At 59.1% G+C, this 56,446-nt stretch carries 52 protein-coding genes and 1 pseudogene (1 of these 53 cut by a window edge); 30 read left to right on the top strand and 23 right to left on the bottom strand.

The features are described 5' to 3' along the window. Window positions 1-32: 32 nt before the first annotated feature. The 5 genes from AC3WK5_RS06200 (at window position 33) to AC3WK5_RS06180 (ending at window position 8,469) form a co-directional block, all read left to right on the top strand. The gene (locus tag AC3WK5_RS06200; RefSeq protein ID WP_103319427.1) at window positions 33-3,881 is read left to right on the top strand and encodes a bifunctional diguanylate cyclase/phosphodiesterase; all 3,849 of its coding nucleotides are present in this window, start codon (window positions 33-35) and stop codon (window positions 3,879-3,881) included. A gap of 221 nt (window positions 3,882-4,102) precedes the next feature. After that, the gene (glyA, locus tag AC3WK5_RS06195; protein ID WP_054595500.1) at window positions 4,103-5,356 is read left to right on the top strand and encodes a serine hydroxymethyltransferase; all 1,254 of its coding nucleotides are present in this window, start codon (window positions 4,103-4,105) and stop codon (window positions 5,354-5,356) included. A 259-nt stretch (window positions 5,357-5,615) separates the two neighbouring features. Further along, window positions 5,616-6,929, top strand: coding sequence for a C4-dicarboxylate transporter DctA (locus AC3WK5_RS06190; RefSeq protein ID WP_103319429.1), 1,314 nt, complete (start codon window positions 5,616-5,618; stop codon window positions 6,927-6,929). A 68-nt stretch (window positions 6,930-6,997) separates the two neighbouring features. Beyond that, window positions 6,998-7,702, top strand: coding sequence for a FadR/GntR family transcriptional regulator (locus AC3WK5_RS06185; protein ID WP_054598230.1), 705 nt, complete (start codon window positions 6,998-7,000; stop codon window positions 7,700-7,702). A gap of 44 nt (window positions 7,703-7,746) precedes the next feature. Next, on the top strand, window positions 7,747-8,469 hold the full coding sequence (locus tag AC3WK5_RS06180; RefSeq protein ID WP_103319430.1) for a GntR family transcriptional regulator: 723 nt from the start codon (window positions 7,747-7,749) through the stop codon (window positions 8,467-8,469). Window positions 8,470-8,554: 85 nt separating this feature from the next. On the opposite strand, the gene yjiA is transcribed toward AC3WK5_RS06180, so the two are convergent. From yjiA to AC3WK5_RS06165, 3 genes are all read right to left on the bottom strand, one after another. Beyond that, window positions 8,555-9,526, bottom strand: a complete 972-nt coding sequence (gene yjiA, locus AC3WK5_RS06175) for a GTPase (protein WP_054595498.1) — start codon at window positions 9,524-9,526, stop codon at window positions 8,555-8,557. 122 nt (window positions 9,527-9,648) lie between these two features. Beyond that, window positions 9,649-9,846: a YbdD/YjiX family protein gene (locus tag AC3WK5_RS06170; protein WP_010448516.1), complete on the bottom strand. Its 198-nt coding sequence runs from the start codon at window positions 9,844-9,846 to the stop codon at window positions 9,649-9,651. Between the two features lie 15 nt (window positions 9,847-9,861). Continuing rightward, the gene (locus AC3WK5_RS06165) at window positions 9,862-11,928 is read right to left on the bottom strand and encodes a carbon starvation CstA family protein (RefSeq protein WP_054595497.1); all 2,067 of its coding nucleotides are present in this window, start codon (window positions 11,926-11,928) and stop codon (window positions 9,862-9,864) included. 158 nt (window positions 11,929-12,086) lie between these two features. Between AC3WK5_RS06165 and AC3WK5_RS06160 the strand changes: the two genes are divergently transcribed. Then, window positions 12,087-12,467, top strand: a complete 381-nt coding sequence (locus AC3WK5_RS06160) for a PilZ domain-containing protein (protein ID WP_103320482.1) — start codon at window positions 12,087-12,089, stop codon at window positions 12,465-12,467. Window positions 12,468-12,501: 34 nt separating this feature from the next. Here the strand turns inward: AC3WK5_RS06160 and radA are convergent, their stop codons facing one another. The 3 genes from radA to katB all read right to left on the bottom strand — a co-directional run bounded on the left by radA (window position 12,502) and on the right by katB (window position 16,074). Continuing rightward, a complete protein-coding gene (radA, locus tag AC3WK5_RS06155) occupies window positions 12,502-13,869 on the bottom strand; it encodes a DNA repair protein RadA (protein WP_019691594.1) in 1,368 nt (455 codons plus the stop codon). A 45-nt stretch (window positions 13,870-13,914) separates the two neighbouring features. Beyond that, the gene (locus tag AC3WK5_RS06150; RefSeq protein ID WP_103320480.1) at window positions 13,915-14,469 is read right to left on the bottom strand and encodes an ankyrin repeat domain-containing protein; all 555 of its coding nucleotides are present in this window, start codon (window positions 14,467-14,469) and stop codon (window positions 13,915-13,917) included. Between the two features lie 63 nt (window positions 14,470-14,532). Next, the gene (katB, locus tag AC3WK5_RS06145; protein WP_103320478.1) at window positions 14,533-16,074 is read right to left on the bottom strand and encodes a catalase KatB; all 1,542 of its coding nucleotides are present in this window, start codon (window positions 16,072-16,074) and stop codon (window positions 14,533-14,535) included. Between the two features lie 284 nt (window positions 16,075-16,358). Here katB and mscL point away from each other — a divergent pair, with 284 nt between their 5' ends. Next, a complete protein-coding gene (gene mscL / locus AC3WK5_RS06140; RefSeq protein WP_103320476.1) occupies window positions 16,359-16,772 on the top strand; it encodes a large-conductance mechanosensitive channel protein MscL in 414 nt (137 codons plus the stop codon). A 45-nt stretch (window positions 16,773-16,817) separates the two neighbouring features. Here the strand turns inward: mscL and AC3WK5_RS06135 are convergent, their stop codons facing one another. Next, window positions 16,818-17,594 carry a ferredoxin--NADP reductase gene (locus AC3WK5_RS06135; protein ID WP_103320474.1) on the bottom strand — a complete coding sequence of 259 codons (777 nt, stop codon included), beginning with the start codon at window positions 17,592-17,594 and terminating at the stop codon, window positions 16,818-16,820. Between the two features lie 343 nt (window positions 17,595-17,937). Here AC3WK5_RS06135 and AC3WK5_RS06130 point away from each other — a divergent pair, with 343 nt between their 5' ends. Together AC3WK5_RS06130 and AC3WK5_RS06125 are read left to right on the top strand one after the other, a co-directional pair. Continuing rightward, window positions 17,938-18,654 (top strand): autoinducer binding domain-containing protein, encoded by a 717-nt coding sequence (locus AC3WK5_RS06130; protein ID WP_103320472.1) that lies wholly within the window; start codon window positions 17,938-17,940, stop codon window positions 18,652-18,654. A gap of 203 nt (window positions 18,655-18,857) precedes the next feature. Further along, entirely contained in the window at window positions 18,858-19,982 is a 1,125-nt protein-coding gene (locus tag AC3WK5_RS06125; RefSeq protein WP_103316871.1) for a methyltransferase, read from the top strand. Between the two features lie 84 nt (window positions 19,983-20,066). Here AC3WK5_RS06125 and AC3WK5_RS06120 read toward each other — a convergent pair whose 3' ends face one another. The 3 genes from AC3WK5_RS06120 to AC3WK5_RS06110 all read right to left on the bottom strand — a co-directional run bounded on the left by AC3WK5_RS06120 (window position 20,067) and on the right by AC3WK5_RS06110 (window position 22,750). Beyond that, entirely contained in the window at window positions 20,067-20,234 is a 168-nt protein-coding gene (locus tag AC3WK5_RS06120) for a DUF2474 domain-containing protein (RefSeq protein ID WP_081013729.1), read from the bottom strand. Between the two features lie 68 nt (window positions 20,235-20,302). Beyond that, complete coding sequence (cydB, locus tag AC3WK5_RS06115) at window positions 20,303-21,310, bottom strand: cytochrome d ubiquinol oxidase subunit II (protein ID WP_054595490.1); 1,008 nt, start codon at window positions 21,308-21,310, stop codon at window positions 20,303-20,305. Between the two features lie 3 nt (window positions 21,311-21,313). Next, a complete protein-coding gene (locus AC3WK5_RS06110) occupies window positions 21,314-22,750 on the bottom strand; it encodes a cytochrome ubiquinol oxidase subunit I (protein WP_103316873.1) in 1,437 nt (478 codons plus the stop codon). Between the two features lie 396 nt (window positions 22,751-23,146). Here AC3WK5_RS06110 and AC3WK5_RS06105 point away from each other — a divergent pair, with 396 nt between their 5' ends. The 3 genes from AC3WK5_RS06105 to AC3WK5_RS06095 all read left to right on the top strand — a co-directional run bounded on the left by AC3WK5_RS06105 (window position 23,147) and on the right by AC3WK5_RS06095 (window position 25,063). Further along, a complete protein-coding gene (locus AC3WK5_RS06105) occupies window positions 23,147-24,421 on the top strand; it encodes an MFS transporter (protein WP_103316876.1) in 1,275 nt (424 codons plus the stop codon). A gap of 61 nt (window positions 24,422-24,482) precedes the next feature. Next, complete coding sequence (locus AC3WK5_RS06100) at window positions 24,483-24,761, top strand: type II toxin-antitoxin system RelE/ParE family toxin (protein WP_103316878.1); 279 nt, start codon at window positions 24,483-24,485, stop codon at window positions 24,759-24,761. Window positions 24,762-24,775: 14 nt separating this feature from the next. Next, a complete protein-coding gene (locus tag AC3WK5_RS06095; RefSeq protein ID WP_173860029.1) occupies window positions 24,776-25,063 on the top strand; it encodes a HigA family addiction module antitoxin in 288 nt (95 codons plus the stop codon). Window positions 25,064-25,069: 6 nt separating this feature from the next. On the opposite strand, the gene AC3WK5_RS06090 is transcribed toward AC3WK5_RS06095, so the two are convergent. Both AC3WK5_RS06090 and AC3WK5_RS06085 read right to left on the bottom strand, forming a co-directional pair. Then, complete coding sequence (locus tag AC3WK5_RS06090) at window positions 25,070-25,621, bottom strand: DJ-1 family glyoxalase III (protein WP_103316880.1); 552 nt, start codon at window positions 25,619-25,621, stop codon at window positions 25,070-25,072. A gap of 80 nt (window positions 25,622-25,701) precedes the next feature. Beyond that, window positions 25,702-26,160: a DUF4879 domain-containing protein gene (locus tag AC3WK5_RS06085; RefSeq protein ID WP_371919132.1), complete on the bottom strand. Its 459-nt coding sequence runs from the start codon at window positions 26,158-26,160 to the stop codon at window positions 25,702-25,704. A 215-nt stretch (window positions 26,161-26,375) separates the two neighbouring features. Here AC3WK5_RS06085 and AC3WK5_RS06080 point away from each other — a divergent pair, with 215 nt between their 5' ends. Together AC3WK5_RS06080 and trmA are read left to right on the top strand one after the other, a co-directional pair. Beyond that, window positions 26,376-27,671: an NCS2 family permease gene (locus AC3WK5_RS06080; RefSeq protein ID WP_103316884.1), complete on the top strand. Its 1,296-nt coding sequence runs from the start codon at window positions 26,376-26,378 to the stop codon at window positions 27,669-27,671. Continuing rightward, complete coding sequence (gene trmA, locus AC3WK5_RS06075) at window positions 27,668-28,747, top strand: tRNA (uridine(54)-C5)-methyltransferase TrmA (RefSeq protein WP_103316886.1); 1,080 nt, start codon at window positions 27,668-27,670, stop codon at window positions 28,745-28,747. The genes AC3WK5_RS06080 and trmA overlap by 4 nt, the downstream gene beginning before the upstream one ends. 55 nt (window positions 28,748-28,802) lie before the next feature. Here trmA and AC3WK5_RS06070 read toward each other — a convergent pair whose 3' ends face one another. Then, window positions 28,803-29,696: a PA4780 family RIO1-like protein kinase gene (locus tag AC3WK5_RS06070; RefSeq protein WP_054595482.1), complete on the bottom strand. Its 894-nt coding sequence runs from the start codon at window positions 29,694-29,696 to the stop codon at window positions 28,803-28,805. A gap of 368 nt (window positions 29,697-30,064) precedes the next feature. Here AC3WK5_RS06070 and AC3WK5_RS06065 point away from each other — a divergent pair. Together AC3WK5_RS06065 and AC3WK5_RS06060 are read left to right on the top strand one after the other, a co-directional pair. Beyond that, a pseudogene (locus tag AC3WK5_RS06065) lies at window positions 30,065-31,153 on the top strand (cache domain-containing protein); the annotation flags it as partial. A 90-nt stretch (window positions 31,154-31,243) separates the two neighbouring features. Next, the gene (locus AC3WK5_RS06060) at window positions 31,244-32,011 is read left to right on the top strand and encodes a methyl-accepting chemotaxis protein (protein ID WP_371917654.1); all 768 of its coding nucleotides are present in this window, start codon (window positions 31,244-31,246) and stop codon (window positions 32,009-32,011) included. A 99-nt stretch (window positions 32,012-32,110) separates the two neighbouring features. Here AC3WK5_RS06060 and AC3WK5_RS06055 read toward each other — a convergent pair whose 3' ends face one another. Beyond that, window positions 32,111-32,902 carry an AraC family transcriptional regulator gene (locus tag AC3WK5_RS06055; protein ID WP_103316890.1) on the bottom strand — a complete coding sequence of 264 codons (792 nt, stop codon included), beginning with the start codon at window positions 32,900-32,902 and terminating at the stop codon, window positions 32,111-32,113. Between the two features lie 83 nt (window positions 32,903-32,985). On the opposite strand from AC3WK5_RS06055, the gene AC3WK5_RS06050 reads away from it, so the two are divergent. Next, a complete protein-coding gene (locus AC3WK5_RS06050) occupies window positions 32,986-34,014 on the top strand; it encodes a bile acid:sodium symporter family protein (RefSeq protein ID WP_103316892.1) in 1,029 nt (342 codons plus the stop codon). Here the strand turns inward: AC3WK5_RS06050 and AC3WK5_RS06045 are convergent. Beyond that, entirely contained in the window at window positions 34,001-35,278 is a 1,278-nt protein-coding gene (locus AC3WK5_RS06045) for an acetyl-CoA C-acetyltransferase (RefSeq protein ID WP_103316894.1), read from the bottom strand. The genes AC3WK5_RS06050 and AC3WK5_RS06045 overlap by 14 nt on opposite strands. A 118-nt stretch (window positions 35,279-35,396) precedes the next feature. Here AC3WK5_RS06045 and AC3WK5_RS06040 point away from each other — a divergent pair, with 118 nt between their 5' ends. Continuing rightward, a complete protein-coding gene (locus AC3WK5_RS06040) occupies window positions 35,397-36,749 on the top strand; it encodes a 3-oxoacyl-ACP reductase (protein WP_103316896.1) in 1,353 nt (450 codons plus the stop codon). Window positions 36,750-36,751: 2 nt separating this feature from the next. After that, window positions 36,752-37,606, top strand: a complete 855-nt coding sequence (locus AC3WK5_RS06035; RefSeq protein ID WP_103316898.1) for a MaoC family dehydratase — start codon at window positions 36,752-36,754, stop codon at window positions 37,604-37,606. A gap of 20 nt (window positions 37,607-37,626) precedes the next feature. Here AC3WK5_RS06035 and AC3WK5_RS06030 read toward each other — a convergent pair whose 3' ends face one another. After that, window positions 37,627-38,076 carry a DMT family transporter gene (locus AC3WK5_RS06030; protein ID WP_103316900.1) on the bottom strand — a complete coding sequence of 150 codons (450 nt, stop codon included), beginning with the start codon at window positions 38,074-38,076 and terminating at the stop codon, window positions 37,627-37,629. A gap of 389 nt (window positions 38,077-38,465) precedes the next feature. On the opposite strand from AC3WK5_RS06030, the gene AC3WK5_RS06025 reads away from it, so the two are divergent. Both AC3WK5_RS06025 and AC3WK5_RS06020 read left to right on the top strand, forming a co-directional pair. After that, entirely contained in the window at window positions 38,466-40,001 is a 1,536-nt protein-coding gene (locus AC3WK5_RS06025) for a collagen-like triple helix repeat-containing protein (protein ID WP_103316902.1), read from the top strand. A gap of 199 nt (window positions 40,002-40,200) precedes the next feature. After that, the gene (locus AC3WK5_RS06020; protein ID WP_103316905.1) at window positions 40,201-41,871 is read left to right on the top strand and encodes a ShlB/FhaC/HecB family hemolysin secretion/activation protein; all 1,671 of its coding nucleotides are present in this window, start codon (window positions 40,201-40,203) and stop codon (window positions 41,869-41,871) included. 57 nt (window positions 41,872-41,928) lie between these two features. Here the strand turns inward: AC3WK5_RS06020 and AC3WK5_RS06015 are convergent, their stop codons facing one another. From AC3WK5_RS06015 to AC3WK5_RS06000, 4 genes are all read right to left on the bottom strand, one after another. Continuing rightward, the gene (locus AC3WK5_RS06015; RefSeq protein ID WP_103316906.1) at window positions 41,929-44,004 is read right to left on the bottom strand and encodes an autotransporter family protein; all 2,076 of its coding nucleotides are present in this window, start codon (window positions 44,002-44,004) and stop codon (window positions 41,929-41,931) included. Between the two features lie 180 nt (window positions 44,005-44,184). Continuing rightward, on the bottom strand, window positions 44,185-44,388 hold the full coding sequence (locus AC3WK5_RS06010; RefSeq protein WP_103316908.1) for a Flp family type IVb pilin: 204 nt from the start codon (window positions 44,386-44,388) through the stop codon (window positions 44,185-44,187). A 38-nt stretch (window positions 44,389-44,426) separates the two neighbouring features. Next, window positions 44,427-44,840 carry a response regulator gene (locus AC3WK5_RS06005; RefSeq protein ID WP_103316910.1) on the bottom strand — a complete coding sequence of 138 codons (414 nt, stop codon included), beginning with the start codon at window positions 44,838-44,840 and terminating at the stop codon, window positions 44,427-44,429. Window positions 44,841-44,894: 54 nt separating this feature from the next. Then, window positions 44,895-45,098: a Flp family type IVb pilin gene (locus AC3WK5_RS06000; RefSeq protein ID WP_103316912.1), complete on the bottom strand. Its 204-nt coding sequence runs from the start codon at window positions 45,096-45,098 to the stop codon at window positions 44,895-44,897. 329 nt (window positions 45,099-45,427) lie between these two features. Between AC3WK5_RS06000 and cpaB the strand changes: the two genes are divergently transcribed. From cpaB to AC3WK5_RS05965, 7 genes are all read left to right on the top strand, one after another. Continuing rightward, window positions 45,428-46,369 (top strand): Flp pilus assembly protein CpaB, encoded by a 942-nt coding sequence (gene cpaB, locus AC3WK5_RS05995; RefSeq protein WP_103316915.1) that lies wholly within the window; start codon window positions 45,428-45,430, stop codon window positions 46,367-46,369. A gap of 61 nt (window positions 46,370-46,430) precedes the next feature. After that, window positions 46,431-47,621, top strand: a complete 1,191-nt coding sequence (locus AC3WK5_RS05990) for a CpaE/TadZ family protein (RefSeq protein WP_103316917.1) — start codon at window positions 46,431-46,433, stop codon at window positions 47,619-47,621. Continuing rightward, on the top strand, window positions 47,618-48,892 hold the full coding sequence (locus tag AC3WK5_RS05985; protein ID WP_054595466.1) for a TadA family conjugal transfer-associated ATPase: 1,275 nt from the start codon (window positions 47,618-47,620) through the stop codon (window positions 48,890-48,892). The genes AC3WK5_RS05990 and AC3WK5_RS05985 overlap by 4 nt, the downstream gene beginning before the upstream one ends. Window positions 48,893-48,910: 18 nt before the next feature. Beyond that, the gene (locus tag AC3WK5_RS05980; RefSeq protein WP_103316920.1) at window positions 48,911-49,795 is read left to right on the top strand and encodes a type II secretion system F family protein; all 885 of its coding nucleotides are present in this window, start codon (window positions 48,911-48,913) and stop codon (window positions 49,793-49,795) included. A gap of 1 nt (window position 49,796) precedes the next feature. Further along, window positions 49,797-50,681 (top strand): type II secretion system F family protein, encoded by an 885-nt coding sequence (locus AC3WK5_RS05975; RefSeq protein ID WP_103316922.1) that lies wholly within the window; start codon window positions 49,797-49,799, stop codon window positions 50,679-50,681. A gap of 243 nt (window positions 50,682-50,924) precedes the next feature. After that, a complete protein-coding gene (locus tag AC3WK5_RS05970; protein ID WP_103316924.1) occupies window positions 50,925-52,262 on the top strand; it encodes a hypothetical protein in 1,338 nt (445 codons plus the stop codon). Window positions 52,263-52,635: 373 nt separating this feature from the next. After that, window positions 52,636-53,214, top strand: coding sequence for a hypothetical protein (locus tag AC3WK5_RS05965; RefSeq protein WP_256585208.1), 579 nt, complete (start codon window positions 52,636-52,638; stop codon window positions 53,212-53,214). 356 nt (window positions 53,215-53,570) lie between these two features. On the opposite strand, the gene AC3WK5_RS05960 is transcribed toward AC3WK5_RS05965, so the two are convergent. The 3 genes from AC3WK5_RS05960 to AC3WK5_RS05950 form a co-directional block, all read right to left on the bottom strand. Beyond that, entirely contained in the window at window positions 53,571-53,960 is a 390-nt protein-coding gene (locus tag AC3WK5_RS05960; RefSeq protein WP_103316928.1) for a DUF6124 family protein, read from the bottom strand. Between the two features lie 510 nt (window positions 53,961-54,470). After that, on the bottom strand, window positions 54,471-55,238 hold the full coding sequence (locus AC3WK5_RS05955) for a response regulator transcription factor (RefSeq protein WP_103317029.1): 768 nt from the start codon (window positions 55,236-55,238) through the stop codon (window positions 54,471-54,473). A gap of 125 nt (window positions 55,239-55,363) precedes the next feature. Next, a complete protein-coding gene (locus AC3WK5_RS05950) occupies window positions 55,364-55,834 on the bottom strand; it encodes a prepilin peptidase (protein ID WP_054595459.1) in 471 nt (156 codons plus the stop codon). Between the two features lie 75 nt (window positions 55,835-55,909). On the opposite strand from AC3WK5_RS05950, the gene AC3WK5_RS05945 reads away from it, so the two are divergent. Together AC3WK5_RS05945 and AC3WK5_RS05940 are read left to right on the top strand one after the other, a co-directional pair. After that, entirely contained in the window at window positions 55,910-56,356 is a 447-nt protein-coding gene (locus tag AC3WK5_RS05945) for a TadE/TadG family type IV pilus assembly protein (protein WP_103316930.1), read from the top strand. Continuing rightward, window positions 56,353-56,446: the start of an ATP-binding protein gene (locus tag AC3WK5_RS05940; protein WP_103316932.1), read on the top strand. It continues 2,672 nt past the right edge of the window; 94 of the gene's 2,766 nt are visible here — the first part of the coding sequence; its start codon is at window positions 56,353-56,355; its stop codon lies beyond the right edge, outside the window. The genes AC3WK5_RS05945 and AC3WK5_RS05940 overlap by 4 nt, the downstream gene beginning before the upstream one ends.

Here is a 56,446-nt window from a genome sequence, read left to right as displayed (position 1 = left end):
GCGCCAATCCAGCCAAACCGCAGGATCACAGTTTGTCCAATGTCACTCCGCCTTCGTCCGTGAGCGCACTGAGTTCTGCGACCGGATCGCCCCTGCGCGGCACCTTGAAAGGCGCATTGGCAACGCTTGTCCTACTGTTGATCGGACTGCTGCTTTGGCAATTATTCGACCAACTGAGCGAAACCCAGAACAGCCAGCGCCAGTACACCATTGACTACACCGCCGATCTGGCCGCGCAAGTCAGCCTGAACATGACGCTCAACGCCCAGATCGCACTGAATCTGCTACCGATCGTCGAAAAACCGCAGACCGTTGATCAGCAACAGGCGCTGCTGCGCAAACTGCAGCAATCGCTGCCTGATTTACTCAGCCTCGCGCTGCTCAGCCCCTCGGGGAAAATCCTCAGTGACAGCGCCAGCGACAGCCAGGATGCCGGCTACCTGAGCGAGCTGGTCCGGCGCAGTCACGCGCAGGTGCATTACTTCAGCAACGCCAACGACGGCTCGGTGGTGAACCTGTTGCTGCACCAGGCCAGCGGCAGCACGCGCGACTACTGGGTCTTGCGCCTGCGGCCGACGTTTTTCTCTTCACTGACCAAGCAGAGTGACACAGGAATCCGTCCGCTGTGGGTGGTGGAAAACCGCATCAACCAACAGATCATCAGCCGCGACGACGGATTACCTTCGAACAAACCGGACACGGTAAACGCCAATGACCTGGCGAACAGCGTACTGGTCGTCCCCCTCAGTAACAGCGACTGGCAATTACGCGGGCTGTTTGACCGGCAACGAGTGTTCGAACAATTGCTACCGGTGTTTATCGGCAAATGCCTGCTGGGTTTGGCCTTCTCGCTGCTACCACTCATCGCATTGTTGAATATGCGCCGACGCCAGCGTCAGGTGCACGACGGACGTCGGCGCTATCGGGACATTTTCGACGGCACCGGTGTTGCGCTCTGTGTACTGGATCTCTCCGAACTCAAAGCCTGCCTCGACAAGGCGCAACTGCACACCAGCGAGCAATTGCAGCGGTGGCTGGAAAACCCCGAACAACGCCGACAGTTGCTACAGGAGTTGCGCATCACCGAGGTCAACCAGGTCGCCTTGCACCTGCTCAACGTCCAGTCCAGCGAGCAAGCCTGGAAGCTGTTGATCGAAGGCGGGCCACTGGATGGCAATGCCATCGGCAACCAGTTGCTCGATGCCGTGCTCAACCAGCAGAAACAGCTGGAACTGGAGATCAAGCTCAGGGACACCCAGGGCCGCGACCAGCATCTGTGGCTGGTATTGCATTTGCCGCAAGCACAGCACGACGCCAAAGCGGTGATCCTCAGCATCAGCGATATCACCAGCCGTAAAATTGTCGAGTTGTCGCTGCTGGAGCGTGAAGGTTTCTGGTCGGATGTCGTGCGTACCGTCCCCGATCATCTCTACGTGCAGGACGTGATCAGCCAGCGGATGATTTTCAGTAACCACCACCTGGGCCAGACGCTGGGCTACAACAAAACCGAACTGCACCAGATGGGCGAATACTTCTGGGAGATTCTGCTGCACCCCGAAGACGCCGATCACTACCACCGCTTGCGGCAGGAACAGCGCCAGGCCGGTTACACCCAACTGATGCAGTGCCAGTTGCGCTTCCGTCACCGCGACGGCAAATGGCGGCGTTTCGAAATCCGCGAACAGGCGCTGGCGCGGGACAAACATGACCAGGTCACCCGCATCATTGGCGTGGCCAAAGACATTACCGATCAGATCGAAGCCAGCGAATCCTTGCGCGACAGCGAGCAGCGTTACCGGATGCTCGCTGAAAGCATCAGCGACGTGATTTTCTCCACCGACAGCAAACTCTCGCTCAATTACGTCAGCCCGTCGGTGAACGCCGTGCTCGGCTATGACGTTGACTGGATCTTCCAGAATGGCTGGCAATCAACCATCGCCAACCCGCAACAATTGACCGGCATCTACAGCCTAATGGACCGGGTCAGCAAAGCCCTGGATAAACCCGAGCAACTGGCGCAACTGCGCAGCCAGGTGCAAACCCAGCTGTTCCTGTTCGACTGCTTGCGCGCCGACGGGCGCAAGATCCCGATCGAACTGCGCCTGGTCCTGGTCTGGGATGAACATGGCGCGTTCGAAGGTGTGCTCGGGGTCGGTCGCGATATCAGCCAGCAGCGCCGTGCCGAGAAAGACCTGCGCATGGCGGCCACGGTTTTCGAACACTCGACGTCGGCGATTCTGATCACCGACCCGGCCGGCTACATCGTGCAGGCCAACGAAGCCTTCAGCCGCGTCAGCGGTTACGAAGTGGCGCAGGTCCTTGACCAGCTGCCGAACATGCTGACCGTCGATGACCAGCAGGAAGCCCACCTGCGCTATGTGCTCAAGCAATTGCACCAGCACAGCACCTGGGAAGGCGAAGTCTGGCTCAAGCGCCGCAACGGTGAACACTACCCGGCGTGGGTCGGCATTACGGCAGTACTCGATGACGAAGGCGACCTCGCCAGCTACGTGTGTTTCTTCAGTGACATCAGCGAGCGCAAGGCCAGCGAACAGCGGATTCACCGCCTCGCCTACTACGACGCCCTGACCCACCTGCCCAACCGCACCTTGTTCCAGGACCGGTTGCACACCGCGCTGCAATCGGCGGAGCGGCAAAAGTCGTGGGTCGTGCTGATGTTCCTCGATCTCGATCGTTTCAAACCGATCAACGACTCCCTCGGCCACGCCGCCGGCGACCGTATGCTCAAGGAAATGGCCACCCGCCTGCTCGCTTGCGTCGACGATGACGACACGGTGGCGCGCATGGGCGGCGATGAGTTCACCTTGCTCCTGCAACCGCGTGCCAGCCGCGAGATCGCGCTGAACCGGGCGATTCATGTCGCCGAGCAAATCCTTGCCAGCCTGGTGAAGCCGTTTGTCCTCGAAGGCCGCGAGTTCTTTGTCACCGCCAGTATCGGCATCGCCTTGAGTCCGCAGGACGGCAATGAACTGAGCCAGTTGATGAAGAACGCCGATACGGCGATGTACCACGCCAAGGAGCGCGGCAAGAACAACTTCCAGTTCTATCAGGCGGACATGAACGCCAGCGCCCTGGAGCGCCTGGAACTGGAAAGCGACCTGCGCCACGCCCTTGAGCAAAACGAATTCGTTCTGTACTACCAGCCGCAATTCAGCGGCGACGGTAAACGCCTGACCGGCGCCGAAGCCCTGCTGCGCTGGCGGCATCCACGTCGCGGACTGGTGCCACCGGGAGACTTCATTCCAGTGCTCGAAGAGCTTGGACTGGTCGTGGATGTCGGTGACTGGGTGATCAGCGAGGCCTGCCGTCAGCTCAAAACCTGGCACCAGGCCAAGGTCCGCGTCCCGAAAGTCTCGGTGAACATCTCTGCACGGCAATTCTCCGACGGCCAGCTTGGCACGCGCATCGCCACCATCCTCAAGGACACTGGCCTGCCACCGGCTTGCCTGGAGCTGGAGCTGACCGAAAGTATCCTGATGCGTGAAGTCAGCGAAGCCATGCAGATTCTCGCCGGGCTGAAAAACCTCGGCCTGAGCATCGCGGTCGACGACTTCGGCACCGGTTATTCATCGCTGAACTACTTGAAGCAGTTCCCGATCGACGTGCTGAAAATCGACCGGACCTTCGTCGACGGCCTGCCGTCCGGCGAACAGGACGCGCAGATTGCCCGGGCGATCATTGCCATGGCCCATAGCCTGAACCTGGCGGTGATCGCCGAAGGCGTGGAAACCCACGAACAGCTCGATTTCCTGCGTGAACACGGCTGCGACGAGGTGCAGGGTTATCTGTTTGGCCGCCCGATGCCGGCGGCGCGTTTCGAAGCGCAGTTCAGCAACGATGCGTTGTTCATGTTTGACTGAGATTTTGTGGCGTGGCTGATGACGCCATCGCGAGCAAGCTTTGCTCCTACAGACGGTGATATCCGTAGGAGCAAAGCTTGCTCGCGATGAGGCCTGCATAATCGCCGCATATCCCGTCATGAACACCACTTGTCTGCGACATGATGTCCTTTCATATGCCAGACAAAACCCATTGGGTTAGAATGCTTTCCTTTTCTGCCCCCCGATCCTTGAGGACCGCCATGTTCAGCCGTGATTTGACTATTGCCAAGTACGACGCCGACCTTTTTGCCGCCATGGAGCAAGAAGCTCAGCGCCAGGAAGAACACATTGAGCTGATCGCTTCGGAAAACTACACCAGCCCAGCGGTGATGGAAGCTCAAGGCTCGGTTCTGACCAACAAGTACGCCGAAGGCTACCCAGGCAAGCGCTACTACGGCGGTTGCGAGTACGTCGACGTGGTTGAGCAACTGGCCATCGACCGTGCCAAACAACTGTTCGGCGCCGATTACGCCAACGTTCAGCCACACGCCGGCTCGCAAGCCAACAGCGCCGTTTACCTGGCCCTGCTGCAAGCGGGCGACACCATCCTGGGCATGAGCCTGGCCCACGGCGGTCACCTGACCCACGGCGCCAGCGTTTCCTCCTCCGGCAAGCTGTACAACGCCGTTCAGTACGGTATCGACAGCAACGGCCTGATCGACTACGACGAAGTCGAGCGTCTGGCTGTTGAGCACAAGCCAAAAATGATCGTGGCCGGTTTCTCTGCCTACTCGCAGATCCTCGACTTCCCGCGCTTCCGTGAAATCGCTGACAAGGTTGGCGCCTACCTGTTCGTCGACATGGCTCACGTAGCCGGCCTGGTCGCTGCTGGCGTCTACCCGAACCCGGTGCCATTCGCTGACGTGGTCACCACCACGACCCACAAGACCCTGCGCGGTCCACGTGGCGGCCTGATCCTGGCTCGCGCCAACGCCGACATCGAGAAGAAACTGAACTCCGCGGTATTCCCGGGCGCCCAAGGCGGCCCACTGGAGCACGTGATCGCCGCTAAAGCGATCTGCTTCAAGGAAGCGTTGCAGCCTGAGTTCAAGGCCTACCAGCAACAAGTGGTCAAGAACGCCCAGGCCATGGCCGGCGTGTTCATCGAGCGCGGCTTTGACGTGGTCTCCGGCGGTACTGAAAACCACCTGTTCCTGCTGTCGCTGATCAAGCAGGAAATCTCCGGTAAAGACGCCGACGCCGCTCTGGGCAAAGCGTTCATCACCGTGAACAAGAACTCGGTTCCAAACGATCCACGCTCCCCGTTCGTCACCTCCGGCCTGCGCTTCGGTACTCCGGCTGTGACCACTCGCGGCTTCAAAGAGGCTGAGTGCAAAGAGCTGGCCGGCTGGATCTGCGACATCCTGGCTGACCTTTCCAACGAAGCGGTGATCGATGCCGTTCGCGAGAAGGTCAAGGCCATCTGCAAGAAGCTGCCGGTATACGGCGCTTAATCAGCCCGCTTAACCGCAGCAAAAAGAAACCGGCCAGAGATGGCCGGTTTTTTTTCGCCTGCAAAACCGCTCAAGATCGGCCCTTACCGCACAACTGGTAAGACCGGTAAAGCCAATTCGTCATTTTCCGCTTGCAGCCCTCTGAAAACAGCGCCTAAACTGCGCCTGCACTGGACATACCGGTAAGACCACAATAATTAAGTCCTGAATCTGATGCGCACAGCGCACGGCACCCAGGACACTCACCAGGATTCCTCCCATGCTCAGATGGTGCTCGCGCTCAATCTTCCTTCAAGTTGTCCTTGGACTGGTGCTCGGCATCATCTGCGGACTGACCCTTCCCGAATACTCCGCCCAGTTAAAACCCCTCGGCGACGGCTTCATCAAACTGATCAAAATGCTTATCGGCCTGATCGTGTTCTGCGTGGTGGTCAGCGGTATTTCCGGCGCAGGCGACCTGAAAAAGGTCGGACGCATCGGCCTCAAATCGGTGATCTACTTCGAAGTGCTGACCACCATCGCCCTGGTGATCGGTCTGGTGTTCGCATTCAGCACCGGCATCGGCAGCGGCGCGAACATTCATCTGGATCAGCTTTCCACCGCCGACATGGGCGATATCGCCCAGCGCGGCCAGCACATGCACACCACCACGCAATTTCTGATGGACCTGATCCCGACCTCGGTGATTGGCGCCTTTGCCGACAACAACATCCTGCAAGTGCTGCTGTTCTCGGTCCTGTTCGGCAGCGCGCTGAACCTGGTGGGTGAAGCAGCGTCGGGAATCTCGCGACTGATCAACGAGCTCAGCCATGTGATCTTCCGCATCATGGGCATGATCGTGCGCCTGGCACCGATTGGTGTGTTTGGTGCGATTGCTTTCACCACCAGCAAATATGGCCTGGACTCCCTGCAACATCTGGGCAGCCTGATCGGCCTGTTTTACCTGACATGCGCAGTGTTCGTGTCGTTGATCCTGGGTCTGGTGATGCGCCTTTCCGGCCTGCGGCTGCTGCCCTTTCTCAAGTACTTGCGCGAAGAGTTGCTGATCGTCCTGGGCACCGCCTCCTCCGACGCCGTGCTTCCGCAAATCATGCGCAAACTGGAGCACCTGGGTATCGGCAGCTCGACGGTTGGCCTGGTGATTCCCACCGGTTACTCGTTCAACCTCGATGGTTTTTCGATCTACCTGACCCTGGCCATCGTGTTCATCGCCAACGCCACCGGCACACCGCTGGCCATGAGCGATTTGCTGACGATCCTGCTGGTTTCGCTGATCACCTCCAAAGGTGCCCACGGCATTCCCGGCTCGGCCCTGGTGATTCTGGCGGCAACCCTGACCGCGATCCCGGCGATTCCGGTGGTGGGCCTGGTGCTGGTATTGGCGGTGGACTGGTTCATGGGCATTGGCCGGGCACTGACCAACCTGATCGGTAACTGCGTCGCCACCGTGGCCATCGCACGCTGGGAAAAAGACATCGATGTCCAGCGTGCCAACAAGGTACTGTCCGGCGAGCAGGGCTACACCTTCCAGTCACGTAAATCAGCACCGCCGGCGCATCAGCAAGAATTTTGACCGAACCTTGTGCCTGTCACTGGCAGGCACAACAATTCAGCGTTTTACCGTCTCTCATGGAGCGAACAGTGATCACCTCGTCGACAGTTGTAAATTCAGTGGTTGAAAAGCTTCGTGCCGCGTTGGCGCGCGGGCAGTGGCGCTCTGGCGATATGTTGCCGGGGCAACGCGAACTGGCTGAACAACTGGGTATCAGCCGGCCTAGCCTGCGTGAAGCGGTGATCGTGCTGGAGACCCTCGGCCTGGTGCGCTCCATGCCCGGCAAAGGCGTGGTGGTGCTGGAGGCCAACCTGAACGACGCGCCAGCCAACGACAGTGGCGTAGCCGGCGCCAGTCTCGAGGATGTGCTGCAACTGCGTTACACCCTCGAACCGTTCATTGTCGGATTGGTTGCCCAGTCCATCAGTAGCAAGGAAATCGGCCAACTGCGCCTGACGCTGATGGACATGCGCGAAGCCCTCGAAGCCAACGACAGCGAAGCCGGAATGAACGCTTACATCGCATTCCACGAAGAGCTGTTCACCCTGACTTCGAACCCGATCTTCCAGAACGTCGTGCAGCAAACCAGCAACGCCCTCAAACAGAGTGCCGAGATGCTGCGCAATTCCCCGGAACACTTGGCCGGGCGGCTGGAAGAAAACGAAGCCGTGGTCCGCGCGATCCGCAGCAAAAACAGCGCCCTGGCCAGCGCCGAAATGCGCCGGCACATCCTTCAGGAAGGACAGCGCATGGGTATTGAACTGAATATCCCGGATGACAATCTGGGCCAATAACTGTTTGTAGAATCCCCTATCGGCAACCGGACTGGAGACTGGCCATGAGTTCCTACGCCTTGAAGAATCCCGTTTTCTCGATTTCCGCCGCCCTGCCCTTGCGCCGCCAGAGCGAAAAGAAGCGTTGCGTCGATGACATCTACCCGCAGATTTTCGACGCTATTCTCGAACAACGCATCGCCCCGGCCAGCCGCTTCACCGAAGAAAGCCTTGGCCAGGCATTCGGCGTGAGCCGCAGCATCATCCGCCAGGTGCTGGCGCGTTTGTCCCATCAGCAGGTGGTCATCCTGCGGCCCAATCATCGTCCGCAAGTCGCGGCGCCCGATGCCGAACAAACCCGCCAGATACTCCACGCCCGCAGGCTGACTGAAACCACCCTGGTGCGACTGGCCTGCCAACAACCGACTTCCCGGCACCTGCCGCAGTTACGCGAACTGATCGAACGCGAACGCCGCTGTATCGAGCAAAACCAGCGTGGGCCGGCCATTCGCCTGTCAGGTGAATTCCATCTGCAACTGGCGCACGTCGCCGGTAACGTGCCGCTGGCGCAATTTCTTGGCAGCCTGGTGCCGCTGACATCGCTGGCTATCGCCTGCTACGAAGAACAGTCGCCCAGTCATTGTGCGTGGCAGGAACATGCGGCGATTGTCGAGGCAATAGAGCGCGGAGACGCCAAGGCCGCCGTGGGGCTGATGACCGAGCATCTGGATCATCTTGAGAAGAAATTACTGAGCCCGGAATCGGCCCCTGATAGCGTCGCCGGTTAGATCGCCATCGCGGGCAAGCCTTACGCCTTGTAGGAGCAAGGCTTGCCCGCGATGACGGCCTCAAACACGCGGAAGATATCCGACCTTACTCAGCTGCCACCCGCGCAAACCCGGCGCGAATTTTCTCTTCCGGCAATTCATCGGCAATAAACACGATCACACTTTCCCGCCCTTCATCCTCGGCCCACTCGGTATCCCAGTCAAAACCGTACAACTTCAGTACGCCCTGAAACACCATGCGCCGAGGTTCTCCGAGGATGTTCAGCACCCCTTTGTAGCGCAGCAACTGCTTGCCATGGTCTTCCAGCAGTTCGTTCATGAATTCGCTGAGCTTGTCGATATCCAGCGGTTTGTCGGTCCGCAGCACCAGGCTCGAGATGCGGTCGATAGACGGCGCCTTGCCCACCGGGCGCAGGCTGACACCACCGCCGAGGTCGGCATTGAGGTTGAAACCACGCACGTCGAGCAACTCGGCCAGATCGATCTTGCCGTGCTCAACCACGCGGATCGGCGCACGACGATTGATCCGGGTCAGACGTTCGCTCAGCGCGCTGAACGTCACTTCGTCGACCAGATCGCGCTTGCTCACCAGCAAGCGGTCGGCAAAGCCGATCTGCGCCTGGGCGATGGTCTGGGTCAAGTGCTGCTCGGCGTGAGCCGCATCGACCAAGGTGATGATGCCGTCGAGGATGTAGCGCTCGCGCAGCTCTTCATCGATGAAGAAGGTCTGTGCCACCGGTGCCGGATCGGCCAGGCCGGTGCATTCGATCACCAGGCGGTCGAAGGCGATTTCGCCGCTGTCCAGACGTTCCAGCAACAGGTACAGGGCCTTGGTCAGGTCGGTGTGAATGGTGCAGCAGACGCAGCCATTCGACAGCGTCATGACTTGCACCGGCTCATCGCCCAAGAGTTGGGTGTCGATGCCGGCGTCGCTGAATTCGTTTTCGATCACGGCGATTTTCAGGCCGTGCTCGGCTTTGAGCAGGTGACGCAGCAGTGTGGTTTTGCCGGCGCCGAGGAAACCGCTGAGGACCGTAACAGGGATAGGGGGTAGCAAAAGAAGATCTCCCAAACGCTGAAAAAACTGTAGGAGCACAGCTTGCTGGCGATAGCGATCTTGAAGACGCCATCGCCAGCAAGCTGTGCTCCTACAGTCGTGTGTTACCTAGACCTCATGCATCAACAGCACTTCGGCCCACCCTTGCCACCATAACGAGCCTCCTGGCGTTCCCGGAAGAACGCCTCGTAGCTCATCACCGGTTTGTCCGGGTGTTTGGTTTGCATATGCTCGACGTAGGTGTCGTAGTCGGGCATGCCGACCATCAGGCGCGCGGCCTGACCGAGGTATTTACCGAGGCGACTCAGGTCATTGAACATGCTTGCAACCCTCGATTACGCTTCTGGAATAGCCTGGAATGGCGATTCTTTATCCGTGCGTTCTTTGCTGCCCCAGGCGGAAATACCGACCTTGATCGCATAGAACAGGATGCTGAAGACCACGAACAGGAACAGCGCCGTCAGCGTTGCGTTGGTATAGGCGTTGTAGATCACGTGCTGCATCTGCGTGATGTCCTTGGCCGGGGCGAGGATCTGACCGTTGGCCAGGGCATCGCTGTATTTCTTCGCCAGCGACAGGAAGCCGATCGCCGGGTTGGCGTCGAACAGCTTGATGAAGCCTGCGGTGGTGGTGCAGATCAGCAGCCAGGCGGCTGGCAGCAAGGTCACCCAGATGTAGCGTTGGCGTTTCATTTTGATCAGCACAACGGTGCCGAGCATCAGCGCGATACCGGCCAGCATCTGGTTGGAGATACCGAACAGCGGCCACAAGGTGTTGATGCCACCCAGCGGGTCGATCACGCCTTGGTACAGCAGGTAACCCCACATTGCCACGCAACCGGCGGTCGCGATCAGGTTGGCGGTCCAGGACTCGGTGCGTTTAAGCGCCGGAACGAAGGAGCCGAGCAAATCCTGCAGCATGAAACGTCCGGCACGCGTACCGGCGTCGACCGCCGTCAGGATGAACAGCGCTTCGAACAGGATCGCGAAGTGGTACCAGAACGCCATGGTGTTTTCGCCCGGCAGAACGCTGTGCAGGATCTGCGCGATACCGACCGCCAGGGTTGGCGCACCGCCGGCACGGGCCAGCACGGTGGTTTCACCGATGTCCTTGGCCACCGCTTGCAGGGCTTCCGGGGTGATCGCAAAGCCCCAACTGCTGACGGTTTGCGCGACTTGCATCACTTCACCGCCGACGATCGCCGCCGGGCTGTTCATCGCGAAGTACACACCCGGTTCGATCACCGAAGCCGCCACCATCGCCATGATGGCCACGAAGGACTCCATCAGCATGCCGCCGTAACCGATGTAACGGGCATTGCTTTCGTTATCCAGCAGTTTCGGAGTAGTCCCGGAGGCAATCAGCGCGTGGAAACCCGAGACCGCGCCACAGGCAATGGTGATGAACAGGAACGGGAACAGCCCGCCTTTCCACACCGGCCCGGTGCCATCGATGAATTGGGTCAGTGCCGGCATTTTCAGCACGGGCATGGTGATCAGGATGCCGATCGCCAAGGCGACAATGGTACCGATCTTGAGGAAGGTCGACAGGTAGTCACGCGGCGCCAGGATCAGCCAGACCGGCAATACTGCCGCGACGAAACCGTAGCCGATCAGCATCCAGGTGATCTGGATCCCGGTGAAGGAGAAGGCCTTGGCCCAGACGGGATCAGCGGCGATCTGCCCGCCCAGCCAGATCGAGCCGAGCAACAGCAGCACGCCGACGATGGAGATTTCACCGATGCGGCCCGGGCGGATGTAGCGCATGTACACGCCCATGAACATCGCGATCGGGATGGTCGCCATCACCGTGAAAATACCCCACGGGCTTTCGGCCAGGGCCTTGACCACGATCAGCGCCAGCACCGCGAGGATGATGATCATGATCAGGAAGCAGCCGAACAGCGCGATGGTCCCGGGGATCTGCCCCATTTCTTCACGGACCATGTCGCCCAGGGAGCGACCGTTGCGGCGGGTCGACATGAACAGGACCATGAAGTCCTGAACGGCACCGGCCAGCACCACACCGGCGATCAGCCAGAGCGTGCCGGGCAAATAGCCCATCTGCGCCGCCAACACTGGACCGACTAACGGACCTGCACCCGCGATGGCCGCGAAGTGGTGCCCGAAAAGAATGTGTTTGTTGGTGGGTACGTAGTCCAGACCGTCGTTGTTGACGACAGCGGGGGTGGCTCGCAGTGGATTGAGCTGCATCACATTATTGGCAATGAACAGACTGTAGTAACGGTAAGCGACCAGATAAATGGCGACTGCTGCGACTACGATCCAGAGGGCGTTGATGGCTTCGCCGCGGCGCAGGGCCACAACTCCCAAGGCGCACGCGCCTACGACTGCCAGCACCAGCCAAGGTAAGTGGCGTAGCAGGCTATTATTATTTTTCATTTTTGATTCCAGCCAGAGTGGACAAAAAAGACAGCCACCCCGAGTTTAGCGCTACTGGCGCCAAAGACCATACCCCGACCTAGGTCTAGAGTCGTACCGACAGTGGCAGCCTGCGCGGATGCCGGTCTATAGTCAGCGAACACCCAGAGGATTGCGCCATGAGGGATCACCCCGCCAATCGCCGCCGCTTCAAACGCATTGCCTTCGATGCCAAAACCGAGCTCAGCCAGGGTGAGTATCGCTGGCCGGTGAAACTGCTCGACCTGTCACTCAAGGGCCTGTTGATCGAACGCCCTGAGCCCTGGCTTGGGGACAAAGAGAAGATGTTTTCGGTCGACATTCACTTGAGCAAGGACGCCGAAATCCGCATGGACGTGCAACTGTCCCATGACAATAACCACCAATTGGGCTTCGTCTGTCGGTACATAGGCCTGGAGTCCGTCAGCAGCCTGCGGCGGCTGGTCGAACTCAATATGGGCGATCAGGCCGAGCTTGAGCGGGAACTGGGTGCGCTGATCCACATCAGACCACCCTCGTAGGAGCTGCCGTAGGCTGCTCCTACGAGGGCAGGGTTTATTCAAATAAAGCGTCCAAGGCCTGTTCCAGTCGCGTCACCGCGATGATCCGCAACCCGGCAGGCGCTTCCTTCGGCGCATTGCCCTTGGGCACGATGGCGCGTTTGAAACCATGCTTGGCCGCTTCCTTCAAGCGTTCCTGTCCGCTTGGCACCGGCCGTACTTCACCAGACAAGCCAACCTCACCAAACACCAACAGATCATGTGGCAATGGCCGATTGCGCAGGCTGGACATCACGGCTGCCATCAACGCCAGATCGGACGCCGTCTCCAGCACCTTGACCCCGCCGACCACGTTGAGGAACACGTCCTGGTCGTGAGTCGGTATGCCTCCATGACGGTGCAGCACCGCCAACAGCATGGCCAGGCGATTCTGATCCAGGCCGAGGGTGACACGGCGCGGGTTGGCCAGATGGCTGTCGTCCACCAGCGCCTGAACTTCCACCAGCATCGGTCGCGTGCCTTCCCACGTCGCCATCACGACGCTGCCCGGCACTTCTTCCTGCGCGCGCGTGAGGAAAATAGCCGAAGGGTTGGAGACCTCTTTCAAACCCTTGTCGGTCATACCGAACACGCCCAACTCGTTGACCGCACCGAAGCGGTTTTTCACCGCTCGCAACAGACGCAAGCGTCCATCCGACTCGCCTTCGAAATACAGCACCGTGTCGACCATGTGTTCCAGCACTCGGGGCCCCGCCAACGCGCCTTCTTTGGTCACGTGGCCGACGAGGAAAATCGCCGTGCCGCTCTGTTTCGCGTAACGCACCAGCAGCGCCGCACTTTCGCGAACCTGAGAGACGCCGCCCGGCGCCGATTGCAGTTGCTCGGTGAAAATCGTCTGGATCGAGTCGATCACCATGACCTTGGGCTTTTCCACCCGAGCCGTGGCGATGATGGTTTCGATGCAGGTTTCGGTCATGACTCGCAGTTGATCCTGCGGCAAGCCCAGACGTCGAGCGCGCATGGCCACTTGCTGCTGGGACTCTTCGCCCGTGACATACAGCGCCGGCATCCGGGTCGCGAGGTTGCACAGGGTTTGCAGAAGGATCGTCGACTTGCCGATCCCCGGATCACCGCCGATCAACACCACCGAGCCGTCGACCAGGCCGCCACCGAGCACCCGATCCAGCTCGCCGGACGCGGTGGAGAAACGTGGAATTTCTTCGACACTGACTTCGGCCAGCGTCTTGATCTGCGCCTGCTGCCCGGCCCAGCCGGTACGGCCGCTGGGGGCAGCGGCACCGCCACTTTCCACCAGGGTTTCGGTCAGGGTGTTCCAGGCCCCGCATTCGCCGCATTGGCCGGCCCACTTGGGGAAGGTCGAGCCGCACTCGGTGCAGCCGTACATGCGCTTTGCCTTGGCCATCTGAACTCCCGGAAAAAACCGCGATGATAGCTCAGCTGGACACGATCAGCGCGGCGCCGCGGTACGGATTTCACCCGCGGCCAGACGCGCGGCGCTGTTACCCAGCGGATCCTCGGCATTCAGGTCGGCACCCTTGGCAGCCATGGCGTCGAGCAACTCGACCCGTTTGAACAGGCCCGCATACATCGCCGCCGTCTGGCCTGCGCCATTACGCTGCTCCGGGTTGCAATCGGTCGCCAACAGTCGCCGGGCGATTTGCACTTCGCCCTTGAAGATCGCCCCCATCAACGCCGTATTGCCACGCAGGTCCTGGGCACAGGCATCGGCTCCGGCGCCGAGCAAGCGCTCTACCGCCGCAGACTGACCGTGGTAAGCCGCCAGGATCAACGCGGTGTAGCCCTTGCTGTCGCGAGTCTCAAGGGAATAGCCCGCCTCGATGAACGTCTCGAGCATCGGTACGTCACCGCGACGAGCGGCGTCAAAGTAGTAATCCTGCAATTGCGCCTTGAGCGCTGCCGGATCCTTGGTCAGGTCGGCACCCGGCTCTGCATAAACGCTGCACTCCAGGCTGGCCAGAAACAGGCAAAGATACATTCGCATAGCACAGCTCCTGGGCTCTCGCACGGCACTGAGCCGTGCGAGAGCCGGTTGAGGCAATGACGATCAGTCGACCAGTTTGTCCGCGAGCGCCTTGACGCGACTCAGATCTCCCTTGGCGACCTTGGTCACGCCAGTGCCGTATTCCGGGTCAGCCTTATAGAGGAAGGACAGGATGATGTGCTTGCTTTCGTCATCCGTGGTGGCCAGCGAGCCACCAAAACTTTCGATCAGGTCGCTGCGCTCCTTCTTGCTGAACGAACGATACAGATCGCCGGCCTGCTTGAAGTTTTGCTCGCGCTGGATCTTCGCCTGCTGGGTCGTACCCGACAGCGTCGACTGGCTGTAGCGTGCCGCTTGAGGTTCCTCACGTGACTCCAGACGACTCGGCTGATAGTTCACACCCCCGCTGCTGCGACCCGTGTTCATCGCTCCGTCCTGGTTGCCGTTGTTCACCGTTACTTTTGGCGCATTGATCGGTAACTGCAACGCATTGGCGCCCAGGCGATACAGTTGCGTATCGGCATAAGAGAACACTCGACCTTGCAACAAACGATCTTCCGAAGGTTCAATTCCCGGCACTAGATTGGCCGGTGCCATGGCAACTTGTTCGGTTTCCTGAAAGACATTCGCAGGATTACGATTGAGCACCATTTGTCCAACTTTTCGCTCAGGGATACCCGGCCAGATCTTGGTAGCATCCAAAGGATCGAAGTCAAACTTATACAAGTCTTGTGGTTTTAGAACCTGAATGTACAAGTCCCACTTTGGAAAGTCGCCTTTATTGATGTGAGCCACCAAGTCATTGGTCATATGACTGTAGTCTTGCCCCTGAACCTTGGTAACCGCTTGTGGGTCAAGGTTATTAATCCCCTGCAAACTCTTCCAATGAAACTTCACATAGCTGACTTCGCCTTTGGCATTGACCAATTTATAGGCGTGAACTCCATTACCGTCCATTTCCCGGTAACTGGCCGGCGTGCCGGAGTTGGAATACAACTCGGTCAACGTCCGAGTGGCTTCCGGCACATGGGAAAAGAAGTCGAACCGGCGTGAGTCATCATCCAGGTTGGTGCGCGGGTCTGGCTTGAAGGCGTGGACCATGTCCGGGAATTTGATCGCATCGCGGATGAAAAAGGTCGGGAAGTTATTGCCGACCAGGTCCCAGTTGCCGTCTGCGGTGTAGAACTTGGTGGCAAAGCCTCGTGGGTCGCGCAGGGTTTCCGGGGAATGGTTGCCGTGCACCACCGCGGAAAAACGCACGAACACCGGCGTCGTCTGGCCAGCGGCAAAGACTTTGGCCTTGGTCAGGTCACTGAGATCATCGGTTACCGTGAAACTGCCATGGGCACCCGTACCACGGGCATGTACGACCCGCTCCGGGATGCGTTCGCGGTCAAAGCGCTGGAGTTTCTGGATCAGTTGCACGTCCTGCAACAGCACCGGACCAGTGGCCCCCGCGGTCTGCGAGTTCTGGTTGTCGCCCACGGCAGCGCCGTTATCGCGGGTCAGGGTCGCCGCGTGAACGGAGAATGACAGCAGGCTGGCGGTCAAGACGCCGAATACACGGCGCTGGGAAAAAGCCCCTCGGCTAATGGCGGTGGTCATGTCGAACTCCTCTGGTTTTGTGTAGCGCATCCAGGTGCGCTGAACAGAGGCTAGTGACCAGATAGTCAAAACATAAATAGAAAGAACGCAATGCGTCGATTGAGAGGTTTTTCTGGTCTATCAGTGAGTTGGCGCGTATTCACGCGCGATTGATGGCACTTTGTAAACTATTTGCCAGTAAGCGGGTCGATAGCAGCGAGCACTGTAAGTAGTTGTGTCGAGCAAGACCCGACTTGCTGATTTACACTGCGTTCACCAACCTCATCTGTAACAAGGAATAACCTATGGGCGTGCTCAGTGAGTTCAAGGCCTTCGCGGTCAAAGGTAATGTGGTCGACATGGCCGTCGGTATCATCATCGGCGCCGCGTTCGGCAAGATCGTTTCGTCGTTTGTCGGTGATGTTGTCATGCCGCCAATCGGCCTGCTGATCGGGGGTGTGGACTTCGCGGACCTGGCGGTCACGCTGAAAGCGGGTCAAGGCACTGTCCCGGCCGTGGTGCTGGCCTACGGTAAATTCATCCAGAGCATTATCGACTTCCTGATCGTCGCGTTCGCAATCTTCATGGGTGTGAAAGCCATCAACCGCCTGAAACGTGAAGAAGCGGTGGCGCCAAGCCTGCCGCCGGTTCCGACCAAGGAAGAAGAACTGTTGAGCGAGATTCGCGACCTGCTCAAAGCGCAGAACAATAAGCCCTGAAGGCTGGGTTGCGAAATAAACGGCGCCTGATGGCGTCGTTTTTCATTACCAGTAATTTTCCACAGCCACCTGACCAGGTCGCCGAGTCAGACTCAGTTGCATATCGCGCGCTTTCAGCAAGTTGCGCGTGTCATCGATCATCTGCGGGTTTCCACAGAGCATCACCCGCGAATGTTCGGCCGTCATCGTGACACCCGCCACCCGCTCCAACTCGCCAGTTTTGATCAACTGAGTAATTCGCCCGCTCAACGCTTGCGGATGCGGCTCACGGGTGACCGTGGTGATAAATTGCAATTTATGGGCATGCTCCGCCAAATACTCACGCTCTTCCAACTCAGCAATCAGCGCCTGATAAGCCAGCTCCCGCGTTTCGCGCACGCTATACACCAGAATGATTCGCTCGAATTTCTCCCAGACCTCGAAGTCCTGCAGGATCGACAGAAACGGCGCAATACCCGTCCCTGTGGACAATAACCAAAGATCTCGCCCATCGACGAAGCGATCAAGGGTCAGGAAACCAAAGGCCTGACGGTCGACCATCAAGGTATCGCCTACCTCCAGACGACTCAGTTCGCTGGTAAATTCGCCACCCGGAACGACGATGGAAAAGAACTCAAGAAACTCGTCATGGGGTGAAGACACCATGGAATAGGCACGCCACACCGTACTGCCGTCAGCCTTGGTAACCCCTAAGCGGGCGAATTGCCCGGCACGAAAACGAAAACCCGGATCTCGCGTGGTACGCAGCGTGAACAGGCTGGACGTCAGTGGCTGGACATCGAGCAGGGTTTGTCGGGTGAACTTCTCTGCGCTGGCGGTCATGGGGCGCTCCATAGGTCTGATTGCTCCAGTGTCCCGCAAAGCCGGACGAAGAAACACCGCCGATTTGTAGTGGTATTAATCAACAGATGACTAACAGTTAACTAAAGAGTTAAAGGCAGGGTTCGCAACCTGAATATAAAGATAGTATTAATATCTCTACAGATGACGGAGCAAATCGCATGGCCTGTACAGGTACTGTTTCTCTAATAACCGGTTATTTTTTTTGCGAACCTATCAAGAGCAAAAAACTCACTTCGCACCTGTAGGATTTACCCTACACTCGCAACGTAGCAATTTTGGATCCAATAAATACCTACGAAGCGAAACACAGGGAGAAGTTTGTATGGATACCTGGAAGGAGATTCGGTTAAAACAGCTGATTTATGAGTCAAGCCTTGAAAAGGCTTACACGATAGCACTTGGCTTCTTTAATAATCTTGGCTACGAATATTGTGCGTTTTCAATGACTTCTCATGCGCCAAATCATTGTGACAATGACCTGAACCTTAATAATTACTCACCTGACTGGAACACACGTTATGAACAAAACAACTACTGCGCGATAGACCCAATAGTAGCTCATTGCAATCACTCAATGCTGCCCATTCTCTGGGACAGTGATACCTTCGCCAACGTCCCCGATCTACGGCGCGCACTCGCGGGTCAAGGCATGCAGCATGGTTGGTCGCTGCCGCTACATGAGCTGAACAACCATAGCAGCGGCATGCTCTGCGTCGCCCGAAGCCATTGCCGTATCACGGCTTATGAACTCTATGAAAACCTCGGTTATGCAACGTTCATCAGCCATAAGCTGCATGTCCTCGCAATGCAAAAGCTGGCCTGCAAGAATCCGGACGGCTTGAGCGCGACTCAATTATCGACGCGGGAAACAGATGTGCTGAAGTGGGCTTCGAAAGGCAAGAACGCATTGGAAACCGGGATAATCCTAAACATCACCCAACGTACGGTAAATTTCCACATAGGCAATGCGATCAAGAAACTGGGTGTCACCAACAAAATTTCTGCGGTGGTACAGGCCGCGAAGTGCAGATATATCTGAGCCTGACCCAATACCAGTGCTTGTCAGCGCTGGACACGACGGAAAACCTGCGAGTAATTCGACGGAAAAAAACGTACCATTTACGCCCCTTCTGAGTGATGAAGCGAACGACACCGCAACGCAGTCCACTCAGACGGTCCCGTCCAGCATTCAATACGTGCAAAACCGCGGGACACCCGTTGATTACCCAGAGTCCCCGCCCCATGCCCCTGCTCGAAAGCCCCTTCGCCCAACTTGACCTGATCCGCCAGCCCGAACAGCAGAACGAACCGCTGCAAGCCTTCGATGCGGCTGACGAGTACCTGCTTAATTTTCTGGCCGAACAGCAGCCGAACGCTGATACCCGGGTTCTGGTGCTCAATGACAGCTTTGGTGCACTGGCGGCGAGCCTTGCCGACAAGGTTCAAGTCACCAGTAGCGGTGATTCGTTTCTCGCAGCCCAGGCATTGGAAAAGAACCTGGTACGCAATGGCCTTCCCTTCGATGTTGTGTCAGTGCTGCCGGCCAGTGCGCCACTGGTCGGTCCGTTCGATCGGGTACTGATCCGCGTCCCCAAAACCCTGGCGTTGCTGGAAGAGCAACTGATCCGCCTGCAAACGCAGCTGGCACCCGGCGCGCAAGTGGTTGCTGCGGCCATGGTCAAACACCTGCCGCGGGCAGCCGGCGATCTGCTGGAGCGCTACATCGGCCCGGTGCAAGCGTCGCTGGCGGTCAAGAAAGCCCGTTTGCTGATTGCCAGAGCCGATGCCAGGCAACCCGCGCAGTCGCCCTACCCGACTCGCTACACACTCGACGATCCGGCAATCGAGTTGCTCAACCACGCCAACGTGTTCTGTCGCGAAGGCCTGGACATCGGCACTCGGGCGTTTCTCCCTCACCTGCCGAAAAACCTCGGTAACGCGCGGGTCGCCGACCTGGGTTGCGGCAACGGCGTCTTGGCCATCGCCAGTGCCCTGCAAAACCCTCAAGCCCACTACACGCTGGTGGACGAATCGTTCATGGCCGTGCAATCCGCTGCCGAAAACTGGCGGGCCGCCCTCGGTTCGCGCGAAGTCATCGTGCGCGCGGGCGATGGCCTGGCCGGGCAGGAGCCGCAGTCGCTGGACGTGGTGCTGTGCAATCCGCCTTTCCACCAGCAACAAGTGGTCGGGGACTTCCTCGCCTGGCGGATGTTCCAGCAAGCTCGCGAAGCCCTGGTGGTGGGCGGCGCGCTGTACATCGTCGGCAACCGTCATCTGGGCTATCACAGCAAACTGGCGCGTCTGTTCCGGGGTGTCGAGCAGGTCGCGGCAACACCCAAATTCGTGATCCTCAAGGCTCGCAAATAACGGCCAACGCCCAGGCAAAAAAAACCCTCCAGTGGAGGGTTATAAATCCGTGCCGCAAAGCACGGGATGGGATGTTCGGGTCGATCAGTGAGTGGTCAGGCCTGCAGCATTCATGAACATGCGCATCAGGCTGGCTACGACAAACAGCGCCAGTACGCTGCCGGTCCAGATCATTACCAGCCAGCCAAGCCGCTGCCAGAGCGGCTTCTTTTCAGCCTGTTCGATTTCCTGCAAAGAATGTTTATTAACCATTGCCTCGGTCCTCGGTCTGGGTTTGATGGCGCCTGTCAAGACGCCATCGCGAGCAAGCTTTGCTCCTGCTAGTGATAACCGTCTTCGTGGGTCACCTTGCCGCGGAACACGTAGTAGCTCCAGAAGGTGTAGCCCAGAATGAACGGGATGATGAACAAGGTGCCGACCAGCATGAAGCCCTGGCTTTGCGGCGGTGCGGCGGCGTCCCAGATCGAGATCGACGGCGGCACGATGTTCGGCCACAGGCTGATTCCCAGACCGCTGTAACCGAGGAAGATCAGCACCAGGGTCAACAGGAACGGCGTGTAGTGAGCATTACGGGCCACAGCGCGCAATAAACCGTACATCGTCACCAGCACCAGGATTGGCACTGGCAGGAACCAGAACAGGTTCGGCAGGGTGAACCAGCGCGCAGCGATCTCGGCATGGGCCAGCGGGGTCCAGATACTGACGATACCGGTCACCGCCAACACCACGAACGCCAGCGGGCGGGCCAGGTCGTGCATTTGCTTTTGCAACTTGCCTTCGGTCTTCATGATCAGCCAGGTGCAGCCAAGCAGCGCATAAGCGACGATCAGCGCCACGCCACAGAACAGCGAGAACGGCGTCAGCCAGTCCAGCGTGCCGCCCGCGAACTGCCGATTGACCACCGGAATGCCGTCGATAAACGCCCCCAGCGCCACACCCTGGAAGAACGTCGCCGTCAGCGAGCCGCCGATGAAGCACTTGTCCCAGATGTGTCGTTTGTGGTCCTTGGCCTTGAAGCGGAACTCGAACGCCACACCGCGGAAGATCAAGCCGATCAGCATCAGGATCAGCGGCAGGTACAGCGCCGACAGCACCACCGAATACGCCAGCGGGAAGGCGCCAAATAGCGCCGCGCCGCCCAATACCAGCCAGGTTTCGTTACCGTCCCAGACTGGCGCGACAGTGTTCATCATCACATCGCGGTCACGGTGGCCCTTGATGAAGGGGAAGAGAATGCCGATTCCCAGGTCAAAACCATCCATGACCACGTACATCATGATCCCGAAGATGATGATCACGGCCCAGATCAGCGGAAGATCAATACCCATGACTCAATTCCCCTTGTTCAGGCTGGCGTCGCCGTTTTCGTCGCCTTCATCGGCAGCGGAAAGCGGACGGGCCGGAGTACGTTGCTGCCCGGGACCACCGTGGCTCGGTTCGGCACCTTCGTTGATCTTCGGCCCTTTGCGCACCAGGCGCATCATGTAGCCCAGACCGACACCAAACAGCGAGAAATACACCACGACGAACAGCGCCAGGGTAATGCTCATCTGCAGGAAACTGTGCATGGATGAAGCATCGGCAGTGCGCATCAGCCCGTACACCACCCACGGCTGGCGACCGATTTCAGTGGTGAACCAACCGGCGAGTATCGCGATCAGGCCCGATGGCCCCATCCACAGCGCCAGGTAGAGGAACGCACGGTTCGAATACAGCCTGTCACGCTTGCGCAGCCACAGACTCCACAGACCGGTGAAGATCATCAGGAAGCCCAGCCCGACCATGATCCGGAACGACCAGAACACAATGGTCGAGTTCGGCCGGTCTTCAGGCGCGAACTCCTTGAGCGCCGGAACCTGTTTGTCCAGCGAGTGAGTCAGGATCAGGCTGCCCAGGTACGGGATCTCTACCGCGAATTTGGTCTTCTCGGCTTTCATGTCCGGCCAGCCAAACAGGATCAATGGGGTCGGCTCATTGCCGACGTTTTCCCAGTGACCTTCAATCGCGGCGATTTTTGCCGGCTGATGCTTGAGCGTGTTGAGGCCGTGGAAGTCGCCGATCACCGCCTGAATCGGTGCAACGATCAAGGCCATCCACATGGCCATCGACAGCATCGTGCGGATCGCCGGGTTATCACGGCCGCGCAACAGGTGCCAGGCGGCCGACGAGCCGACGAAGAATGCAGTGGCAACGAATGCTGCCGTAGCCATGTGCATCAGGCGGTAGGGGAACGACGGGTTGAAGATCACCGCGATCCAATCCACCGGAATCACCTGGCCGTTAACGATTTCGTAGCCCTGCGGGGTTTGCATCCAGCTGTTGGAGGCCAGAATCCAGAACGTCGAGATCAGCGTGCCAATAGCCACCATGACCGTGGCAAAAAAGTGCAGCTTGCGCCCGACCCTGTTCCAGCCAAACAGCATGACGCCGAGGAAACCGGCTTCGAGGAAGAACGCCGTGAGCACTTCATAGGTCAGCAGCGGCCCGGTGACGGAACCGGCAAAGTCCGAGAAGCGGCTCCAGTTGGTGCCGAACTGATAGGCCATGACCAATCCGGAGACCACGCCCATGCCGAAGTTGACGGCAAAGATCTTCGACCAGAAGTGATACAAATCACGGTAGGTATCGTTGTGAGTCTTCAGCCACAAGCCTTCGAGCACCGCCAGGTAACTCGCCAGGCCGATGGTGATCGCCGGGAACAGGATGTGAAACGAGATGGTGAACGCGAACTGAATTCGGGCGAGATCAAGTGCCTCCAAACCGAACATAAGTCTTCCTCTGTCTGGTAATACGGCTGCTGGCTGGGAGCCTGCACCCACCGCCCCCACGGTTATGGAGTGTGGCGAATTCAAATTCGTTGTTTTTTACAACCATCGCAACGCAGGGAGTCTGGCCATCTGGCCGTCAGAGCAAATCCATCAAGGGTTTTGATCTGGATCAAGTAACGATGAAAGAGTAGTCCCATTTTCAGCGCCCGACTGTGTGGTCTTTTGCCGCGTGACAGGTTGCCTCACCGTTCTGTTCAGGGCTGCGGTATTGGCTGTGGCGAAGGTACGACGCGGGCTCCAGGATAGGTGTCTAGCTAACTAAATTCCCGGCACACGCAACTTCAGGTTACAACTTGGTGATAATCTCGGGTTTTCCTCGCCCAGACCTGCCTGCCGATGCCGACCCAAGCCCCGCTGTTGTTGCGCCATCACCGCCCGTTCATTGCGTTCTGGCTGGCACGAGTGTTCACCGCCAGCGGCTTTCAGATGCTGACGGTGGCCATCGGCTGGAACCTCTATCAACTCACCGGCAACGTGCTGGACCTGGGCCTGGTCGGGCTTGTGGAGTTCGCGCCACGGGTGTTGTTCATGCTCCACACCGGGCATGTGGCAGACCGCTATGACCGGCGCAAGGTCGCGGCCATCTGCCAGTCCGTGCAAGCGATGATCGCTCTCGCCCTGGCCATTGGCAGCGCCACTGACCACGTCACGCGCGAGATGATCTTCATCCTCGCGTTCCTGCTCGGCGCCGCCCGTTCATTCGAAATGCCGACCACCCAGGCTTTATTGCCGACGATTGTCCCCAGTGCACTGTTTCCGCGCGCGGTGGCCGCGTCCCAGTCGGCTCAGCAGTCAGCCACCATCGTCGCGCCAGCGCTGGGCGGATTGATGTATGCCTTCGGTAGCGTCTGGGTGTATGGCCCGACGGTGATTCTGTACCTCATCGCCTGCACCCTGATGCTCAACCTGCCCGCTCGGCAAACCCCGCTGAACAAGGGCAAGGCGACCCTGGATTCGTTGCTTGCCGGGATTCGCTTCATTCGCAGTCGCCCGGACATTCTCGGCGCGATCTCACTGGACTTGTTCGCGGTATTGCTCGGGGGCGCCACGGCGCTGCTGCCGGTATTTGCCAAGGACATCCTGCTGACCGGCCCCTGGGGACTCGGGCTGCTGCGCTCGGCGCCAGCGGTCGGGGCCTTGTTGATGTCGTTATGGCTGGCGCGGTTTGCCGTGGAGCGCAACGTCGGACGCGTCATGTTCACCGCCGTCGGGGTGTTCGGCGTCGCAACGATCGCCTTCGGTCTGTCGACCTCGTTCTGGTTCTCGCTGGCGGTGCTGGTGGTGCTCGGCGCCGCCGACATGATCAGCATGGTGATCCGCGCGTCCTTCGTGCAACTGGAAACCCCGGACGAAATGCGCGGCCGGGTCAGCGCGGTGAACGGCTTGTTCATCGGTGCCTCGAACCAGTTGGGCGAGTTCGAATCCGGACTCACCGCCCACTGGTTCGGCACCGTACCGGCGGTGGTCATGGGCGGGATCGGTACGCTGCTGGTCACCGGGACATGGATCAAACTGTTCCCGACCCTGGCCCAACGCGACCGCATGCATGTGCCGGTAGATGAAACGAAGGCAAGTACCGAGCGTTTGCCAGGTGAACAAAGCAGCATTTAGGCGACGCAGGGCGGTACATAGTTAGTGCATAAGGTGTAATGTATCGCCTTACACTGACGCCATGATCAAATCCTTTCAGCACAAAGGCCTTCGTGGCTTCTATGAAACCGGTTCGACTCGTGGGATCCGCGCCGATCATGCGAAACGCCTGGCCCGCATGTTGCCATTCATGGATCGTGCACTGAGCCCGGGCGACCTGGACCTTCCCGGTTGGCAACTGCATCCGCTCAAGGGCGATCTTCAGACCTATTGGTCACTGAACGTTTCCGGGAACTGGCGGCTGATTTTTCGCTTTATCGGCTCAGACATCGAACTGGTCGACTATCTGGACTATCACTGAACAGGAGGCAGGACATGCCCATGCACAACCCGCCACACCCTGGCGAAACACTTCTGCTGGATGTGTTGCCGGAACTCGGCGTCAGTATCACCGAGCTGGCCAAGCGGCTTGGCTACGCCCGCCCGCATTTCTCGCGGGTGCTTCACGGTCATGCCCCTATCAGCCCGGATCTGGCAGTACGGCTGGAGCGCGCCGGTATCGGCAAGGCAAGAACCTGGCTAGGCGTTCAGACTGACTACGATCTCTGGCAAGCCGAGCACCGCGAACAGCCCCCCATCGAGCGTTTCGCCGCCCAGGCGTGAAAGCCGCTACGCCAGCAACTCCCCCGCCACCGCAGCCCTGACGGCTTTGCCACACAGTCGTTCAACCAGCACCAAGGCAAACGCCAGGGCAGCGCTCGAACCTTGAGCGGTGATGCAGTTGCCGTCGATGACCACGGGTTGATCGACGAATGTGCAGCCGAGCAGTTGATGACTGGCCGCAGGCAGACAGGTCATGCGCCGCTGACGCAATACGCCAAAGGCTTGCAGCGCCAGCGCCGGCGACTCGGCGATACCGGCAAACATGCGCCCGGCGGCGGATTGATCCTGGACCAGTTGCAACAAGGGTTGATGAGCGGCCAGGCGCTGTGCGCCGACGGCGCCACCCGGCAAAACGACCAGATCGAAAGGTTGCGCCAACACATCGACCAGCATCGCGTCGGCAGTCAATCGGGTGCCACGGGCGCAGGTGAGCATGCGCCGTGATTCGATGCTCGCCACCACCACTTCGACTTTCGCCCGGCGCAACACGTCGATCAGTGTCACGGCTTGCAGGTCGTCGATACCTTCGGCAAGGGTAATCAGGGCTCTAAAGGTCATGGTCTGCGTCCACAGGGTGATCCTTAAAGCGTAGTCAGCTTTGTCGACAGATGTTCGAGCCTGCTATTACCCACTGAAAGTTACTTGATGTACAGCTGCGTCGACATCCTATTGCCCGGTGCATTGATCGAGGTATTGCTGAAGGTGAACGTGCCTTCCTGCTTGCCCGCCAGATCAAAGGTGTAGAGGTTGCCGACGATTTTGCTGGCCACCCCGGAGCATTCCGTCAGATTGCCGTTGCCATAGGCGCAGACAGGCGCCCGCACGCCATTGACTTCAAAGCCATCCAGCGTTGCATTCGGCAGGCGGCCGTAGCCGATCTCCAGCACGTAGATCTTGATGTTGGAGCCGGCATGATCGCACTTCGTCTTGTCCTGCCCTGGCGCAATATCTTCAATGCCGCAGGAGGTCGACTGGACCTTGAGCACCTTGACTTCGCTCAGCGGTGGTGCGGACGCTGCCAGTGCGGTGTGCGCACCGAGCAGCATGGCGCCAGACAAGCCAAAAGCCAGAATCATCCTGTTCTTTATAGAAGACATATCCACTCCCAAAACCAGCGCGCAGTATGCCCCACTCCCTCAAACTGCAAAACATCGCCGACGATCAACGCCATTAGGCAGCCATAGCCGCACGCTGCTGGTATGATGCGCGGCTTTTTCCGACCGACAGAAAATACTCAGGCGCCTGGCACGGCCTGTGCTTTGCTGTTGAAGTCGATACATTCACGGCGCCGGGCGCGCCACGGGGAGCAGACATGCTGGAAAGGCTGTTTCAACTCAAGGCACACAACACCAACGTGCGTACCGAGATTCTTGCCGGTATCACGACCTTTTTGGCCATGGCCTACATTCTGTTCGTCAACCCGAGCATCCTCGGCGAGACCGGCATGGACAAGGGCGCGGTGTTTGTCGCGACGTGCCTGGCAGCGGCCATTGGCTCGACGGTGATGGGCCTGATCGCCAACTACCCGATCGCGCTGGCGCCGGGCATGGGCCTGAACGCCTTCTTCACCTACACCGTTGTCCTGCACATGGGCCATACCTGGCAAGTGGCGCTGGGGGCGGTGTTCATCTCGGCGGTCATGTTTTTCCTGTTGTCGATCTTTCGCATCCGCGAATGGATCATCAACAGCATCCCGCTGGCGTTGCGCTCGGCGATTGCCGCCGGTATCGGTCTGTTCCTGGCGCTGATCGCCCTGCACAACGCTGGCATCGTGGTCAGCAACCAGGCGACCATGGTTGGCCTCGGCGACCTGAAACAACCGGCACCGATCCTCGCGACCCTGGGTTTTGCGCTGATCGTCGCCCTCGAAGCCCTGAAAGTGCGCGGTGCCGTGCTGATTGGCATCCTGGCGGTGACCATCGTTTCCATCGCCCTGGGCTTCACACCGTTCGGCGGCGTGATGGCGATGCCACCTTCGCTGGCGCCGACCTTCCTGCAACTGGACATCAAGGGCGCGCTGGACATCGGCCTGGTCAGCGTGATTTTCGCTTTCCTGTTCGTCGACCTGTTCGATAACTCCGGCACCCTGATCGGCGTCGCCAAGCGCGCCGGCCTGATGGGCAAGGACGGCCACATGCCGAAAATGGGGCGTGCGCTGATCGCCGACAGCACCGCGGCCATGGCCGGTTCCCTGCTGGGCACCTCGACCACCACCAGTTACATCGAGTCGGCAGCGGGCGTCAGTGCCGGCGGTCGTACCGGCCTGACAGCCGTCGTAGTGGCCATTCTGTTCCTGCTGGCGTTGTTCTTCGCGCCACTGGCCGCCAGCGTACCGGCCTTCGCCACCGCACCGGCCTTGCTGTTCGTCGCCGTACTGATGACCTCCGGCCTGGCGGAAATAGACTGGGACGACATCACCGTTGCCGCGCCCGTGGTCGTTACCGCGCTGGCCATGCCGTTCACTTACTCCATTGCCAACGGTATCGCGTTCGGGTTCATTTCCTGGACCGCCATCAAGTTGCTGTCCGGCCGTGGCCGTGAACTGAACTCGGCGTTGGTGGTTCTATCGATTCTGTTCGTGATCAAGTTGGGTTGGTTCAACGCATGACTTTCGATTCCCAGGCTTACACCGTTCAGCTCGAAGAAAAGGCCGCGCGCCTGCGTGACCTGCTGGCGCCGTTCGATGCACCAGAACCTGCGGTGTTCGACTCACCGCTGGCGAACTTTCGCCTGCGCGCCGAATTCCGCTTGTGGCGCGAAGCCGGCGAGCGTCATTACGCGATGTTCTCCCAGGAAGACAAACGCACGCCGATCCTGATCGAAGAGTTCCCGATCGCAAGCCTGCGCATCAACCAGTTGATGCCGCAGCTCAAGGCCGCCTGGCAAGCCAGCGCCGCCCTGAGCCACAAGCTGTTTCAGGTGGAGTTCCTGACCACCCTGGCCGGCGATGCGATGATCACCTTGTGTTATCACCGCCCGCTGGACGAGCATTGGCACGCGGCCGCGTCGAAACTGGCCGCCGACCTCAACGTCAGCGTAATCGGTCGCTCCAAGGGCAAACGCGAAGTGATCGGCCATGATTATGTGGTCGAGAAACTTGAAGTCGGTGGTCGCACCTTCAGCTATCGCCAACCGGAAGGCGCGTTCACCCAGCCGAACGGTACGGTGAACCAGAAGATGCTCAACTGGGCCTACGACGCTCTGGGTGATCGTTCCGACGATTTGCTGGAGTTGTACTGCGGTAACGGCAACTTCACCCTGCCGCTGGCGACCCGCGTGCGCAAAGTGCTGGCCACCGAAATCAGCAAGACCTCGGTGAATGCGGCGCTGAGCAACCTCAGTGAAAACGCTGTGGATAACGTCACCCTGGTGCGTCTGTCTGCCGAAGAGCTGACCGAAGCGCTGAATGAAGTTCGCCCGTTCCGCCGCTTGCACGGCATTGATCTCAAAAGCTACGAGTTCGGTAGCGTGTTCGTCGACCCGCCGCGCGCCGGTATGGACCCGGACACGTGCGAGCTGACCCGACGCTTCGAGAACATTCTGTATATTTCGTGCAATCCGGAAACGCTGGCGGCCAACATCGCCCAATTGCATGACACCCACCGCATCACCCGCTGTGCGATGTTCGATCAGTTCCCGTGGACGCACCACATGGAATCCGGGGTCTTGCTGACCCGACGCTGATTGCATTCGCTCAATACAAAAAATCCGGCCGAAGCCGGATTTTTTATTCAACCGATCACTGCATCCACGGTGGAGGCGGTTCTTCGGTTTTACCTGGTGGGGCGTCGTCTGCGGCGCGAACCGCTTGCCGTCGCTCCTCGTCAAGGCGTGCGGCCTCGATCTCACGCATGATGCCGCCCACGTCCGCCAGCTCTTCCGGCTCGTCGAACTCACCGGTCAGGACGCTGGCCGGGTGCAGGGTGCCGGCTTCATACAGGGCCCACATTTCCTTGGCGTACTTGGTCCGCTTCAACTCCGGCGCAAAGCGCCCGAAGTACGAGGCCATGTTGCCCACGTCGCGCTCCAGCATGCTGAACGCGTGGTTGTTGCCAGCAGCATCGACGGCCTGGGGCAAGTCGATGATCACCGGACCATCCGGGGTCAGCAGTACGTTGAACTCGGACAGGTCGCCGTGCACCAGACCGGTACACAGCATCAGCACGATCTGTGAAATCAGGAAGGCGTGGTATTCACGCGCCTGATCCGCTTCCAGCACCACGTCATTGAGACGCGGCGCGGCATCGCCGTACTCGTCCGCCACCAGCTCCATCAGCAGCACGCCTTCCAGGAAGTCGAACGGCTTGGGGACTCGCACCCCGGCACTGGCCAAACGGAACAATGCCGCAACCTCGGCGTTCTGCCAGGCGTCTTCGGTTTCTTTACGACCGAACTTGGAGCCCTTGGCCATCGCGCGAGCCTGACGGCTGTTACGGACCTTGCGACCTTCCTGATACTCGGCCGCCTGACGAAAACTTCGTTTATTCGCCTCCTTGTAAACCTTGGCGCAACGTAACTCGTTGCCGCAGCGCACCACATAAACAGCTGCTTCTTTACCACTCATGAGTGGGCGCAGCACCTCGTCAACCAGACCGTCCTCGATCAGCGGTTCAATGCGTTTTGGAGTCTTCATCAGCTTTTATTGTGGGTCCTTTATTACCAAACACGCGAATGTCACTCGTTATACGGCAATCCTCTCCCGTCGGGGAGGGGTTGCCGACCTATGAACGTTGCAGATGCACCCAATGTGCCAGATTAGTCAGGTAAATCCTGCTGAGCGACGAAGATCATAGCCGAGAGTCAGCTGCACGTTGGCGACTGGATCAGCAGGCATTTGCGACAGCGTCTGAGATCAGCCAAGCCACTCCTTGTAGGATTTTTACCAATAGTCCTCAATTTCCGCCCCTGGCGGCCGAAGTCATCAAAGAGAAAGGAGTTTGTCCGACAATCCGCGGGGCGTCAGCACTACGTGGGCTTAATAAGAAAAAAACTGGAGCGCGGATGAACATCAAACAAAAACTGACGTGGGCGTTTGCAATCATCGCCTGCTTGCCGGTTGTGCTGGTTGCCACCCTGGTGGTCATGAACCTGCGCAGCGATGCCAAAGATAACTTTGTCGACGGCAGCGGTCGAGAGATCCGCCAGGTCAGCAACGCCATGCAACTGTTCTTCGATGGCATCAGCCAGAACGTCAACTACCTGGCCTCCCAGCCGCTGATCAAAAACACCGACGCCAGTCTCAAAACCTACATGAGCGCCAATGCGACGCAGATTCCGCAAGGCGAGATGGACAAGCAGGTGTTTGCCTTGCTGCAAGACCTGGGCGCCAGTCATCCGTCATACGCGTACGCCATCGTCGGCACCAGTGCCGGGGGTTACGTATCCTGGCCCGATGACCCGAAACTGGCCAATTACGACCCGCGCCAACGTCCCTGGTACAAGGCGGCGCAAGCCAAACCGGGCAAACCGTTTCGCACCGAGGCTTATTACTGGGCTCAGGATGATGCGACTTACGTCAGCACCGTGCGCACCCTCGACAACAAGCTCGGCGCCAATGGCGGCGTGGTCAGCATCGACGTGACGCTCAAGCAGCTCACCGAGATCGTCAAACAGATCAAGCTCGGTGAAACCGGCTACCTGATGCTGATGGAAAACAACGGCACGGTGCTGGTCGACCCGAAACAGCCAGAGCACAACTTCAAAGCGCTGGGCAGCCTGGGCGACGGTTACGCGCAACTGGCCAAGGCTGGCAAAGGTCTGGTCGAAGTCGAGTTGAACGGCGAGCGCTACATGGCCAACGTCTGGCCGTCGGAGCAACTGGGCTGGACCTTCATCGGCCTTATCAAGCAAACCGACGTGATGAGCTCTGCCACTGCGCTGACTTGGCTGATCGCGATCATCGCCGCCGTACTGGCCGTATTCTTCGCCGTGGTCGGTGCCAGTTTCGCCAGCCTCATCGTGCGGCCGATCCGCAGCGTCGCCAGCGGTCTGGAAGGCATCGCCCAAGGTCAAGGTGACCTGACCCAGAACCTGCAGATCCGGGGCAGCGACGAAACCGCGCAACTGGCCAACTGGTTCAACCAGTTCCTCGCCGCGATTCGCAGCCTGATCCAGCACATCGGCGGCGCTGCGACCAAAATCCTTGCCAACTCACAAAGCGCGACCCAGGTCTCCAGCGACATGGCCGACGCCGCCGGGCGCCAACGTGAAGCGGTGGACATGGTGTCCACGGCGTTCCACGAGATGGTCGCCACCGCCAACGAAGTCGCGCGCTCCTGTAGCCAGGCCGCCGAGTCGGCCGACAGCGGCCAGCGTCAGGCCCGCGAAGGTCAGCAACAGATCGATGCCGCCGTGCACAGCGTCGACAAGTTGAGCCAGGAAATCGAACAGTCGGCGCAATCGATGCAGCAACTGGAACGCGACAGCAATGACATTCAGTCAATCCTCGGCACCATTCGCTCCATCGCCGAGCAAACCAACCTGCTGGCACTGAACGCTGCGATCGAAGCGGCTCGCGCTGGCGAGCAGGGTCGTGGTTTTGCGGTGGTGGCCGATGAGGTTCGCGCACTGGCCAAACGCACGGCCGATTCCACCGCGGAAATCGACGGACTGCTCGGCAACCTGGCCAAGCGCACCAGCCAGGTCACCCAGCAAATGCACGCCAGCCTCGAGGTGTCGCAACAGTCGGTGAGCCGGATCGGCGAAGCGCGCAACAGTTTCGGGCAGATTCGCGAATCGGTGGACGTGATCCGCGACATGAACACCCAGATCGCCACGGCCGCCGAAGAACAGCATCAGGTCGCCGAAGACATCAACCGCCACATCAGCCAGATCCATGGCGATGCGCAGTTGGTGGCCGAACTGGCCAACTCGGCACGGCTCGACTCCCAGAGTCTGGCGGGGTTGTCGAATGAGCTGGACGGGTTGGTTCGGCGGTTCCGTACTTAATCACCTCGATCGCCCCAGCAGACACTGCCCCCTGTGGCGAGGGAGCTTGCTCCCGCTGGAGCGCGGACCGGCCGGCGGGAGCAAGCTCCCTCGCCACAATTACTGTTTGAACAACTCTCCTGGGGTAAACCCGAACAGGCTTTTGAACGCGGCAATAAACGCCGAGGTCGAGTCATAACCGCTGGACAGCGCCGCCGTGGTTACGCTGTTGCCGTCTTCCAGCAAACTCAATGACGACAACAGCCGCATGCGCTGACGCCAGCTGCGGAAACTCAATCCGGTTTCACGCTGGAACAGGCGCATCAAGGTTTTCTCCGACGTCCCCAATCGTTCGGCCCATTCATGCAACGTCACGTTCTGTTCAGGGCTTTCGATCAGTTCGTTACACAACCCAAGCAAACGCGGGTGACGTGGCAACGGCAGAGAGAAACCGACTTCCGGCAGGCTCGCCAGCTGATCCAGCAGCACCTCGACCAGGCGTGCTTCACGGCTGTCACCCTCTGGGTAGTCCACCGGCAGCAGGCAAAAACTCTTGATCAACTCACGCGCCAGCGGCGTAACTTCCAGCACCCGGCAACGCTCGTCCGCCCAGGCACACGCCTCGCGCCGCACATAGAGACTGCGCATTTCGGCACGCATCGAAGTCACCACCTGGTGTTCCAGGTCAGCCGGAATCCAGATCCCCCACTGCGGCGGCGCAAAGAAACTGCCCTCGGCGGTATGTACGCCGAGCACACCACTGATGGCGTAGGAAAACTGCACCCAATCGTGGCGATGAGGTGGCGTCCACGAGCCGGCGCTGAGGCTCTCCGCACGGGCATATAGCGGGCGCGGCAACGCTGTCAGGGTCGGGATGGTCCGTTCGAGGGAAACTTGTCCGTTAGCCGGCATTGATTGACCTTATGTCGCAAGACGGGCGGAAGTCTTGACCTTAGGCTAGGTCACCCCTTCTGACAATGCCTTCGGTGCCCGTTATGCATGCCTTCAAACACCTCAAACGCGTGGTCACCGACTGGTTCCTGTGCGGGATGCTGATCGCCACGCTGCTGTCCTGGGTCTTCCCGCGCTTCGGTGCAACGGGGGGCGCGATGCATGCTGAGTGGGTGATCAACATTGGCGTGTTCCTGGTGTTCTTCCTGCACGGGGTCAACCTGTCGAGCGAGCAGATCCGCCACGGTTTGAAAAACTGGCGCCTGCACCTGATGGTCCAGGGCTTCACCTTTCTGGTGTTCCCGCTGATCTGGCTGGTCAGCGACAAGCTGCTGGGTTCACACATTCCGTCGCTGCTGATGCTCGGGTTCTTCTACCTGTGTGCCCTGCCCTCGACCATTTCCTCTTCCGTGGCCTTGACCGGCAGCGCCGGTGGCAACGTGCCGGCGGCGATTCTCAACGCGAGCCTGTCCAGCGTACTGGGAATTTTCCTCACGCCATTACTGGTGAGCCTGGTGGTGGGCAGCGGTGCTGGCGGCATCGACCTGGGTTCAACCCTGCTCGATCTCTGTGCCATGTTGCTGTTGCCGCTGGTACTGGGTCAGTTGCTGCGGCCGCTGTTCGGCAAGTTTTTCAGTCGCCACAAGCGCTACACCAACATCGTCGACAAACTGGTGATCCTGCTGCTGGTCTACGCGGCGTTCTGCAACTCGATGGTTTCCGGGATGTGGCAGCAACAGGGCAATACGGTGATTCTCAGCGCATTGCTCGGCAGTGCCATGCTGCTGGCGATCATTCTGTGGATGACCACCCGCACCGCCCGTGCCCTGAAGTTCAGCCCCGCCGATGAGATCGCTGCAGTGTTCTGCGCCAGTAAAAAATCCCTGGCCGCCGGTGCACCGATGGCCGCGCTGATCTTCGGTGCCAACCCGGGGCTGGGTCTGATCCTGTTGCCGATCATGATCTATCACCCGCTGCAACTGGTCGTCTGTTCGGTGATGGCCGAGAGTTACGCCAATCGCAATCGAGTATTGGCCGAGCGACAAAATGCGGCGGCCCTCAGCGCTCAATAATCGCCGTCACACCCTGACCGCCGGCGGCGCAGATCGAGATCAATCCGCGGCCCTTCCCGGCGGCGTCGAGCAGCTTGGCAAGGTTGGCGACGATGCGCCCACCGGTCGCGGCAAACGGATGCCCGGCGGCCAGTGAACTGCCTTTGACGTTGAGTCGGCTGCGGTCGATCGAGCCTAGCGCGGCATCGAGGCCGAGCCGGTTTTTGCAGTAGTCCGGGTCTTCCCAGGCCTTCAAGGTGCAGAGCACTTGCGCGGCGAAGGCTTCGTGGATTTCGTAATAGTCGAAGTCCTGCAAGGTCAGGCCGTTGCGTGCCAGCAAACGCGGCACGGCGTAGACCGGCGCCATCAGCAATCCTTCGGCGCCGTTGACGAAATCCACCGCTGCCGCTTCACCATCGCGCCAGTAAGCGAGAATTGGCAGGCCGCGCTCTTTCGCCCACTCCTCACTGCCGAGCAACACCAGCGACGCGCCATCGGTCAGCGGTGTCGAGTTGCCGGCGGTGAGCGTGCCTTTGTCGCTCTTGTCGAATGCCGGCTTCAACGACGCGAGTTTTTCCAGCGTCACGTCCGGGCGCAGGTTGTTGTCGCGGGTCAGGCCGAGGAACGGGGTCATCAGATCGTTCTGCCAGCCCTCGGCGTAGGCCGCGGCCATTTTCTGGTGGCTTTCCAGCGCCAGCTGATCCTGCTCGGCACGGGGAATGTTCCAGGTCTGCGCCATCAACTCGCAATGCTGCCCCATCGATAGCCCCGTACGCGGTTCGCCGTTACGCGGAAACTCGGGGATCAAATGCCGGGGACGCAATTGCAGGAAAGTTTTCAGCTTGTCGCCGGTGCTCTTGGCACGATTGGCTTGCAGCAGAATCTTGCGCAGGCCGTCGCTGACACTGATCGGCGCATCGGACGTGGTGTCGACACCACCGGCAATGCCGCAATCGATCTGCCCCAGGGCAATCTTGTTCGCCACCAGCAACGCTGCTTCCAGCCCGGTGCCGCAGGCCTGCTGAATGTCATAGGCCGGGGTGGCCGGTGACAGTCGCGAGCCGAGCACACATTCGCGGGTCAAGTTGAGGTCCCGGGAAAGCTTGAGTACCGCCCCCGCCACCACTTCGCCCATGCGCAGGCCATGCAGGTTGTAGCGTTCGATCAAGCCTTCGAGCGCCGCCGTCAGCATTGACTGATTACTGGCAGTGGCATACGGCCCGTTGGAGCGAGCAAAAGGAATGCGATTACCGCCGATGATCGCAACGCGGCGCAGCTGAGTCATGAAAAGCTCCTATTCTGTGAAAGGCATAACCCACAAGCGTAGGCCTTATCTCGTGGGTCGAACGACTGATCGCGATTCATGGTCCACACCTTGCCCCCCCACTGCTGGAGAGCCTTCCATGTCTGACCGCTATATCGACTTCGCCAATTCGGCCCTCGGCCACCGCTTGGTCGGGGCCCTTGGCCTGCCGTCGCCGGTTCGTCTGGAACGCTGGGAGGCCGGCCGCCTACGGCCCGTCAATGGTGCGCTGTTGATCGGTGGCGGCCCGCTGTCACAGAACGTCAGCGCGTTCGCCAACAAACTCACCGAGCAGATTTACAGCTATGGCCCCGAACCCTTGCTGGCCCAAGCGTGGATTCCAGGCCACGGTCCCAAGCTCAAGGCCGTGGTGTTCGACGCCAGTGACCTGATACAGACCGGGCAGCTCAAACAGCTGCGTGAGTTCTTTCAACCGTTGATGAAAAACCTCGAGCACAGCGCCCATCTGGTGATTTTCGGGCGCGCACCGGAAACCTTGAGTGACCCGTTCGCCGCCAGTGCCCAACGTGCACTCGAAGGCTTCAGTCGCTCGCTGGCCAAAGAGTTGCGCAGTGGCGGCACCTTGCAGTTGCTGTATGTGGGGGCCGGAGCTGAAGGCCAACTCGAAGGGGCGCTGCGGTTTTTCCTCTCGCCAAAGAGTGCTTATGTCTCGGGACAGGTTGTGCGGCTGAACGCTTGCGACACTCAGGTCCAGGACTGGACTCGCCCGTTGGCGGGGCGCACGGCGCTGGTCACGGGCGCCGCTCGCGGGATCGGCGCATCGATCGCCGAAACCCTGGCCCGCGACGGTGCGCAGGTGGTGCTGCTCGACGTACCACCGGCCAAGACCGATCTCGATGCCCTCGCCGCCCGCCTCGGCGGCCACAGCATCACCCTCGACATTTGCGCCGAAGACGCCGCTGCGCAATTGATCGAGCAATTGCCGAACGGCATCGACATTGTGGTTCATAACGCGGGCATCACCCGCGATAAAACCCTGGCCAACATGACACCGGAATTCTGGGATGCGGTGCTTGCAGTGAACCTGAATGCACCGCAAGTATTGACCAAAGCGCTGCTCGACAGCGGCGCCCTGCACGATAACGCTCGGGTGATTCTGCTGGCGTCGATCAGCGGCATCGCCGGCAATCGCGGGCAAGCCAATTACGCCGCGAGCAAGGCCGGGCTGATCGGTCTGGCGCAGGCCTGGGCGCCACTGTTGGCAGCGCGCGGAATCAGCATCAACGCCGTTGCCCCTGGCTTTATCGAAACCCGAATGACCGCGCAAATTCCATTTACCTTGCGTGAGGCCGGGCGACGCATGAGTTCACTGGGCCAAGGCGGACTGCCGCAAGACGTTGCTGAAGCCGTCGCCTGGCTGGCCCAACCCGGCAGCGGCGCGGTCAGCGGGCAGGCGCTGCGGGTGTGTGGGCAAAGTGTCTTGGGGGCCTGAACATGGAAACAGATTGGCATTCACAGAGCACTACACCGTACTTGCCCGAGTTGTATTGGCGGGCGGCGACGCGGCGCAAGATCACCGGCACCACCCTGCCCGAGGATGGCTTTCGTTGCTGGGTCAACGTTGACCTCAAGCGTTTGGCAGCCTATCGCAAGGTGTGCGGGTTTACCGATAACGGCCTGTTGCCACCGACCTATCCTCATGTGCTGGCGTTCGCCCTGCAGATGCAATTGCTCACGGCCAGGACGTTTCCGTTTCCGCTGCTGGGGCTGGTTCACCTGGCCAATCGCATCCGTATTCTGCGCCCCTTGGGCGCAGTCGCTCGAGTGCGGGTAAGCGTGCGGGTGCAGAACCTGCAACCCCACGCCAAGGGCGCGTTGTTTGAGTTGATCACCACGATTGACGACGCACTCGGGCCGCTGTGGGAAGCCGAAAGCCAGATGCTCTGCAAAGGCGTGAAGCTTCCCGGCGAAGCAATTGAGCCGTCGACGGATTCTGCCCTGACCATGAACGAGGTCACCCGCTGGTGGGCGCCCAGTGAGATTGGCCGGCGCTACGCCAGGGTTTCCGGTGACTACAACCCGATTCACCTGAGCGCTCTCAGCGCCAGACTCTTCGGTTTCCCCCGGGCCATCGCCCACGGTTTGTGGATCAAGGCGCGCACCCTCGCGGCCCTGAGCGGGCATCTGCCGACGTCGAACATCGAGATTGCCGTGCAGTTCAAGAAGCCCGTGCGCTTGCCCAGCGAGGTCTCCTTGCTGACCAGCGTTGCCGGCTCAAGCGGTGACTTCAAGGTGATCGGCGCCGGGGATCTGGAACACATGTCCGGCACCTGGCGACCGCTTGCCTGAAACGGCTCAGCCGCGCCGAATCAGCCGCGCCGGATAAAGAACACACCCGCCATAATCAACACCAGCCCGGCAATTTTGCCGGCGCTGACGGGTGCTTCGCGAAACCCGGCCCAGCCGAAATGATCCAGGGTCATCGCCATCCCCAGTTGCCCGGCCAGCACCAGCGCCATGAACAGCATGGCGCCGATGCGCGGTCCGGCGAAAGCCGCCGTGGTAATAAAAAATGCGCCGAGCAGACCACCGCTCCAGTGCCACCAGGTCAGGCTTTTGAGCGTCTCCAATGCCGGGGTTTCGCGCTGGATCAGGACCAGCAGAAACAACGCCACGGTGCCGACAAAAAACGAAATCAGCGCGGCAGCCAGTACGCTCGACACCTGTTTGGCCAACTGGCCATTGATACCGGCCTGCAAGGGCAAAAACGCACCCGCGACAAAAGGCAGGCAAAGCAACCACCAGACGGGGGCCGGCATGCTGTTCTCCACTGAGTAAATGAGGCGCGCAGTATACGCCGCCCTCGGATGAACCGTGGGCGACATTTGCGTGCAGCCACGCCTGATCGCCCCCGGTTAATTGTATATATATAACTTAAGTTTTTCGAAGTGCCTCACGGTTTTCAAGAAAACACCGCTCATTGATTTATAAGGATTTTATTATAAGAAAGCGCACCCTTTCACACCGTTGGTATTAGCCCTCAAGTACAACCCGATCCGCGATATATAAGTGGTTAATACCAAGTTGAGAATGGCATGAAACAGCACCTGCATTAGATAGATAAGCAACGGACGAGGCATTGCCAGCAACAGAACTGGCAGGCCATCGAAAACAGTGATCGTTGTGACAGGTGCAAGGAAACTTACTCATGAGCTCTCACGTTTTGTTGAAAACCAGTACTGCATTGGCGTTGGTCCTGAGTCTCAGCCTGACCGGTTGCAGCAGCGGCGGTGGCGGTCATCACAGCAGTCCCGGCAGCTCATCACCTGATAGCGCCGCGGGTGCCGCAGGTGCAGGCGGCTCCAGTGGTTCGGGTAGCAGCGGTGGTACGGACGGCAGTGGTGGCGGTACGGCGGGTACTGGCGGAGCAGACGGCACTGGCGGCACTAACGGCGGCACGGCAGGAACAGGCGGAACCGGTGGCACTACCGGCGGCACGGCGGGAACAGGAGGAACCGGTGGCACTACCGGCGGCACGACAGGAACAGGCGGAACTGGCGGTGGGACTGGCGGAACCGGTGGCGGCACCACCAGCCCGGCCCTGACAACCAGTACGCTGGTTTCCGATCTGGGCAATACCGTCAGCGGTGTAGGCGCTGGCGTGAGCGATCTCGGCACTGCCGTCGCGCCCCTTCCGGTAGTCGGCGGCGTCCTTCAAAGTGCAGTCAATACGACGGGCAATGTGGTCGACAGCCTGGGCAGCGGCCTGAGCAGCGGGCTGGGAACACTGGCTTCCAACCCATTGGCGGTGAGTGGCACCACAGCGGTGGTCGGTAATGTCGTGACTGACGTCGGCAACGGCGTGACGGATCTGAGCGGCAAACTGTCGACAACCACTCAAAGCATTCCTCTTGTCGGCGGCCTGATCACCCAGGTCGCTCCCGTGGTGGGTGGGGTAGGCAATAGCGTTTCCATGCTCGGCAACACCTTGAGCACCGTGACCAGCAGTGGTCCGCTGGGTTCGTTGAGCAATGGTGTGGGCACCAACACGCTGGTTCCGGTGGTCACATTGGCTGAAGGACTGACTGGAAAGGTCGCCAGTGCCACCGGGCTAAGCGCCCCGGTCAATGGTCTGCTCAACAACGTCAGCGGCGCACTCGGTGGTTTGGGCAGCAATGTCGCCACCTCGAGCACCAGCAATCCGCTGACCAACATCGTCGGTGGCGCATTGGCTAACACGGCAACCACCACTGGCGCGGCCGGTGGCCTGACGAGCACGTCGGGTACGGCGGGTGGAGTGGGTGGTCTGACAGGCAGCGGGCTGCTGGAAACCGTCGGCGGTGCTGTCATGAATGTCGCTGGCGGACTCAACGCCGGCAGCACCAACCCAACGATCAGCTCTGCCGCAGTAACGGGCGGTTCGGCGGGCAACCTGGTGGCTGGAACAGGTACGCTCCTGGGCGGTACGGGTGTCGCCAACACAGCGCCGACCGCGCCTCTGGCCGCAGTCGGCGCAACGCTCGGTGCTGCGTTGAATCCGGTCACCAGCGGTGTCGCCATCAGCGGCGCAGGCACCAACATCACCGCTGCCGCCCCCAACCCGGTTGTCACTGCGGTCAGCAATACCGTGACCGCCGCAGGGACTACCGTCAGCAACCTGCTCACCGGCACGACCTCTGGCGGTACTACCAGTGGGCTCGGTGCGCTGGGCAGTTTGACCGGCACACTGACGGGTACCAAGTAGTCATTGCACCTGGCCGATTCGACGGCCGTTCCTACAGCGCCTACGTTTGGTTGGAGACGGAAGATTCGAATGGGTTTTCCGTCATTTTCCATGTTGGTGCAAGACCTCGGTTGTCCCCGAATCACGTCCTCAGAACCTGATGGGAACAGCTGATCGAAGATCCTTTCGCAATGCTGCGGTTTTGATCATGGGGTGTTCTATGCGCGCTTTGGCTTGCTTGCTGCTGCTCAGCTGTTGTTCTGGTGTTTATGCCGACTCCCTCCCCGCTTTCCTCAATAGCAACGAAACCACTCGCAACCTGCCTGTCCCCAACCTGCCTGCCGATGCCTACCGTCCGGCCACGCCAAAGCTGCAAGTCCCGGAGCCTGCCGCCACCGCGGCACAACCCTTGACGATGGGCACCAAGGTCAGCGTGCGCACCGTGCAAATTGAAGGCGGGACCCTTTACCCATTGCGCGAACTGGGGGCCGTTTATCAACCGTTGCTTGGCCATGAAACCACCCTCGCGCAACTGATCGAAGCGACACGCAGCATCACCCGACGCTATCAGGAGGATGGTTATTTGCTGTCCTACGCGTTCCTGCCACAGCAAACCTTCGATAAAGGCGTGGTGCGCGTGGTGTTGGTAGAGGGCTATATCAAGGACTATCAATTGCAGGGCGATGTCGGTCGGGTAAAGAGCCTGCTCGACAAACTGGTGGCCAAGCTGCAGGCCGAACGCCCGCTGACGCGCAAGACTTTCGAGCGCTACACCACCTTGATGAGCCGCATTCCCGGCGTCACTGTACAAGCACAAGTGCCGCCACCGGGCACTACCGACGGCGCGACCTACCTGATCGCGCAGGCCAGTCGCAAACCGTTCGCCAGTAGCCTGAGCACCACCGAAGACAACCGCAAAGGCACCAAAGCCTTGCTCGGTGTCAGCAGCAACTCGCAAACGTCGATGGGCGAGCAGATCACCCTCAGCGGTCTGTTTCCACCCGGCGATGACCACGAAAAATACTACCGCCTGGACTACAACCAGTTCCTCAATGCCGAAGGCACGCAGCTATTGTTGTCCGGTTCGAGCTACCGCGCCGACCCGGCGACGCTTGTGCAACTGGACAACGGCCTGCAACTCAAATCCCACCGTGAAAACGATCGCTACTCCATTGGGTTCAGCCATCCACTGATTGCCTCACCCACCAAACTGCTCACACTCACGACACGCTTGTATGCGGTCGACGACATGACCCGCTACAAAGTGCTTGGCTATCCGATTACGGTCGATGAAAAAACCGACATCCGCGCCCTGGCCTTCGAAAGTGACTGGCGCAAAGCCGATGACCGACAACTGCGCATCATCAGTGGCGGCGTGTACCAGGGCATCAATGGCATGGGTGCCAACACCAACAACCCGACCTATGACCTGGACTTCTTCCGCCTGCGACTCTCGGGTGTGCAAAGCAACAAGTTCTTCGACAACTGGCAAGGTGTGCTGTCAGCCGCGCTGTACTGGACCGACGACACCCTGCCCGACAGCGAGCGTGCGGTATTCGGCGGGCAGAACTTCGGTCGTGGCTACCCCGACGACCAGGCCTCCGGCGACAAGGGCTGGGGCGCGGCTTATGAAGTCAACTACAGCTTCAACCGCGCCGGTAACTGGGTGCGCATCCTGCAACCCTACGTAGTACTGGACCGCGCGAAAACCTGGTTCAACACCCTGCCAATACAAGGCAGTAACCTGTCCTCGGTGGCCGTCGGCCTGCGCTTCGGTGACGCCAGGTACTACAACATCGCCCTTGAAGCAGGCAAGGCCATGTCCGATGAAGCACTGGACACTTTCAATCGGCGTACGCGTTACAGCATCAGTTTCAGCTACCAGTTGTAGAGCCGCAGAAACAAAACGACCCGCTCATGGCGGGTCGCTTGGGTGACAGCCAATCAATCAGAAGTCGTAGCGAACCTTGGCGGTGAAGGTGTCTGCATTGAAGTCGGCTTTGGTCAGGTAATCATACGAACCGCCCACGCTCCACGCCCCGATCCGGTAGGTGGCGCCCAGACCCAGTTCATAACTGTCACGCGCAGGTTTCGCACCGCTGGTGGTGAACGGTGTGCCGCCGAGCACAAAGGTCGAGGTCGCGTTGGCCTGGTCACCGATGAAGTCGTGCCACGCCATGGCCTTGGCTTCGGGTTGGAGGCTGCCGGCGCCGAGATCGAAGGCGGCAGCGAGGCGCGCACCGAGGCCCATCTCACCCACTTCAAAACGCTGGCTGCCGACGCTCAACGCGGCCGAACTGCCCTTCTCGCGGTACGCATCGATCGCCACGTTGGCATAGCGCGCGCCGACCTGCGGCTCCAGCACTACCTGCTGATTGAAGCGCAAGGTGTAACCGGCCAACGCGTTCACGCCGAAGATATCACTGTCGTAATCGCCCTTGGCACGGGTGCCGGCGATGTAGCGTTTGGACTCGTTGGTGTTCCAGCCATAAGTCAGCGAGGTGTCGACAAAGAAATTGTCGTGAGTCCAGTTGCCGTAAAGCGTCAGCGCATTACCGATCACATCGGTCTTGCTCCCGGCGTCGGACGTCACGTTGCTGTTCAGGTAGCTGTAAGCGATACCCAGCGTGGTGTCGGCATTCAACTGACCATCAGCGCCCACGGCGATACCCTGGCTGTTGGCGCTATAACCGGCGACACCGCCGCGCGAACCTTGATCGGCATCGCTGTTCAAGGCTTGCAGCCACACGCCTTTTTCGGCCAACACATCACCCGAGGACAAACCGCTGCGGGCACTGCTGGAGCGCGTGTTGATCACACTGTTGATCAACGACTGTCCGCTGACGGCAGCTTGGGTCGCACCGCCGCTGACGTCAGGAGTGAGCTTTTCAGCCAGTTTGGCCAGTTCGGCGTCGCTGCTGGCGTTGGCGAAGGCCTGGAACACTGGATCGTGTTCATCCAGCTTGGTCATCAAGCCATTCGAGACACGCGCAGCCGCACTGGCGGCGTTCGAGGAACCACCGGCATTCAGAACGTTTTGCCCCACGACGGCCTCACCCTTGGCATCGACCAATGCCTTCACGTCGTTGCCCTCGACACCGTAGCTCTTCACTTCCAGCAACGCCGAAGAAGACGAAACCGTCAGGTTTTCGCCGCCTTCCAGCTTGCCGGAGCTGATCAAGGTATAACGGGTACCGCCATTAGCCGTACGGAAGTCTTCGGAGCGCGCCTTCAACTCAAGACGAGCACCTGGGCCGATGTCTGCCAGGCCGGTGACCTTGAGCACCGGAAGATTGGGGTTGGTGTCGTTGCCCAGGAACATATGCAACACCGAACTCGGCTCTTCCATGTCGAATTCGCCGATGATCGTGGTGTGGGCCTGCTGTAGCGTCAGCTCGCCCTTTTCCACCGTGATGTAGCCAGCCTTGATGGTCGAACCGTCGAAGTTCACATCACCATTGATCTTCACGCCGGAAAGGCCCATCAGATTGCCTTTGACGTTACCGCCATTCCAGTAGAAATAGGCTTCTCCGTCGTCGACCTGAATGGCCGCGTTACCGCCTTCGATCGAACCATACTGTTGATCGATCGACATGAAACGGCCACTGGCCGGTTGGTTGCTGACATGAATACCGAGGCTTTCGCCGGAGATCAGACCAGTGTTGTAAATGCTGAACGATCTGACACCAGGGGTCGGCGCGAACGTAGCACCATCCAGTCGCAACGCTTCAGCGTTGGCGCCCGTGGCGGTGATCGTGCCCTGGTTGATCACACTGTTACCGATGCGGGTACCGATCAGTGCCATCCCGGTCGCGTTCATTCCGCTGACAGCGATACTGCCCGAATTCAGGACGTTGTTGGTCACAACACCGCCCTGATCCTTGATGCCAAAAGCCCCGTCACCGTAGGCCGTGATCGAGCCGTCGTTGATCAGGTTCAAAGGTGCGGCAATGGCAGGGGTGTGAATCGCGGCAGCAGCCACGGAAAGCGCCAACAACGAGCGGCGCAGGCAAGAGGTGTTCAATGCAGATTCCCTTCAGAAGCCTATGGAAGACGCGTTTTTCAGCAGGCGCGCCCAGCTTCTTTCAGGCATCCATACCGGCCAACCAGCGGGAGCTGGTTCAGGCGCGGGCAATATACAGGCGCCATCATTTGGACACCATCAAAAAAATGCCAAATGAATGACGTCAGTTTTTCCAATGGATCAAGTGACCTGCACGCCGCCCAATGCACCGACGACCTTGTTGAAGGTGGCTTTCACCGAATCCCCTAGCGGCACGATAAAGGAAACAACTACTAGGGCCACCATCGCAACGATCAGCGCGTACTCAATCGCCGAAGCACCCTCGGTCCGGCTCATGAACAGCTGGAATCGAATGGACAGATACTGCACAAAATGAAGGAACATACGACTTCTCCTGCAAGATGTAGAACACTCTGAAGGTTCTAAGGACTGACACGGTGCATCTTCGATTGCGGGAACAGGTTGTCCAGGGTCTCCAGAAGGCGAACGTGATAGATCGGTTTGCGAAACAGGTCCAGCACCTGCAAGCGCAGCATGTCGTTGACGTCGTCCATGTCGGCATGGCCGGAGGTCACGATCACCGGCAAGTGCTGTCGGGATGTGTGTTCACGCAAACGGCGGATCAATGACATGCCGCTTTCTTCGGGCATGCACAGATCGGTGATGACCAACGCGATATCGGGGTGACGAGTCAGATGCTGCAACGCGAGTTTGACCGAGGTTGCGGTGTAGCAACAAAAGCCCTCGCCCTCCAGCAATTCCGCAAGCTCCAACAGGGCGTCTTCTTCGTCGTCCACCAGAAGCAACTGTTGGCGCGGAGCTGAAGAAGCGTTCATGTGTGATTCCTGTCACTGAGTCAACAATCGGGTACGCGTGCGCGGCCCCACCGGTCAGGGCACAACCGTCCCCCCCAGTGAAGTAATGACTTTGTTGAAAGTGTCATGAACCGACTTGCCCATATTCGGGATGAAGGCTACGACGATCAGTGCCACCATCGCGATAATCAACGCATATTCAATGGCTGCAGCGCCCTCGGTCCTGTTCATGAATAACTGGAAACGGATGTGCAGATACCGCACGAAGTTAAGGAACATACGACTTCTCCTTTGCGCCGAGGGCGCCGATGAAACAGGTGCACGACATGATTGCGCTTTGCCATCGGAGCATTGCCAACAAACCCCGCTCCAGCAACTGTAATAAGCGATTAATCACAAAGTATTAACCGGAATGTTGGCGCCTGAAATACGACGAATTCACCGGAGTTTCATGCGTTTATGAGTTATTTTTTTGCCCAGTGATGGCGTTTTGATTTAGTTGCACTACTTTCAAATAGCGAATTAGTTGCATGTTCATAGCTGCCTGATTGCGAATTATCTCGTTGAACGTTACGAGCCGGTGATGCAGCAGGAAAGGGAGAGCCGTCATGAACAGCCGCGTCACTATGGGTCTGGCTGGACTACTGTTAGTCGCAGCCGTCATTGTCGGGTACTGGGGGTTGGTGCTGAGCCGGCAACCGCTAGCAACCGAACCCGTCACCACCCCTGTCACCGTTGCGCTGGAAAAAACCGTTGCTAGCGCCGAAGACCAGACGCGCCAGGCCGTCGTCGTGCTGGTGCATGATGTCCTGCCGTTTACCCCCCTCACCGCCGCCGACCTGACCCTGGAAAAACTCCGCAGCGCCCCCGTCGGCAGCTTGAACAGCCTGGACCAGGCCGTTGGCCGCACACCCTGGCGGCGCCTGAGCGCGGGCACCTGGCTGAGCAACGAGAGTTTCGAGGCCGGCGGCGCGCTGGCACGAATGATCCACAGCGATGAACGCGCGCTGGCGGTGGCGGTAGACGAAGTCATTGGCGCTGCCGGACAACTGATCCCGGGGGATTACGTCGACGTGCTGTTGTTCTTGCGTCAGGACGCCATCAATACGCAGCAGTCGGCGCAAATCGTGATTCCGGCCATGCGTGTACTCGGCGTTGGCGAACAATTCGGCTTGACCAACGAAGGCAAACCCGCCTCCCCCACCGCCAGCACCGACGAAAAACTCAAACAGGATCAACGCCGCATCGCGGCCCGCAGCGTCGTGCTGGCGGTGCCGGAACAACTGCTCAGCCGAATGATGCTGGCGACTCAGGTCGGCACCTTGCGCCTGGCCGTACGCAGCAGCGAAGAACAACTCCTGGCCAAATACTGGGCCGGTGAAAGCGACTCATCCACCCGCCTGAGTAGCGCCAACAGTCAGCTATTCCAGTTCAATCAACTGGCCCAGGGCATTGCACCGAAAACCATCGTCCACACCCGCACGGTAGAGGTGTCGCGGCGCGGCATCGAGGTCATACGCGGCAATCAGGTCACCCAACAAACCCCTTGATTGCGCAAGGGTGCATGGCCTCAAAAAACGGCAACTTCGACACACGCATCGGACTCTCACCATGAGCCAGAACCTGAGCCAGACGTTCCTTGCGATTACTCGCAACAGCACTGACCTTGAATGGTTGCAAGGCGCACTGGCGCCCTTGGGCCAAGTGGTCAGCGCCGGTGGCGGCAGCCTCGATGAACTGCTCGCGCTGGTCGACGTGACCTTCGCCAGCCTGGTGTTCATCGGCCTCGACCGCGACCATGTAGTGGCCCAGAGTGCGTTGATCGAAGGTGCGCTGGAAGCCAAACCGATGCTGGCCATCGTCGCGCTGGGCGACGGCATGGACAATCAGTTGGTGCTCAACGCCATGCGCGCCGGAGCTCGGGATTTTGTAGCCTACGGCTCACGCGCCAGCGAAGTCTCGGGCCTGGTACGACGCCTGAGCAAACGTCTGCCGCCTGTCGCAACCACTACCCAAATGGGTGGCCTGACAGTGCTCTTTGGTACTCAAAGCAACGCCGACGGCGCCCTGCTCGCCGGACACCTGGCCCTGGTGATCCAGAAGAGTGGCCAGCACACCTTGCTGCTCGACCTCGGCCTGCCCCGTGGTGACAGCCTTGCGTTGTTAGGCCTGGAGAGCTCGTTCCATTTTGGTGATGCATTGCGGCATCTGCGGCGCCTTGATGCGACGCTGATCGACAGCGCCTTCACCAGCGCCGAAGCCGGATTGCGAATCCTCGCCTACGCCAACAATGACGAACCGCTGGAGCGCACCAGCGCCGCCGAGCTGTACATGTTGCTCAGCGCCTTGCGACAACACTTTCAACACATCGTGGTGAACCTCACCGGCCAACCTGACAGCGAAGCCCTGCGCACCTTCGTCAGCCATTGCGACAAATTACTGTGGTACACCGACCAGAGCGTGCTCGACTGCCGACGCAACCTCACGGTGCTCAACCTGTGGCGCGAAAAAGGCATGAAGCTTGAGCACGCCCAACTGCTGGTCGACCGTTACCTGCGCCACTGCGCCCCGGACGCCGACACCCTGGGCAAAACCTTTGGCCTCGAAGTCATCGCCGTCCTGGCCTACAGCCCAGAGGTTCGGCTCAACGCCAAAAACCAGGGCGTAACCCTGTTTGACCTGGCTCCCCGCGAGGTCCTGACCCAAAGTTTGCGCACCTTGGGCGAACGTCTGGCCAAGCACTCTGAAACGCTGGCAACCCCCAAAATCAGTTGGCTGAATCGCTTGCGAGGCCACAAATGAGCGGTGAAAAACTCTTCGGTGCACAGACTCAAAGCCCGATTGGCAACACCGACCACGAGGGCCTGAAGCTGGTGCTGCATCGCTATGTCATCGATGCCATCGAAGAGTCGGGGAAAAACCTGCTGGAAGGTTCGCGCCCGCTCCTTGCGCAATTCGTCACCGACAAGGTCGCCGAATACATCGCCCGCTTGCACCTGGCGATTTCGCGCTACGAAATGGAGCGTCTGGCAGAAGAAATCGTCGACGAACTCACCGGTTTCGGTCCACTGGAAGTGCTGCTGCGCGACCCCGCCGTGACCGAAATCCTGGTCAACGGCCCTCACCGGGTGTTCATCGAACGTGACGGTGTATTGCACCAAAGCGACCTGCGATTCATCGACGCGCATCATGTCGAACGGGTCATGCAACGGATCCTCGCGCCACTCGGACGGCGTCTGGACGAGTCATCGCCGATGGTCGATGCGCGCATGCCGGACGGTAGCCGGGTCAATGCGATCATCCCGCCCATTGCGCTGGACGGGCCGTGCCTGTCGATTCGTAAATTTCGCAAGGACATGCTTAAAAGCAGCGACCTGATGGCGATGCAAACCATTGACCAGGCGATTTTCGACTTCATCGAGAAAGCCGTCGGCAAACGCTGCAACATCCTCATCAGCGGCGGGACCGGCACCGGTAAAACCACGCTGCTGAATATCCTCAGTCAACTGATCGATCCTCACGAACGCCTGGTGACCATCGAAGATGTCGCCGAGCTGCAACTGGGCCACCCTCACGTCGTGCGCCTGGAAACCCGCCCGCCGAACGCCGAGGGCCACGGCGAAGTGAAAGCCAGTGACCTGATCCGCAACGCCCTGCGGATGCGCCCGGATCGAATCATCCTTGGCGAAATCCGTGGCGTTGAAGTGCTCGACGTACTGACCGCCATGAACACCGGTCACGACGGTTCGATGAGCACCGTCCACGCCAACAATGCTCAGGACGCGCTGTTGCGCCTGGAGACGTTAGTGGGCCTGACCGGGCGTCAAATCGCCGAGCGCACGCTACGGCAGATGATTTGCGCGGCACTCGACGTGGTGATTCAACTGACGCGCCTGCCCGATGGCCGACGCTGCGTCAGCGAGGTGGTGGAAGTGGTGGGGATCCGCGAGGACATCTACGTCACCAACACCCTGTTTCGTTTCGACCGACGGACCGGTTTCGGCTTTCTGCGCGAGGCGGTCAACCCCGCTGGCGACAAGCTGCGCCATGAGCTGGCTCTGCCCCTCAACTGACTTGACGAGGCTTGCGCGATGATCGGTCCGATACTGCTCAGCCTGATGTTTCTCGTGTTGCTGGGACTGTCGATCTGGCTGTTCTATCAAGGCCTGCGCAAGACCAGCAACGAACGCGTGCTGAATCGCCTTGCTCAGGGGCAACCGCATCTGATCGTCGAAAACCCGGCGTGGGCCAACCTTGAGCGGACCTTTGTGCGCGCAGGCCTGGGCCGCCCGACGGAGCGTCTGCCGCTATGGCTGGGATTTTGGGTGTTTATCGGTCTGCTCGGGTTTGTGCTGGACGGCTGGCTGGGACTGCTGACACTGTTAGTCCTGCAACCGTTGATTCTACGCCTGTACATTTCCTGGCGTTATCGGCGTCGCCTGAGGCGAATGATCGAACAGTTGCCGGCGTTGCTCGATCACACCATACGCAGCCTCAAATCCGGCCGCACCCTGGCCGACGCGGTGATGGGCAGCATCGAGGCCAGCGCCAACCCGCTTAAAAGAGCGATGGGACGAATTCAGCGCAACGTGCAATTGGGGATCAACCTGCCCGACGCCGTGCACGATTTTGCCGAGTTTTACGACCAGGACGAACTGCGCATGTTTGCCTTGGGATTGAAGGTCAATCACCGTTACGGCGGCAATGCCAGCGAGCTGCTGGAGAACCTGATGAAGCTGATTCGCGAACGCGAGCAAGGCGCCCGTCAGCTTCGGGCCATGACCGGCGAGACCCGAATGACCTCCTGGGTTCTGGGGGCATTGCCCCTCCTCATCGCCAGTTACTTCATGCTGACCAATCCCGGTTACATGCTGAGCATGTGGCACGACCCTTCCGGCCAGCACATGCTGATCGCCGCGGTTGGCTTACAGATCGTCGGGTGCCTGGCGCTGTGGCGCATGTTACGGAGTGTCTGAGATGGTCTTACTGGTGAGCGCCTTGCTGTTTCTGGGAGCCATAGCGCTGGTGCTCGGCCATCTGCTGGAGCAGCGACGACGCGCGCGGCATGTCACCCAACGCCTGCAAGGGCATGTGGCGCACGACAACACTTTCGGCAACTGGCTGCGGGCGCTCGGCAACAGCCGGTTTGGCCAGCGCTCGCTCAGCATCGACAGTGAAACCCAGACCTTGCTCGCACGCCTGGGTTGGCGCAAATCCAGCGAGCGCTCGTTATTCGCCGCATGCCAGGTCGGCACGCCTCTGCTGGTGTTCGGGCTCGCAGTGTTCTTTCAACAGGTGTTCTACCCCTCCGCGCAAAACCACTGGCTTGCGCCGATACTGGGCGCCGGGCTGGGTTATCTCTTGCCCAAACGACTATTGGCCTATGCGGTAAAACGTCGGCAAAGAAACATTGCCATCGAGATCTCGACGTTCATCCCACTGCTGCGCATTCTCTTCGAATCGGGCATGGCCGTAGAGCAGTCACTGCGCGTACTCAGCAGCGAGGCGCATAAACTGCTTCCGGAGCTGACCACTGAACTACGGCTGATCCTGACTCGGGTCGACTCCGGCCTGGAACTCGGCCAGGAGCTGCACAAGACCGCGACGCTGCTGACGGTAGATGAACTCACCGACACCTGCGTGATCCTCCAGCAACTGATCCATCAGGGCGGCGGCGCCATGAAATCGCTGCTCACGCTCAAGCAATTACTCGATGACCGGCGCCTGACACACCAGCAGGAATACATCTCGAAAATGTCCGCCAAGATGTCCGTGGTGATGATGCTGTTTCTGTTTCCCGCCTTGCTGATCGTCTTGGCCGGCCCGGGGTTCACTGCTATTGGCCGGGCGTTTGGGTCCTAGAATCGCGTCATCAGTTCCTACAACTTTGAAATACGACGGATGAGCCACCAGCAGCTACCGAGCCTGCGCGGGAACCTGATTGCCGGTAAAGAGGCCCGTAAGCCTTGCAGTGAACAACAGACGCCATCTCTGACAAGCCAGCTCCAGATTCGGATTCACCCTACTCAATTAAGCAACTTGTCCGACATCCGTACTTGAGCCGACTCGCCACAGTCTCCCGTTTCCACGGAACGGGACACGGGCATGACCAAACTCATCCCCAAAAGCCAACTCGCCAGCCAGCGCGGCCAGGTGCTCGACAGCAGCCAGGCGGCCTATAACCTGCGCCAGGCCCTAAGTTCTCCAGACAATCTGCAAGGTTTCGACGACCTGCTGAGAGCCGTCGGCGTACATCGCTCCAACTACATGCAGGCGACCCATCAGAAAAAACTCATCGACGCTGTCAGCAGCGGAGACTGGCTGATGGTGGTGCCTCGCGTCGCCGCCGATAACGGCGGCGCCTCATGGAACGCCTTCAAACCAAAACCCGAACCGCCACCGGCGCAGCATCTGGTCGAAGATCACGCTTTCACCCTGCCCCAACCGGTCGAATCCGGGTTTCACATCATCCAGCGGCCGATGAGTCTCGAAACACTGGAACGCTCGCTGTACGAAAACTCGCCCAGCGATGCCTTGCGTAAAGTGTTCCGCTCACTCAACCGCCATCTCGGCGAACAGGTGAAACCAGGACAGATGGTGATCTTCAGCGATTCTCGGCATTACCTGTGTCGCCGCGAAGAAGCACAAATGATGATCGCCGCTGAAAAGACCAACGAAGCGCTCAAGGACCTAAGCGATGAAGAAGCGGCATTCATGGTTGAGCATCATGAGGTGATCGAGCCGTTTTTGGGGGTCGCCTCAGGAGCGCTGGGTGTGGCGTCCTTTATGGTTGGCCAGCATCTGGAAACGCTGCGAAACACCCTCACCGAGCTTGAGCGTTTACATCAGGAACAGTACCGGCAATACGGCCACCTGAAATCCCCCGTTTTTTTTGCGCAGCGTAAGCGACTCATGGCGAAACTGGATGCCAGTTTGGGACCTATGATGCGTAAGACTACGGGCATCCCGGATCACCCCAAACTCAAACGTGCGTTAGGACTATCCACTCGTCGAACGGTTCATCATTGGAGCAAAGCTGGCGCACCGACTCAGTTGCCAGGTTATGCCACTCATATCGAGGGTGTTGCGCGAGCCTCGAAGTACATGAAAGCGGGTGGTTATGTGGCGATTGGTTTGGGTGCCAGTTCTGCGGCAATGAAAATTCATGAGACGTGTCGAGCCGGGCGGGTGGAGGAGTGTCGGCAGGTGAAGTTTGTGGAGGGAGGAAAGTTGCTGGGAAATGTCGCAGGAGGCGCTGTCGCGAGCGCAATTGGAGTAACAGTGGCCGAGGGCACATGTTTAGCCATCGGTGCAGGGACTTATGGGGTGGGCGGTATGGTTTGCATGCTGGTTGTAAGCGGAATGTTGGCATCGCAAATGGGAGACAGTGGCGGTCAAGCTGGCGAATACTTCGGCGAGAAATTGTATGAGGTAACTGAGTAATGACGCTTGACCAAATTATAGGCTTGTCTGGCATCCCACTGTTCACACTATTTTTCCTGAACTACGCATTTATGGTCTATGTCGCGACCTACAAGCTTAAAGAGATGCAAAGTCACTTTAAACACTCCCGTTTTGTCGCATCTCACCGAGGTGACGCCAGTACTCCGCTCATCCTCAGAACCGGGAATTTAGTGTTGATATGGTCGCTGTTGGTGTTCAAGTTTTTCCGAAAAATGGACCCAAACTCAATCGAGGAAGTAAAGCACTTCCCAAGGAACCTGCGGCCTTGGGTCATGATTCCTGGTCACATCAATGCGTGCTGCATCGTTTGGGGGTTTGGAGTTTTAGTTTGGATCAATATTAAGGGCTACTTGTGATAGCTCTCCCCATTGATCAAATTCAACCCACTTTATGGATGATTGTTTTTCTTCTGACTTTTCTCAGCCAGGCAATCATATTGTTTGCCGCCTACTTCAAGCTCGATCACATTGAAAAATACTTCATCGCGTCTCATCTCGTGAGCATCAATCGAAAAAGTGTAGGCAACGGTCCGTTTGGACGGATGAACAGACTAAGGCTGATAGGTGCGTTAACAGGCAGTTTCTTTCAGCATCAGATGTTGGACCCTTATGCGTTTATGGAAGCTGAAACCCTGCCGACGCGTCTAAGAATATGGGTGGGAATTCCAAGAAATCTGATACGCATCGCGATGACCTGTGCTGGACTTCTCTTGCTCTGGGACGGTTTGCTGTATATGCACACAACAATTACCAGTCCAATGGACGAGCTGAAACTGCTCTACACAGCCCTGTTGAGTGCCTTTCTTGTCCTGACGCTGATGATTTTATTGCTGCGGGCATACATCAGTATTTTCAAACTGGAAGAACTTGAATCACATCTCTGCAACTCCTACTTTGTAGGCCGCAATCGCCGAGTAATGGGTAATGGGTAATGGGTAATGGGTAATGGGTTGTACGGTCGTAGCTACCGCCTGAGTCACCTCTCGATAATGCTGCATGCGCAAGATTCATTCCTGCTGAGAAGCGACCCGCACTCTATCGATGACATTCAGCGGTTTCCCTTGCACCTACGACGTTGGATCATCATTTCCCATCGAATGGTTGCCTATTCATTATTCGGTTTTTTTACCCTATGGGGATGGGGAACGTATTCCGGACTGCTGGACTGAGCCGCGGGCCACACACTTCTATTTGCTGTAAAGGTGTTCGTAGCGAACTCAAGATCGTCATCGCGGGCATCTGATCCTTACCCGCGATAAACGACAACAAGGTTTACCTGAAGCAACGCTCAGGGTTTGACGACATACTCCGCCGGTTCTTCAGGGTCCATATTGTCCAGCGCTCGATCCACCAGCAGCCGGATCCCGTCGATCATCCTGCAAATACCTAGCGCCACATTGCGTCGAGACCCTTCGATCTCGAACGCCAGGTCAGCGGCCATGGCCTTGACCGAAGCCAGGTCCTCCGAAGCGTTCGCCAGCAGGCTTTCATTGTCGATACCCGGGTTGACCGCAAACAACCGGTCCGAATGCAGATCGCTGAAGCGCAGCTTCGACAGGGTCGGTTTCAGGTAATGATCGAGGGCACGATGGGCAGCGTCGTGGAGCTTTTTCGAGTCGGGAGAATCGTAGGGGGAAACGTCGTCGTGTTCGGGGGGATTGGGAATGGACGTGGTCATGTCGGTACTCCGAATATGAAATGGATATACCAAGTAATTCGGGCCGCGACGCCCGGACGCTGAATTGGCAGCGACGTTTGAAGGCTAGAGGTGGCGCTTCCGAGCGGCAACCTGAAAGACATGTCAGAGATTTCGATCAATCCCACGCGGAGCGTAGGAACGATCTCAAGTCCTACACACCCCAACCACTCAGGCCGGCTGTCAGGCCGCCGTGCTTTGCTTTTGATCCACCCGCCCCTTCGGCAGGCCGAGTGAAGGTGTTCATCAGGGGGTGGGCGCGCAGCGCCGTACGGCGCAGCCGGACACATCGAGAGGAGGTCGTCGCGAAGCAGACCGTAGGCGATGCCCCCTGATGGACACCGTAGCGAGGGAACGCCGAGCCTAAGCGAGGTGCCGTACGCTTGGGGCGAGACCTTTTGGTTCCTTTTGTGTCGTCTGACAAAAGGGACTCGCCGTAAGGGCGAAACCATAAGCAGCCGTTACCGCAGCAACGGATATGTACACCAAAGCCTAGTGCGCCGTAACCCGCGACCGCCCCCCAGAACTCCCAGGCGACAAAGCCAACGCCAACTGCGTCCGATTATGCATATGCGTCAACCGCAACACCTGCGACACATACAACTTCACCGTGTTCTCGGTAATCCCCAACTCACAGGCAATCTGATAATTGGTCTGCCCCTTGCCCACCAACCGCGCAACATCCAATTGACGAGGCGACAGCTGATCAAAGATCGCCGGCATCCGTTCCCGATCAACCTCCCCACCCGATGGCACAGACGGAGCACGACGAACTTTATCAAGGTCCTGATAAAGGTCATCGATCGATTCGGAAAGGTCTTGCAGCTTCTGATTCAAGTGCCCCAACTGCACACTCTTTTGCCGTTCCTGAAGCGCGACCTCCTGACGCTGCAAACCTTCCAGCAGCTCATCCAGGTCAATCGGCTTCTGGTAGTAATCGGCAATCCCGGCGCGCAGGGCCTTGATCACATCCTGCTTGTCGGCACGCCCGGTGAGCATGATGGCTTCGAATGCCCGGTGCTTGCCGGCGATGCGTTGCAGCTCCTGAACCAGCTGAATACCGTCGAGCCCGGGCATGTGCAAATCACAGAGGACCAGGCCGATGTCGACGTCTTCGCGAAAGCGCGTGATGGCTTGCTGGCTGGACTCACAAGGGACACAACGGTAACCGCTGCTTTCAAGAAACTCGCAAAGCTCTTCCACGATCAGCGGTTGATCGTCGACCACCAGCACTTTTACCGCAGAAGCAGGCTTGTTCACGTGCGCCTCCATGCCCTGTCCGAAGACTGTCACTTCCTGTACCGACAGCGGCGAGCTGTACAGGCCTGAACTGAAAGTAGACCTACTTTCCTACTATGTACATAGCGATATGTCGTGCCGAACGACTAGCGGATACAGGCCAGTGTCAGCAGCATGCCGATCAGCACAAAGGGCGCAAAGGGTGGTTTTCTTGACAGCTCGGGAGCGAGGTATTGAAGTCGGGCCCTAAGCCGTTGACTCATATGCGGCCAGACCTTTGAAGCAATCAATAGCCACACCAGGCCAGCCATTCCAGCGCCGATAAAACTGCCGAGCAAATGCAGGTTGTCGGTCGCCAGGCCGATCGTCGCCATCAGCTTCACATCGCCGGCTCCCAACCGTCCCAACCCATAACCGGGCAAGGTAAACAGCAGCGCCAGCAGCAATGCCCACCCGCCCTGAACGTCAGGCGCGCCCAGCCAGGTGGTGCCGGTCCACAACAGATAAATCAATGCCAACAACCCGACACCCAAGGTCAGGCTGTTGGCAATATGCCGTTGCTGAACATCCTGTGCCGCGCAAAGCGCCAGCCAGATCAGTAGGACAAAACTCTGCATCCGGTAAAAATCGTCCGCTTTGGCTGAATGATTCTATGCTCATACCACGTAGTCGTTGTCAGGGTAGACGCACTCATGAAATCAGGCCTCCCCAGAAAGCAAAAAGGTGCTGTGGCGATTGAGTTCGCCTTGGTGTTCGTGATCTTTTTTGCGGTGTTCTACGCAATCGTCAGCTACAGCCTGCCGCTGTTGCTGGTGCAGTCATTCAACGAAGCCACGGCCGAGGCAGTCCGGCAAAGCGTCGCGCTTGATCCGAAGACGCCCAACTACCCAACGGCGATGGAGAACCTGGCAAACAGTGTTTTACAGCAGCAACTGTCCTGGGTGCCAAGCACCTTCAACATCACCTTTGGTGTCGACGCCAAGGCGGCCTATAACGCAGGCACCGGATTACTGACGGTCAGCGTGACGTACCCCACCAGCAAGCTCAATCAGGTCATCCCGTTCCTCGTCCTGCCGGGTGTCGGCACCGTGCCCAATCTGCCGACGAACCTGACGGCACAATCGAGTCTTCAATTTTGACACCTGGGGAAAAGCTCTTTGGCCGACTGCTCAATCGTCCGCCATTCCAGGAGCCCGACACGCCCTACAGCCTGGTGACACAGAATGTCG

This window comes from Pseudomonas sp. FW306-02-D09B, assembly GCF_058782685.1.
This window is presented reverse-complemented; position numbering and strand designations above follow the sequence as displayed.

Excerpts from the sequence above, each read along its gene's own strand:
- AC3WK5_RS06040 (WP_103316896.1), top strand. The coding sequence starts at position 35,397 with ATGTCTGACCGCTATATCGACTTCGCCAATTCGGCCCTCGGCCACCGC.
- AC3WK5_RS06170 (WP_010448516.1), bottom strand. The coding sequence starts at position 9,846 with ATGTTCAATGACCTGAGTCGCCTCGGTAAATACCTCGGTCAGGCCGCG.
- AC3WK5_RS06025 (WP_103316902.1), top strand. The coding sequence starts at position 38,466 with ATGAGCTCTCACGTTTTGTTGAAAACCAGTACTGCATTGGCGTTGGTC.
- AC3WK5_RS06160 (WP_103320482.1), top strand. The coding sequence starts at position 12,087 with ATGAGGGATCACCCCGCCAATCGCCGCCGCTTCAAACGCATTGCCTTC.
- AC3WK5_RS06090 (WP_103316880.1), bottom strand. The coding sequence starts at position 25,621 with ATGACCTTTAGAGCCCTGATTACCCTTGCCGAAGGTATCGACGACCTG.
- AC3WK5_RS06120 (WP_081013729.1), bottom strand. The coding sequence starts at position 20,234 with ATGGTTAATAAACATTCTTTGCAGGAAATCGAACAGGCTGAAAAGAAG.
- AC3WK5_RS05980 (WP_103316920.1), top strand. The coding sequence starts at position 48,911 with ATGATCGGTCCGATACTGCTCAGCCTGATGTTTCTCGTGTTGCTGGGA.
- AC3WK5_RS06055 (WP_103316890.1), bottom strand. The coding sequence starts at position 32,902 with ATGCCGGCTAACGGACAAGTTTCCCTCGAACGGACCATCCCGACCCTG.
- AC3WK5_RS06005 (WP_103316910.1), bottom strand. The coding sequence starts at position 44,840 with ATGAACGCTTCTTCAGCTCCGCGCCAACAGTTGCTTCTGGTGGACGAC.
- AC3WK5_RS06110 (WP_103316873.1), bottom strand. The coding sequence starts at position 22,750 with ATGTTCGGTTTGGAGGCACTTGATCTCGCCCGAATTCAGTTCGCGTTC.
- AC3WK5_RS06000 (WP_103316912.1), bottom strand. The coding sequence starts at position 45,098 with ATGTTCCTTAACTTCGTGCGGTATCTGCACATCCGTTTCCAGTTATTC.
- cydB (WP_054595490.1), bottom strand. The coding sequence starts at position 21,310 with ATGGGTATTGATCTTCCGCTGATCTGGGCCGTGATCATCATCTTCGGG.
- AC3WK5_RS06095 (WP_173860029.1), top strand. The coding sequence starts at position 24,776 with ATGCCCATGCACAACCCGCCACACCCTGGCGAAACACTTCTGCTGGAT.
- AC3WK5_RS06130 (WP_103320472.1), top strand. The coding sequence starts at position 17,938 with ATGGATACCTGGAAGGAGATTCGGTTAAAACAGCTGATTTATGAGTCA.
- AC3WK5_RS06100 (WP_103316878.1), top strand. The coding sequence starts at position 24,483 with ATGATCAAATCCTTTCAGCACAAAGGCCTTCGTGGCTTCTATGAAACC.
- AC3WK5_RS06070 (WP_054595482.1), bottom strand. The coding sequence starts at position 29,696 with ATGAAGACTCCAAAACGCATTGAACCGCTGATCGAGGACGGTCTGGTT.
- AC3WK5_RS06180 (WP_103319430.1), top strand. The coding sequence starts at position 7,747 with ATGAGTTCCTACGCCTTGAAGAATCCCGTTTTCTCGATTTCCGCCGCC.
- AC3WK5_RS06060 (WP_371917654.1), top strand. The coding sequence starts at position 31,244 with ATGGCCGACGCCGCCGGGCGCCAACGTGAAGCGGTGGACATGGTGTCC.
- AC3WK5_RS05975 (WP_103316922.1), top strand. The coding sequence starts at position 49,797 with ATGGTCTTACTGGTGAGCGCCTTGCTGTTTCTGGGAGCCATAGCGCTG.
- AC3WK5_RS06190 (WP_103319429.1), top strand. The coding sequence starts at position 5,616 with ATGCTCAGATGGTGCTCGCGCTCAATCTTCCTTCAAGTTGTCCTTGGA.
- AC3WK5_RS06010 (WP_103316908.1), bottom strand. The coding sequence starts at position 44,388 with ATGTTCCTTCATTTTGTGCAGTATCTGTCCATTCGATTCCAGCTGTTC.
- AC3WK5_RS06105 (WP_103316876.1), top strand. The coding sequence starts at position 23,147 with ATGCCGACCCAAGCCCCGCTGTTGTTGCGCCATCACCGCCCGTTCATT.
- radA (WP_019691594.1), bottom strand. The coding sequence starts at position 13,869 with ATGGCCAAGGCAAAGCGCATGTACGGCTGCACCGAGTGCGGCTCGACC.
- AC3WK5_RS06135 (WP_103320474.1), bottom strand. The coding sequence starts at position 17,594 with ATGACCGCCAGCGCAGAGAAGTTCACCCGACAAACCCTGCTCGATGTC.
- AC3WK5_RS05950 (WP_054595459.1), bottom strand. The coding sequence starts at position 55,834 with ATGCAGAGTTTTGTCCTACTGATCTGGCTGGCGCTTTGCGCGGCACAG.
- AC3WK5_RS06080 (WP_103316884.1), top strand. The coding sequence starts at position 26,376 with ATGCTGGAAAGGCTGTTTCAACTCAAGGCACACAACACCAACGTGCGT.
- AC3WK5_RS06050 (WP_103316892.1), top strand. The coding sequence starts at position 32,986 with ATGCATGCCTTCAAACACCTCAAACGCGTGGTCACCGACTGGTTCCTG.
- AC3WK5_RS05990 (WP_103316917.1), top strand. The coding sequence starts at position 46,431 with ATGAGCCAGAACCTGAGCCAGACGTTCCTTGCGATTACTCGCAACAGC.
- AC3WK5_RS06035 (WP_103316898.1), top strand. The coding sequence starts at position 36,752 with ATGGAAACAGATTGGCATTCACAGAGCACTACACCGTACTTGCCCGAG.
- AC3WK5_RS05985 (WP_054595466.1), top strand. The coding sequence starts at position 47,618 with ATGAGCGGTGAAAAACTCTTCGGTGCACAGACTCAAAGCCCGATTGGC.
- AC3WK5_RS05945 (WP_103316930.1), top strand. The coding sequence starts at position 55,910 with ATGAAATCAGGCCTCCCCAGAAAGCAAAAAGGTGCTGTGGCGATTGAG.
- AC3WK5_RS06085 (WP_371919132.1), bottom strand. The coding sequence starts at position 26,160 with ATGTCTTCTATAAAGAACAGGATGATTCTGGCTTTTGGCTTGTCTGGC.
- AC3WK5_RS06150 (WP_103320480.1), bottom strand. The coding sequence starts at position 14,469 with ATGCGAATGTATCTTTGCCTGTTTCTGGCCAGCCTGGAGTGCAGCGTT.
- AC3WK5_RS05970 (WP_103316924.1), top strand. The coding sequence starts at position 50,925 with ATGACCAAACTCATCCCCAAAAGCCAACTCGCCAGCCAGCGCGGCCAG.
- AC3WK5_RS06030 (WP_103316900.1), bottom strand. The coding sequence starts at position 38,076 with ATGCCGGCCCCCGTCTGGTGGTTGCTTTGCCTGCCTTTTGTCGCGGGT.
- mscL (WP_103320476.1), top strand. The coding sequence starts at position 16,359 with ATGGGCGTGCTCAGTGAGTTCAAGGCCTTCGCGGTCAAAGGTAATGTG.
- AC3WK5_RS06125 (WP_103316871.1), top strand. The coding sequence starts at position 18,858 with ATGCCCCTGCTCGAAAGCCCCTTCGCCCAACTTGACCTGATCCGCCAG.
- cpaB (WP_103316915.1), top strand. The coding sequence starts at position 45,428 with ATGAACAGCCGCGTCACTATGGGTCTGGCTGGACTACTGTTAGTCGCA.
- AC3WK5_RS06020 (WP_103316905.1), top strand. The coding sequence starts at position 40,201 with ATGCGCGCTTTGGCTTGCTTGCTGCTGCTCAGCTGTTGTTCTGGTGTT.
- AC3WK5_RS05960 (WP_103316928.1), bottom strand. The coding sequence starts at position 53,960 with ATGACCACGTCCATTCCCAATCCCCCCGAACACGACGACGTTTCCCCC.
- AC3WK5_RS06045 (WP_103316894.1), bottom strand. The coding sequence starts at position 35,278 with ATGACTCAGCTGCGCCGCGTTGCGATCATCGGCGGTAATCGCATTCCT.
- glyA (WP_054595500.1), top strand. The coding sequence starts at position 4,103 with ATGTTCAGCCGTGATTTGACTATTGCCAAGTACGACGCCGACCTTTTT.
- trmA (WP_103316886.1), top strand. The coding sequence starts at position 27,668 with ATGACTTTCGATTCCCAGGCTTACACCGTTCAGCTCGAAGAAAAGGCC.
- AC3WK5_RS06165 (WP_054595497.1), bottom strand. The coding sequence starts at position 11,928 with ATGAAAAATAATAATAGCCTGCTACGCCACTTACCTTGGCTGGTGCTG.
- katB (WP_103320478.1), bottom strand. The coding sequence starts at position 16,074 with ATGACCACCGCCATTAGCCGAGGGGCTTTTTCCCAGCGCCGTGTATTC.